This window comes from Acinetobacter sp. XS-4 (assembly GCF_023920705.1).
GTDB lineage: Bacteria > Pseudomonadota > Gammaproteobacteria > Pseudomonadales > Moraxellaceae > Acinetobacter.
In genome coordinates this window covers 2,075,597-2,133,267 of the sequence record NZ_CP094657.1, presented here as the reverse complement: position 1 = coordinate 2,133,267, position 57,671 = coordinate 2,075,597, and the positions used below count along the sequence as shown (strand labels likewise).

Sequence of the window (57,671 nt, the reverse complement as noted above, 5' to 3'; positions counted from 1 at the left end):
ATGACAATGTGCGGGCAATAAATACATGTCGGAAATGAGCATTACGTTTTAAAAGACTAAAATCGGTCAATATAGATTTGAAGCTCATGGCGTGTGCTCCTCTAAACCGCGCGCCTGACAAATCATGCGGTTTAAAATCGGGCCAAGTGTTTCAAGCTGCTGTGGAGACAATATATCGGTATGGTCCGCTTCGCTTAGTCGAACAATATTAAGTTTTTTGACTAAAGGTGACCATTGTTGTTCTGGTTGGATATACGGCAGCAAGTCTTTTTCAGCGACAACTACGTGTAGTTCACCATCAAAGTGCGGCATCTTATAAGGTTTTAATAAACGGACCGCATCGCGATAGTTTGCGAAAATATCCTCTTGTAAACGGCGGGTTTCTTCACTTAAAGCCGTATCTGCATCGGCTAAAATATCATTGAAGAATTGAAGCTGTTCTTGTTCAGCTTCAGCATTCATTTCCTCTACAGATAAATCTAACCACTGATGAATTTCAGCAGGGTAAGTGTCTAATAAGCCGAGATAATCAACTTTTTCACCCTGTTCAGTTAACTTCGCTGCAACTGCATAAGCCACAGTGCCGCCAAGTGAATAACCTAATAAAGTATAAGGTCCGGTTGGTTGTTGCTTTCGCATAATCTCAAGTTGTTTTTCAACCAATTCGTCCATATCAGTACTATTTGCCAATAGGCCATCTGGTCGAGGTGACTGCAATCCAATAATGGGTAAATCAGAATGCAGATAACGATTCAGAACCGTATATTGCCATGCCGAACCAGAACCAGGGAAGAAACAGAACAATGGATGCCCTGAGCCAGAACGGATTGGTAAAATAGGTTGCATGCCAGTTTGTTCAACTTCTGCTAAACGTTCTTGTGTAAGCAGTAAAGCTGCTAAACGTTGAATCGTGACATGACTCATTAACTGGCCAATTGGAATGGTCCGCTTAAATACTTTTCGGATTTCAATTGCAAGCTTCATCACCAAAATGGAGTGCCCACCAATGGCAAAGAAATCTTCGTTAACACCAATATTCTGATCTGTATTTAAAATTTGCTGGAAAATACGTGTCAGTTCATGTTCAAAAGCAGTGGTGGCGTACTGTTTTTCTGTATTTGAAGAATTAAGTTGTGGTTGCGGCAGTGCTTTACGGTCCAGCTTACCATTATGACTTAATGGGAATTGCTCGACCAACATATAGTGTGTCGGCACCATATATGCAGGAAGCTGTTTCGCCAATTGTTTCTTTAACTGGTCGATGTCCACAAGTGCAGTTGTTTGCAAGTAAGCGACCAATTGAACATCTGCTTTATTTTGCTCAGAAGAGATAGGATGTACAACCACATCAAGACCACTGAGTAAGCGTAATTGCTGTTCAATTTCACCCAATTCAATACGTTGCCCACGTATCTTTAACTGGTCATCAGCACGGCCCACATATTGAATACGACCGTCAGCATGCCAGCGAGCAATATCACCAGTGCGGTACATGCGTTGACCTGCTGCAAATGGGTTAGCCACAAAACGTGTTGCCGTTAAGTCTGCTCGATGTAAATAACCCATGGCCAGTTGATGACCTGCTAAATAAAGCTCACCGTCCACTCCAACAGGAACAGGACGTAAGTATTGATCTAAAATATAAAGCTGGGTATTCCAGACTGGATAGCCAATCGCAACGCTACTTTCTTCTGGATGTAATCCTAGTGTTGCGTCCATATAACTCACATCTACCGCAGCTTCCGTTGGGCCATATAAGTTATGTAGCTCACAGCTAAAGTGCTCGGTAAATGATTTTGCTAAAGCCATTGGTAATGCCTCACCACTACAGAACACTCGGCGGATTGGTAAACTTTGACGCTGAGCAGATGACAAAATTTCGGTAGCAGCATTTTCAAAAACAGCCAACATTGACGGTACAAAATGTAATGTTGTTACCTGATATTTTTGAATGAGGCTTAATAATGCCAATGGATCACGGTGTGCATCTACAGGTGCCATAACCAATCGTGCACCCACTAAATATGACCAGAAAAACTCCCATACCGAAACATCAAAAGTGCATGGCGTTTTTTGTAAAATTGTATCGGTTGCTGATAGTGGATACTCTGATTGCATCCATAAAATACGGTTCACAATGGCTTGGTGAGAAACCATAACACCTTTTGGCTGGCCTGTTGTACCCGATGTATAGATTAAATATGCCGGATGCTGTGGCGTAATGACTGTTGTTTTATAGCTGCTTAAATCAACCTTTGTTTCATTAAACAATTCATTAAAAGTAAAGGTGGCTATTGATGGAGAGGCAATAGCAGCTAGATCTTTTTGTTCACCAATCACAAGTTTAGATTTGGCATCCTGCAACATAAATTTGATGCGTTCAGACGGATGTTGTAAATCAATAGGTAAATAAGCTGCACCTACTTCAATTACCGCTAAAATAGCGATACTCAATTTGACTGATCTTGGTAGGGCAACCGCAACAATATCTCCAGCCTGTACACCCGCGCTTTGTAATTGCTGTGCTAAAGCACAAACTTGCAAACGCACTTCACTGAAACTGAGCTGATGATTTTCATCAGATAATGCCGTTTGTTCAGGAGTAATTCGAGCTTGTTCTCTGAGTAATTGCTGTAACGTGCTCTGACGAACATAGTATTGGGTTTGATTTGTTTTCTGGATTAATTCGTGCTCTTCAGCCAGTTGTAAGCGATAGTGACCAAGAGACGTCTCTGGTTCATTTAATGCAATTTCAATCAATTGAACCATTCGCTCAAGAAAATGCTCTGGTTGATCAATTACACCACGCTGCTCAAGTAATAGCTCAATTTGATGATCAGGAATAACCAATAAAGCAAGCGGGTAATGGCTATAACCACGATTTGTGAGTTTTGAAATCGCAGCATCACCAAGTTTTTGCTGTAAATACTGGTTATCAGGGTAGTTTTCTACGACTAACAAACTATCGAAAAGATTACCTTGAGCCATCAATTGCTGAATTGCACCCAGTCCTAAACCATCATGTTCTAAATGTTCAACATGCAATTGCTGTAACTGAGTCAATTGTTCCCAAAGTGTTTGCTGCATGTTGAGCTTTACACGCACTGGAATCGTATTTAAAAACAATCCGATCTGCTGATCTAAGCCATTGATAGGTGCTGAACGCCCAGAAACAGGAGTACCAAACACAATATCTTCACGATGAGCATAAATATTTAAAGTCATTGCCCAAATCATTTGCATGAAGACATTGAGCGTGATGCCTTGCTGGCGTAATTTGTGTTGAAGTTTCGCACCCAACTCAGCACTTAAACGATATGAAGTTTCCTGTACAGCTTGCTGTGCTTGATTAAATAAAATAAGTGGCTGTAAATCTGCTAAATCACGTTGCCAAATTACTTTTGATGTTTCATGGTCACGTCCAGATAAAGCTTTAATCACTGTTTCATAACTATATTCAAGCACAGGTAATTGTTGATTAGTTTGCTGATAAGCTTTAATAAAGTCTTGTAAAAACAGCGGAGTTGACCAACCATCTGTTAACAGATGATGCACCATAATCAATAATTCTGAATGTTCTGGAGCATGTTGAATTAAAGTTGCCCGAATTAAGCCATAGGGTTGGTCGAGGTGAATCGGTTGCTGCAATGCTTCTTGAATGGTTTGCTCAAGCAGATCGGGAGTGACTGAGCAAAACTGAACTGGCCAAGCTTGAGTAGGATGTAATGAATAGATAAAAACAGGTTCTTCAGTTAATTCACTATCAAAATGTCCGCCTAATTGAGGGTGACGTTTTAATACGGTAATCAAAGCTTGCTGCAAACGTACCGGATCAATATCTCCATTTAAACTAAGACGAGTAAAGGCATTATAGTTCGATTGATTTTCTACTTGAGATAAGAACAACATGCCTTTTTGCAAAGGAAGCAAAGGTAAAATAGTGCTGTTTTTTCCATATTTTTCTTGAACCTTTTGTTCTAGGTCTGCTGAAAATAACGGTTTTGAAACGGCCGCTTGTTGTTCATCTAAACGGGTGAGTTGCGGTGCCATAGCGGCGACTGTTTTAAATTGAAATACATCACTTGGTCTTAAGCCGTAACCGCGTTGGCGTAATTGAGTACAAAGCATAATGGCCGAAATACTATCGCCACCTGTCATAAAGAAGTCGTCATCAATTCCAATTGCGTCAAGCTTAAGAACAGATGCAGTAATTTGACATAAAAGTTGTTGTTCAGACGTTTCGGCCATTCGGCTATGGGTACGAATTTGAGGCTTTGGCAGTGCTTTTTTATCGACTTTACCACTTACATTTCGTGGAAATTCGGACATAACAGTCAGGGCAGAAGGCACCATATATTCAGGTAAGTTTTGACGTAACTGACTTAAATATTGCTGACTTAATTGCTCACTGGTTTTTTCATCGAGTTCAATGTCTTTGACCACACAATAACCGAGTAAACGATGACTGTTATTAATTGGTTCTGCAATCACGACTGCGCTTTCAACATTGGCTAAAATCGAAAGTGTATTTTCAACTTCACCAATCTCAACTCGATAACCACGAATTTTAATCTGGTCATCACAGCGCCCCATAAATTCAAGTTTACCCGCGCTATTCCAGCGGACTAAATCACCCGTACGGTACATGCGCTGTCCATGTTCAAATGGATTCGCTACAAAGCGGGCAGCACTTAAGTCAGCGCGACCTAAATAACCATTGGCAATCCCAAAACCAGAAATATAAAGCTCACCAATGACACCAGTTGAGCATCGTTGCAAGTGGCGATCTAGTACATAGGCCTGTGTATTACCAATAGGGTTACCAATGACAGGGCGAGCTGCCTGTTTTAATTCTGCTCGGAAAGTATCAACCGTATATTCTGTTGGGCCATATAAGTTATGTGCAAAAAGCGCTGGCTGAGCATTAAGCTGTTGCCATAAAGCTAAAGGTGCAGCTTCACCACCAATCAAAATAAGACTGGGTTGATGCTGATTTTCAGCAAATAAACCATTCGTCATCATTTGCGCACAAAAAGATGGCGGTAAATCAAGTGTATCGATTTGTCGTTGCTGAATTTCTTGCACTAAACCAAATGCATCACGACGCATGTTTTCATCAAAAATATGTAGCTCTTGGCCCCAGAGCATCCAGAAAACTTGTAGCCAAGATGAGTCAAATGAGAAAGAGTGTGTATGCGCTGCACGTAACGGACGCTCAGGGAAACGCTCATTTACAGCTTCTAATACAGGCCAGTAAATGGTTGTTTTATGTGACAAAATGAGGTTGAGTAAAGAACCATGTGTGTTCATTACTCCTTTAGGACGGCCAGTACTACCTGAGGTAAAAATCACATAAGCAACATCTTGGAAATCAAATTTACGATTTTCGGCAGGAATATCACTCGCATCTTGCTTTCGAATTTGCGTTTGAACATCTTCATGATCAAGGTATAACTGCTGAATATTTTGTGGTAGTTGCTGTGCAAGAGCTTGTGTCGTTAATACAAATAATGGATTTGCATCTTCACACATCATTTGCATACGATCGATTGGATAATCTAAATCGAGAGGTAAGAAACTCGCACCAGAATTGAGTACAGATAACATCACGACAACTGAGTCAATCGAACGAGGAATAGCTCCAGCAATGACAGTTTGCTTTTTGGCCCCATTTTCTTGTAAAAAACGAGTGAGTTGATTTACTTGTACCGCAAGCTCAGCAAAACTAAGATGCTGAAGGTTTGGACGTTCACCACTCACAATTGCGGTACGTTCGGGATACTTTTTAATTTGCTCATAAAAAATATCTAGAACATTATTATATTGTTCAGAATGGCTAACACGTGGACCAATACCACTTTGAGTCAAGGTAGCAAGCTCTTGTGGTGTCGTAATATTAAAATTGCTACATGCCTGTTCTGGACGAATTAGAGCTTGTTCAAGCAATAAAGTTAAGCGTTGACCATGGTTAAATAGTTCATCTTGTGTATAACGCTGCGAATCTGCACGTAGTTCGATAATGAGTTCATGATCTTGAACAATAAAAGAAAACTCAAAATCATCAATTGGTCCTGTAGAAATATGGTGTGTTTTGACCTTTTCACCATCTAACACCAAATCTTGATCAAAAGCTTTATAGTTTAAAATAGGGCCGTACATTCGTTCATGAATATCGATACTATTTAAATCTCTTAAAATTTGTTCAGCATCGTATTTCTGATGCGGACGAATTTGTCGTAATTGCTCTTGTATATGTTGAGCCAAGCTTACCCAACTGTCTTTTTCAGCAACTTTAAACTTCACAGGCAACACATTTACCGTAGGTAAGGTTGAGCGAATCGCTTTTGAACCTAAACGGCGCATGAATGGAATACCATTAACCAGATCAGCTTTATCGGTCATTTTGTAAATATAATGTAATGACAATGACATCATCATGTCATTCAAAGCTAATTTAGATTGCGCAGCTAAAGCTTGAATCTGCTCTAAAATCCCTGTCGAAAAACGCAGCTGATGCTTAATAAATGTCGCTGTGGTTTTTGCTGCTAAATGATGAGTACTTAAACTAACTGGACTAGGTAAATCTTCACAATATGCTTTCCAGAAAGCTTGGTCTATTTTAAATTGATGGCTATTTTCATAAGCCTGACGCTCAGAAATAACATCATTGACGCCAATGAACGGAGAAGCTGAAAGGTCTTTTTCTTCTTGTAATTGTTGATAGAGTTCAACAATACGTTTGGTCAGGTTAATCATGCTAAAGCCATCAAGCATGATGTGGTGATAGCGTTGATACCAATACACTTTATCATGCGTCGTAAATAACACCTGACGAAACAGTTGAGATTCACCCGTTTTAAGTGATTTAGCACATTGACGATCTGATGGCATCCAGTCCCATAAACGTTGCTGAGCTTTTTGGGGAGTTAAATGACAAAAATCAAATTCTTCAATTTTAAACTGAATTTGGTTGCTAAGCTCAATAAACGGTTGAGATGGGTCAGATGAATATGAAGCAATGACCGTATCAGCTTCACTCAAGCCGATTTGAATTGCTTTTTTAAATGTTGGGAGGTCGACAGTTTTTGGTAGTTCCAAACAATGCGCAATAGTATATAAATCTTCAATTGAACTTAAATGATCGGCAAGAAAAATACCGAGCTGAGTAGATGCCAATTCAAAGCGAGCTGGTTGAGAAATATCTGGAGTAAATTCATTGTTTAATGCTTGATTCATGACAATACTCCTTTACGCTTGTTGAAAGGGGTTAATAGCAACCCAATGCTTTTCTACATATGCAATACACGAAGCTCGTGTATCTGGTCCATGCTGAATATCCCACCCCGATGGCACCTGATGTTGAGCAGGCCATAAACTGAACTCACCTTGTTGATTTTTTAAAACCTGAAAAGACAAACTTTCATTATCGAAAGGATTAATATAGTTTTCCTGTAAGTTGCTCATGATATTGTTATCCTTGATGAAACAAATGGTTATAGTGAAAGAGTGTGTTGCAATGCCTTAAGCAAGTCGGTACGCCAGTTCACAGCATCATGTCCGCCTGAAAAACTGTGAAAACTCACTTGATTGAATGATTGCAATTGTTGATAAAGCTGAAGGGCATCGTCGCGCATATCGGTTTCATACGTGCCGGCACTGATATAGATTTGAGTTGTTTTTGATAATGGATGAGATAGGTTTTGAAGCAGTTCTAAAATATTACCTTTATGCTTTTGCCCTAAAATACTGTTTGAAAAATCTGACCACCAATAAGATCCAGACTGCAAAATCAGGGAATTAAAAATAGTCGGGAACAACAAAGTACTATGTAAAGCACATAAACCACCTAAACTTTGACCACATAACGTAATGTCTGTTTTAGAAATAAAAGAATATTCTTTTATAAGTATTTCAATGAGTTCATCAACCAACGCCTGACTAAACGAATCATGACAACCATAATCTTGTTGGCGTTGTTGACTATTTAAACTATGAACAAAAACATAAACTGCTGGGCGAATCTTGTTTGAAATAGTCAAATGTTGAATTTCGGGCAGAATTGAAAGCTCTCGACTCCAGATTTGGCCATCAAGCAATATGACAAGTGGCAAGACTTCTTGAGTCGATCGATGACTAATAAAAATGTCGACCAAATAGTCCTGTTGGCATAAGCGACTTGACCATTGAAATGTCTTTGTAATTGGGCAATCGTCTATGAAAGATTTTGTGTTTTCGAGTTGAATTTGATTGATGTATCGGGCCAGATGTCCCGTATAAAACTCATGCTGATTGAATGAGTCAATTTGAGCATTTTGTTTAAGCTGTGTTTGCCACCATAAGCGTCGTGTTGCTGCACAATCTGTTTCTGGCGCTTCTTCACTAGCAGTAACTACAACATAACTACCAGTCCAAGCTAGGGGCAGCTCTATTTCAAAGAAGTACACATTTGTTCCAGCTATATGGCTAAAACGATTCCACTTTTGATAGATAGAAGGGCTCTGTGAATAGATATCAATATAAACAAAGATACTTTCTTTAGGCTCAGGACTACGCCAAACAAAGGTATATAGCGCTTTATTTTTTTGTAGGTTAACTAGCGGACTACCTATTTTTTTAACGGTATTCCACCAGACCTCACTCCCAACATTGAGTTGTTGAAATAGGGGATGTAAGGGATGAGAAAATGGCTTCATTTTGAGTCCATCTCGGCAAGAAAGCGCGGTCAAATTAACAAAATGATTCTCATTAGTAAATGGAAACAATTATCATTATAATCAATAAAAAAAGATGGGTTTTCTTAAAATTATTAAAAATCAATTAAATAAGGAGAATTCTTGGTTAATAAATAACTTGATTTAGATTGTAATCTTATGTTTGATATTTATCGCACTTGATAATAATGATAATTATTTGCAATTATGTGGCGAAATTTACTATTCGTTTCAAACTGGAGTAAAACATGAGCTCTACCATCGTAGTCACAGGTGCTGCAAGAGGTATTGGAGCTGCTATTGCAAAAAAATTATTGCAGCAAGGGTATCAAGTCATCGGCATCGACCGACAGGAAAAACCCGAACAATGGGAAGTCACTCAAAAGCTACAAGACAGTGAAATCACACGTTGGGAAGGCTTTCAGCAAGATATTACTGATCAAGAAACAACAGCAAAGCTCATTAAAGACATTTTAAACAAACATAGCGTAACGGGTTTAGTGAATGCAGCGGGCGTATTGATTATGCGTTCTATGCTTGAAGCAAAAACAGAAGACTGGCAAACACTTTTCGCTGTAAATGTCATGGCACCTATTGCGATTAGTCAACAACTTGCCAAGCATTTTTGTGAAAAAAAGCAGGGAAGTATTGTCACGATTAGCTCGAATAGTTCACGGATGCCACGTATACAACTTGGTATGTATGCCACCAGCAAGGCTGCGTTGAGCCATTACTGCCGTAATCTTGCGCTTGAAATTGCACCTCATCAAGTAAGGCTTAATATTGTTTCACCAGGCTCTACGCTAACTCAAATGCAGCAGCAGCTTTGGACAGATAATTCACCCCCGCCTGCGGTAATCGATGGAGATTTAAGCCAATACCGTACAGGCATTCCCTTAAGAAAATTAGCCCAGCCTGAAGATATTGCCAATACGGTCAGCTTTTTACTTTCTGATCAAGCTGCACAAATTACCATGCAAGAAATTGTGGTTGATGGAGGAGCCACTTTAGGCGTTTAAACATTCATTCATTACAACAAAATAACTGTATAAGGAGTTGAGAGATGTCGGCACAGCATCCGTATTTTATCCAACGAGAAAATTTTACTGAAAGTCGCGTTGCACTAGCACAAGAAATTTTGAATTGTGGAAATGACGCAGGTTTTATTTTTACCACGCCAGAATACACCATCAATAGTCATCAAAAATTACGAGATATTCAAGTTGCTAAAAATAGCCTTTTAAAAGATTGGTTAGATGAAGCACGAGCTCAATTACAACTTGCAATGAATGACGGTTATAAAGACGTCAAAATTATGGGTGGTTTACCATTTTGCTCGGCAGCCGATGTCAATTTAATGCTGATGCAAAATGCAAAAATCTATCAGAAAGTACTCTATGCACAATCTGATATTGATTTTGGTTCTTTATCTTTAAAAAAGGCTGATTATTTCCCTTTAGGTGAACACTACCAACAGCAAGTTGAGTATTTAGTTCAGCAAATGCAAGCAAAAAAACTTGATAAAGCCGTACTTGCTCGTATTTTGCAACTTGAGTTTGAACAAAATATTCCCGTCTCGGACTTATTTTATAACTTAGCTAAGCATAATCCCGAAGGCTATAACTATGCAGTCGCGAGGCATCCTCAAAGTGAAGGGTGGTTTGTCGGTGCAAGCCCCGAACTTTTAATTGCAAAGCAAAATACAAAAATCTGGAGTAAACCCGTTGCTGGCACATTGGCCCGTGATGACGATCCAACCCTAGACCAAAATAATGCCAGAGCATTACTTGCTTCACAAAAAGATCAACATGAGCACGCACTCGTCATCGAAATGATTGCCGATGAGCTCACACCTTTTTGTAAGGAGTTAAAAGTACCTAAGCAACCATCCCTCATTCGTACCAAACGCCTTTGGCACTTGGCATCACACATTACTGGCGAACTTAAGCAGGCCGATACTCATGTTTTTGACTTAATTGAACGTTTACACCCAACGCCTGCAATTTGTGGGGAGCCTAGTCCGATTGCTAAAGAATTAATTCAGCAACTTGAACCATTTAACCGTGAATTATTTGCAGGAACTATGGGTTGGGCAGATGAACAAGGTAATGGTGAATGGTCGGTGACTGTTCGCTGTGCCCGAATCTATCAGAACATTGCCCGTTTATTTGCCGGTGCAGGCATTGTGGAAGCTTCTCGTCCACAAGCTGAACATGCTGAAACTGCCGCTAAATTTCGCACTGTGCTGGACGGATTCCAGATTTCACCCAATCAATTGCCAATACAAGGACCAAACACATGACAACACAGGTTTATTTGGATGGTGCAGTGCCATATCCAGCAGAATTTGCTGAGATTTACCGTAAAAAAGGTTATTGGCTTGGGCAAAACTTGAGTGATTTCTTGCGTGAAAGTGCTCAAAAATATCCGCAAAATATTGCAGTATATGATGGTGATAAAGCCATTAGTTACGCTGAGTTTGATCATTTAGTTGATTACTGTACAAGCCACTTATATCAACATGGACTAAGAGCAGGTGACAAAACAGTTGTACAAATGCCGAATCACTATCAGTTCTATGTTTTATTTTTTGCACTGATTCGGCTTGGTGCTTTACCTGTGATGTCTTTACCTGCACATCGCTATGCAGAACTCAGTAGTTTTTTCAAACAAACTCAAGCAAAAGCTTATTTCTGTGCTGATTTTGGTGCACAAAAATTTGACTACCGAGAGCTCGCCGAAAAGCTTCAGCAAACTGCTTCTTGCTTACAACATGTATTTATACTTGGAAATGCTGACAAATTTGTAGCAGTTCAAAATCTATTAAAAGAAACCAGTATTTTGGATGAAGCCATCTCACCGACTACGGCAGGTCAGGTTGCTTTTTTACAACTTTCAGGTGGAAGTACCGGTGTTCCTAAACTGATTCCACGTACCCATGACGACTATCTATATAGCGTACGTGAAAGCGCAAAAATCTGCCGTCTCAATCAGTCATCACGTTTACTCATGGTTTTACCCGCGGCGCATAACTTTTCAATGAGCTCGGCCGGTTCTTTAGGTGTTTTTTATTCGGGCGGGGCTGTGGTTTTAGGCACTGACCCAAGCCCTGAAACTGCTTTTTCATTGATCAAAAAACACGGTGTGACTGATGCTTGCTTGGTTCCTGCTTTGGTTCGCCCATGGATGGATAAAGCGGCAAAAGATCAAGATCTAATATTGTCGACTCTACGTTGTTTACAAGTCGGAGGAGCGCGTTTACCCGATGCAGTTGCCACACGCTTGATTGATGAGTTCCAAGTCAATCTGCAACAAGTTTTTGGCATGGCTGAAGGGCTGGTGAATTACACCCATTTTGACATGACGAAAGAGCAAATTATCCATACCCAAGGTTTAAAAATCTCACTAGATGATGAAATTTTAGTACTGGATGATAATGATCAACCAGTAGGCGCTGGAGAGGTAGGGCATTTGCTAACGCGCGGTCCCTATACCATTCGCGGCTATTACCAAGCACCAGAGCACAACGCTCGTTCTTTTACACCAGATGGTTTTTATCGTACAGGCGATTTAGTACGTATTCGCGAAGATGGCTGCATTGTTGTGGAAGGCCGTTCAAAGGAACAAATCAATCGCGCTGGTGAAAAAATTGCGACAGAAGAAGTTGAACAAGCTTTATTAACTCATCCACAAATTCGTTTAGCAGCACTGGTCGCTATGCCTGATGAGATCATGGGTGAAAAGAGCTGTGCATTTGTTGCATGGCAAGTACACGCTGATGATCCAAGCCCAATTCGTCTTGCAATGTCAGTTCGTCAACATCTGAAAGACTATGGACTTGCAACCTACAAAATTCCCGATCGAGTCGAATTTATCGAGCAATTTCCATATACAGCCTTTGGAAAAATCGACAAAAAAAGATTACGTCAACAATTTGAAACCAACACCAATGTTCTTGCTTAAAGATAAAAAAGGAAAAATTTGATGAGTATTCCTAAAATTGCCAGTTACAGCATGCCACAAGCGCACGAATTTACAGCGAATAAAACACATTGGCAGTTGCATACCGATCGCGCTGTTTTATTAGTACATGATATGCAGCAATATTTTTTAGATTTTTATGATCAAACTCAAGCGCCTATTCCAGAGCTCGTTAAAAACACCAAAGAACTGATTGAAACTGCGCGTAAGTTTAATATCCCTGTGGTCTATACTGCACAGCCCGGTAACCAAACACCTGAACATCGCCAGTTATTAACGGACTTTTGGGGAACTGGCCTAAAAGATGACCCGAAAATCACTCAAATTTTGCCAGAAATTACGCCTGATAAAAATGATACTGTCTTAACAAAATGGCGTTATAGCGCTTTTAAATTTTCTCCACTCGAACAACTTATGCGTGAGTCAAACCGCGATCAACTCATCATTTGTGGTGTCTATGCACATATTGGTTGCCTCATGAGTGCGGCAGAAGCCTTTATGCTAAATATTCAGCCGTTTTTATGTGGAGATGCACTTGCTGATTTTAGCCGTGAAGAACACGATATGGCTTTAAAATATACAAGTACACGTTGTGGGCAAGTCATGACAACTCAGCAAGTCACACGAGCTTGGGCCCTTGAACAAGCAGTCTCACCACTCACTGAAGAAGGTATTGTTTTGGCAGTGAGTGAACAGCTTCAGATTCCAGCTTCAGAAATTCAGTTAAATGATGATTTACTCATGCTTGGACTTGATTCAGTACGACTCATGACATTAGTGGGTAAATGGCAAGCTTACGGCGCACAGGTAAGTTTTGAAGATTTAGCTGAACAACCAACACTAGAAGTTTGGATTGATAAGCTAGTCGCTTAAATTGAAAGAATAAAAAATGGCAGATTTAATATCTGCCATTTTTTATTCTAACTTTTAAAAGGATGTATTATCCTTTTTAATACGGCTATTAAATCTTAAAGTTCGACTCAACCATGGTTTGCTCATTGACCACTGAAAACTCGGTAAACTATGAACCACAACAAAGAAGAACACAGTAAATAACGGTACCAGTAAAGTACCAAACACGACACTACCAAATACGCTCATTCCAATTTCATATCTGCTCGCAGCACCTGCACCAGTTGCAAAAATTAAAGGAACCACACCCGCACCAAAGGCAAGAGATGTCATCAAAATCGGACGTAAACGTAGCTTTAATGCTTCACTTGCTGCATCGATTTTACTTTTTCCTTGTTTGAGTGCTTGAGTCGCGAACTCAACAATTAGAATTGCATTTTTACAAGATAAGCCAATACCTGTTAATAGGGCAATTTGAAAGTAAACATCGTTAGGTAACTTAAAAATCCAAGCAAAAATAATAGTGCCTGTAATGCCTAGAGGAAGCCCTAATAAAATAATAAAAGGAACTTTCCAGCTTTCATATAAGGCAGCCAAACATAAGAAAATAAACAAAATAGAAATGAGATATAAATAGATCGCTTGGCGGCTAGATTGTTGCTCTTGTAAAGAAAGACCACTCCATGCGACATCTATACCAGACTGTTTACTGACCATATCACTTAACTGTTGCATTGCTTGACCTGAGCTAAAGCCTGAACTTACATTTGCTTCAAGTTGAATGGCAGCTAGACCCATAAATCGGGTAAGAGCTTCTGGGCCACCTGTCCATTGACTTTGCGCAAAATGAGCGAGGGAAAGCATTCCACCTGTATTATTTCGGACATGCCAATACGCTAAATCTTCGGGTTTAGAACGAAACTCTGAATCACCTTGCATAATGATTCTTTTAATTCGACCTCGTTCAACAAAATCGCCAACATAGTTTCCACCCCAAGCAGTCGATAGTGTTGAACGAATTGCTTGTTGGTCAATTCCTAACATTTTGGCTTTATTTTGATCGAGTTGAATAAATACTTCGGCTTTATCTTCACTCACAAGAGGACTTAGATTTTCAAAGGCCGCATAATTTCGAGATTCTTTTTCTAAGGCTTTATATTGTTTAATTAATTCATCGCGCCCTTGACCATTTACATCTCTAAGCCAAAGTTCTAAAGCATCCGACTGACCTAAACCAGATACACTTGGCGGCATTCCTACCATGACTTTAGCGGGCAAGTTTTTTTGTAAATATGCTTGGGCACGTTCACGAATAGCACTCGCCGTATTGGCTTCGCCTTTACGCTCATTCCAATGTTTGAGTGAAACAAAGGCCATACCTAAATTTGGACCGCTCCCTGAAAAGTTTTGTCCATTCACGACCAGTACGGTATTAATATTTTTACCTTCGTGTTCAAAGAAATAATTATTGACGAGTCTTCCAATTTCTTCAGTCTGGCTCATTGAGGCACTGTTATGCAAACTATAAGGAACAGCAAGTAGTCCTTGATCTTCATTTGGAATAAAGCTTGTAGGCAAACTGCGGTAAATCAAAAATAAAATTACTGCTATGCCCACAACCAATAGACTGGAAAATACTTTAAACTGGATTAAACGAACTGATAAAAAACTAAAAGATGATCTGACTTTTTGAAGAGCAAGCTCAAGTGTTTGTCCCCATTTTGGTTTTTTATTATGTTTTTTTAATAGAACTGCGCACATCGCAGGTGTAATAGTCATGGCAACAAATAGCGATAACAACATGGCTGCTGCTAATGTAATAGAAAATTGACGGTAAATCATACCCGTCGAACCACTAAAAAAAGCCATTGGGATAAATACCGCGGTTAAGACCAGCGTAATGCCTACCAATGCACCGCTAATCTCTTGCATCGACATTAAACAAGCTTCATGTACACTTAGCTGTTGTTCGTGCATAAGCCGCTCAACATTTTCCACGACTACAATCGTGTCATCAACCAATAACCCAATCGCTAAAACCAGGGCAAATAGCGTAAGCGTATTAATGCTCATTCCAAACAAATACAACACCACAAATGTGCCACTAATGACGATGGGAACCGTAATGGTTGGAATAAGAGTTGCACGCCAATTTTGTAAAAAGAGATACATCACAATAACAACAAGCACGATTGCTTCAAGCAAAGTGATTATGACCTGCTTAATTGACTCTTCAATAAATGGTGTATTGTCTCGAGGATAAACGACTTTATATCCAGCTGGTAAATGCTGGCTAAGCTGAGCCATTTTTTCTTTAATAAGGGCAGAAGTCTCGATTGCATTGGCATCTGGGCTTAGAGAAATGCCTAAACCTGACGATGGGTAGCCATTAAGCGTATTAATACTTTCGTAATTTTCTGCCCCTAATTCGACTCTCGCGACATCTTTTAAATAAACAAGGCTACCATCAACATTTGCTTTAACCACCACCGATTTAAAGTCATCTATTGTTTTTAAACGCGAACCTGCTTTTACTTTTGCATAAATATTTTGGTCAGCAGCTGAGGGCATTGCACCAATCGAACCCGCAGCAATCTGGGTATTATAATCTTCTAGGGCTTTTTCAATATCACTCGGTACAAGTTGATAATTTCTAAGCTGATTTGGATTTAACCAAATGCGCATGGCATAGCTTGAACCAAAAACATTAACTTCACCAATGCCTTGCAACTGACTTAAAGGTTGTTCAAAGTGATTCACCATATAATCAGACAAATCAATATTGCTGGTTTTACCAGTTTCATCATATAGCCCCACAATAAGTAGCATATCGCCGGTGGTTTTCCATATGTTTACGCCTTGTCTTTGAACTTCCTCAGGTAAACGGTTTAATGCGCCATTAATTCGGTTTTGTACTTGGAGCTGTGCTTTATCAATATCTGTGCCAATTTTAAAATGAATATCAATGCTACTCGTTCCTGATGATTCACTATAGGACGTAAAGTAAAGCAAATTATCCAGACCTTTTATTTGTTGTTCTAAAATTTGGGTCACACTTTCTTCGACTGTGTCAGCAGCTGCACCACGATAGTTCGCAACAACCGTAACACCCGGTGGAGCAAGGTTAGGGTAACGTTCGACAGGCATTGCTAAAGTGGCAAGAAAACCAAAAATAAGAATAGTGATTGCAATGACAGAAACAAAGATAGGGTGATAGATAAAAAATCGAGAGAGCATTGTTATGTCTACTTTAAGATTGTTTTAAATAGGTTTTTAGGCACACGAAAGTGTAATGGTAACGCTTTTTCACAGTACAAACAATAATGATTATCATTATATAACTAATAATTATTTTTATCTTGATCAAGAAAAGTCATGCGTATATGATGCTCGGCACATCATAAATGATAATAATTATCATGTGGTAATCATTATCCAGAATAAGGGCCGAGAAATGACGTTAACGAAAAAGGCGCTGGTGGTCGCCATCTCAACACTGCTTCCTTTCGCCGTTCAAGCAAATACAGATATTGAACAGCAGGGTAATAGTGAACCAGTTCAAAAACTTAAAACTATTGTGGTTTCTGCTGCATTAAAAGAACAAGACGTAGATAAAGCACCTGCATCCATTAGTGTGATCACGAGTGAAGAGATTGAACGCAGTGCAGCACTGAGCCTTGCTGATGTTTTACAAAAACAGGCTGGGGTTTATAACTATAATAGCGGTCAAGATAAAATCGTTATACGGGGAATGCTAAATACATCAGGCAATTACACACTCATTCTACTTAATGGCAAACGCATGTCATCTAATGGTGCCATGTGGCGTGGTAATGACTTTGACTGGAGTGCAATTCCTTTAAATAGTATTGAACGTGTTGAGGTTATTCGAGGACCAATGTCATCTCTCTATGGAGCAGATGCTATGGGTGGCGTAATCAATATTATTACCAAGAAAGCCGAAGATGGGCAGCTTCATGGTTCGGTCTTTGGACAATATAACCGAGCTGACCGTGGGAATGGTAAAGATCAATTCCGTTATGGATTTAACTTATATGGCGGTCTAACCGACAATGTAAGTTTTACTTTGGCCGGAGATGCTTATAATCGCGATGCATGGTATCGAAATGGCAAACCAGATCCAGATGGCGCTTACTTTGTAGAAAAAGACACCAAAAATGTAAATGGTACTTTAAGTTGGAATATTAGTGACCAACAAACTTTAGACCTAGATTTGGGCTATAACAACGATAAACGCCCACTTACTCAAGATGCTGCGACCTCAATTCAAGAGTCGGAAATGAAGCGTACCAATGTAGGAATTGCTCACCGCGGAAAATGGGGTTGGGGGAAAACAGAAGCTTATATTGGAAAAGAAACAGCCAAAATTTATGACTACGACAGCGAATATGATGCACCACAAAGTCGTAATTATAAGCAAGAAAACTTAATTGGTCGTGCTTTCGCGAACTTTGACTGGGTAATGAATAACACCACAGCTGGTTTTGATTATAAAGATCAAAAAATTACAGACGTTGTGAGTTATATCGGTACAGGGAAAAACCAGCAAAAAAGTTACGGTGTATTTGTTCAAAACGATACCCATATTAATGATGCACTGACCTTAACTCTAGGTGGCCGTTACGACGACTTTGATGACTTTGATGGTAAATCGACCGGTAAGGCCTATTTATCTTATGAACTTGCTGAAGGTGTTGTCTTAAAAGGTGGTGTTGGTCAAGCTTATAAAGTTCCGTCTCCAGCACAGTTAGATATCAATTACTCAATGATTTCATGTGGCGGTAGTTGTCACATTCGAGGTAATCCAGACCTCGAACCAGAAGAAAGTACCAACTACGAAGCATCTTTAATTGTAACCCGTCCAAACTGGAATGCTGGAGTTACAGTTTTCCAAAACGATGTGAAAAATCTCATTGAAGCCATTACCTTAAGTGATGGAGACCCGCGTTTAGTGGGTGATTTTAGAAAAATCTGGACTAATGTAAGCCGTGCAGAACTTAAAGGAGTTGAGCTTACAGGTGGTTACGACTTCACGGATAATCTAGGTGTTAAGGCAAATGCCACTTACCTCGATGCAAAAAATAAAACCACAGGTAAAGACTTAACTGAACGACCAGAATGGCTGGCTAATGGTTCAGTTTCTTGGGCACCAGTTGAAGACTTCCGTGTAAATGCGGGCGTAAGCTACGTTGGTAAACAAATGTACTCTGCAACTAAAGAGTTACCAGCCTATACCACTTATGATGTGACATTTACTTCACCACTTTCGCCACGCTTAACATTGGACTATGGCGTAAAAAACCTGACCGATGTTGATCTGGAAGATAAAAACAAAACCTTTAACACTAAACTTTATGGCCGCAATTACTTTGTAAAAGCGACTTATAGTTTCTAAGTTAAAACTAAGCACAAAGCCTATTCGTAGGGGAATAGGCTTTGTTTTTTATTAAACAAATATCCATAATTTTCAAACCAGTATAGACAAAATAATTTTAAGAACTTCTATACTTTTCAACATTAAGGCTAATTAATCATGACGGCAACTTCAAAATCATTATTAAATGGACTACCCATAAAAAAATCAAGAATACAGGTTTTTGAAATTTTAAATCAAAATCCACAAGGCTTAAGCGCTGTGAGTATTTATGCGCAAATTAAAAATGAACATAAAATTACGCTTGGAACAATTTATCGAATCTTATCTGAATTTGAAAATCGTAAGCTCATCAAAAGGGTTTTCTTAGGAAAAAGTAAAAGTATTTATAAGATCAGAAAAGATAAAATGAGCTGCAATCTAATTTGTCTTAAAACTTCGGAAGCCTCTAGCTTTGAACATGAGAAAGTTAAGGAATTACTTCATGAAGTCATGGACATTATTTTTGCCAATACTGGATCAGACATTAGCAGTATTGAACTTAATCTCTATACAGAATAAAAAGTTTAGATAGAAAAAAGGACAGCCTAAACTGTCCTTTTTTATTTTTTATTAAATTTACTATTTGATGACTTTAATTCGAGTAGTCGCTGGAATAATTAAAGGTGAATTCTTAGCGACATAGCTTTCAAGGGCATCAATATCTTGACCACCACCTACACGGTTTTGGCCTTCTTTTAATACCGTAAAGTTGTCACCACCATCTGCCAAAAAGCTATTTACCGTTACGCGGTATACTTTACTGTCAACCAATGGTGAACCAGCAACCATAATGTTACTTGCTCTTGGTGAAACAGCCGCATTTGCCAAATATTGATAACTTAATTCTTTAGATGGCTGTAAAATTCTAGCTGAATTTGCATTTGCACCAGACCATTGCTGTTCAATTACATCTCTAATTTGTTTGCCAGTTAAGCTCAAAGTCACAATAGAGTTACCAAAAGGTTGCACCGCAAAAACATCGCCAAAGGTGATTTGATTACTGCTATTGATGAGTAGATCGGCACGGACACCACCTGGGTTCATTAAGGTAAAGTCAGAGCCTTGGTTACTTGCCTTTAAGGCAAAGGCTTGTTGAGCATCGGCAATCATAATACCCAACGGGCTTTCACCACTTTCAACTTGATTACGACTGACTACTGCTGTTGTAGTTCCAACCACACGGCTTGAAATGGTGGTCACCGCTTGACGGTACTTATCTAAAATGGCTTCAATGCTTGGGGTTTTACTAAATTTTTGATAGAGATCGGTAAGGCTTACAGTGGTTGTACCAGACGTATAGGCTTCGCTTTGTATAGGAACTTGTTTAGCATCTTTTTTAATCACATCACCAGTTTTACCATCAAGTTCAACCTTGATGTCAGTAATGAGCGTGCCATATTGTCCAGCCGAAGTAAGTAAGAATGGTTTTGCCGGATTTTTGGTTGCATAGTCACAAATATAAGATTGATGCGTGTGACCTGAAACAACAATATCAACTGCTGGATCAAGCTTATCCAAAATTCCTAAAATCGGGCCGCTTAAACCATCACATGTTTTCTCATTAAACTTAGTACTTGGCGCTGCACCTTCATGTACCACCACTACAATTGCTTCAATTCCTTGTTTTTGTAACTCAGGAATCAATGCATTTACCGTATCCGCTTCATCACGAAACTCAACGTCTTTAATGCCAGCAGCAGAAACAATACTTGGCGTTGCTTTAAGAGTTAAACCAATAAATGCAACTGGAATTCCACCATAAGTTTTGACTTTATATGCAGGAAAGATCGTTTTGCTCGCATCATTCTTCATTGCTACGTTAGCAGCAAGGAAGTCAAATTTTGCACCACTAAAGTTTTTACTAATTTGGCAAGGCGCCGTACTTGTGTATTGCTGACATCCACCGTTCTTTAAACGGCGTAATTCATCTGTACCACGGTCAAATTCATGGTTACCCACAGCATTAAAGTCAATTTGAATATCATTCATGACTTCAATGGTCGGTTCATCTAAAAATAAAGAAGAGGTTAGAGGAGATGCGCTAATTAAATCACCTGCCGAAACGACAGCATTATTTGGATTTTCTGCTTTAAGTTTTTTAATTGCGTCTGCAAAGTAGCTTACGCCACCCACAGGAATACGAACAGATTGAGCTGCATCATTTGGATTTGGTGCTTCAACATAACGCTTAGGTGGCTCAAGATTTCCGTGAAAGTCATTAAAAGCTAAAATATTTACAGTCTGATTGCTTCTTTGGACAGGTGATGTTGTATCGTTATCATCGTCATTACATCCAGCTAATAACGTTACTGCCAGAGAAAGTGTAGTTACTTTAAAAAGTGTTGTTAAATTTGTCATTTTTTTATCATTTGATCAATTAAGACGGATAAAAAAATACGCTTTTAGTATGAATATTTGATGAAAAATGAATATAGCTATAGATAGAGTGATCTTCAAAAATTAGTGCTAAAATTATGTATAAACTTCTATAAAGGAAGTCAATAAATAGAATGCTTAGAATAAATACGTTTTTTTATTTTTTTCATAAATAATTCATTAATTTGCAATAAAACATCTACAAAATATCGGGTGAGTAAAATTGGTATTAAATTCCTCTTTTTTATTCACTTTAACTTTTTACCAAGTATAAGAGTCAAGAATGACATCATTGCCAACTTTACCTAGCTCAATCCAGCATAATTTAGAAACTTATATTAATAGAGAACTGTCCTTGTTAGAGTTCCATAAGCGGGTGCTTGCTCAAGCAAAAGATATTGAACATCCCTTACTTGAACGCTTAAATTTTTTAATTATTTTTTCACGTAATTTGGATGAGTTTTTTGAAATTCGTGTGGCAAGTCTAATTCAACAAATTAGCCTAATGAGTCAAGCAACTGGACCAGAAGGACTGCCATTAGTAGAAGTATTAAAACAAATTTCAAAAAATGTGCATGAGGCAGTTGAAGAACAATATAAAATTTTAAATTATACATTGTTGCCACAACTACAAGGCTATGGTGTTAATTTTATTCAACATGCTGACATATTAGAAAAACATAAAGAATGGATTAAAGAATACTTTTTTAAAGAAGTACAACCAGTTGTTACTCCAATTAGTCTTGATCCAGCACATCCATTCCCAAGATTGGTCAATAAAAGTCTCAATTTTATTGTTACCTTGGAAGGTAAAGATGCTTTTGGCCGTCAGATTGATTTAGCTATTGTGCCAGCCCCACGTTCTTTACCAAGACTTGTTAAAATTCCGGAATATATTTCCGGTGGTGCCGAGCATTACATTCTTTTATCGGCCATTATTCATCAACATATTTCAGATTTATTCCCAGGGATGAAAGCAACGGGGTGCTATCAATTTCGCGTAACACGAAATGCTGATTTAACCGTATCTGAAGATGTAGAAGATTTAGCGGAAGCTTTAAAAGGTGAGTTATCTTCACGTCGTTTTGGGCAAGCTGTTCGTCTCGAAGTAGGCAAAAAATGTCCTGCTGACATTGCAAATTATTTATTGGAACAGTTTGATTTAGATTCTGAACATCTTTATTACGTAGATGGTCCCGTAAATTTAGCCCGTTTTATTTCGAATTTTGATTTGCCAGATCTACGCTATAAACCCTATCAACAGGTCTTACCTCGGCTTCTGTATGATAAGAAACCGATTTTTAGTGTATTAAAAGCAGGGGATGTTTTACTCCATCATCCATTTGACTCTTTTGCACCTGTGATTAAGTTTCTTAGAGAAGCTGCACAAGATCCAAATGTATTGGCAATTAAACAAACGCTGTATCGTAGTGGCGCAAATTCTGAAATAGTGCAACTTCTTGCAGAAGCTGCTCGCAACGGAAAAGAAGTTACTGCTGTTATTGAGCTACGCGCACGCTTTGACGAAGAGTCCAATATTGAAGTTGCTAACGTACTACAAGAAGCTGGTGCAGTCGTAGTTTATGGAATTGTAGGTTATAAAACTCACGCCAAAATGATTTTAGTTGTTCGTCGTGAACAAGATAAAATCAAAAGATATGTACACTTAGGTACAGGCAATTACCATGCCGTGAATGCCAAGATTTATACAGATTTTGGTTTACTTACGAGTGATGTTGAAATCTGTGAAGATGTGCATAAAATTTTCCAAGAACTCACAGGTATGGGCAAAATGGCAAAGCTTAAAAAACTTTTCCATGCACCTTTTACCTTACATTCACAATTGCTTGAGTTAATTGACCAAGAAACTAAAAACAGTCTCGCAGGCAAAAAGGCCCACATTATAATTAAAGTGAATGCACTCACTGAGCCTCAGCTAATCAGTGCACTTTATAAGGCATCACAAGCAGGCGTACAAATTGATTTAATTATTCGTTCAATTTGTTGCTTAAGACCACAAGTTGCGGGTTTATCCGAAAATATTCGTGTACGCTCAATTGTTGGTCGTTATTTAGAACATACTCGCGTTTACTATTTTTACAATGATGGTGATACAAAGGTTTACTGTGCTAGTGCTGACTGGATGGGTCGTAACTTGTTCTCTCGTATAGAAACTTGTTTCCCTATTGAAGATAAAAAATTAAAGAAACAAATCATAGAAGATGGTTTAAATAATTATCTAAAAGACAATCGTCAAGCTTGGGAATTACAAGCAGATGGAACATGGGTACAAGACCAACCTAAACGTGGGCAGCACCTTCATATTGCACAACAACATTTAATGAACTTACTTGGGTAAAAAAGAAGACACAATGGTATTTTAAACTGTTGTGTCTTCTTAGAAGTTTATTTGAATATGTGTGAAATAATAAAATTTGGACAAAAAACACAATTATCGAACAATATCTTAGCCAACGCTTGTCTACAAACCCATTTTTTTTATTTAGAATAAATTTTTAATGACCTTATAAGATTTAATCAAGTGATTCATTTCACAAGATTAATATGAACCGGAGATAATTTATGCAATGGACTAAACCAGCTTTTACTGATTTACGTATTGGTTTTGAAGTTACTATGTACTTCGAAGCACGTTAATTCAGTTTCATCCAAATATGTCATAAGCCCTAGTCTTGTTCTAGGGCTTATCTCTTTCTAATAAGATATTAATTTTATGTATATTTATGTTTTAGGTTCAGCTGCCGGAGGCGGGTTCCCGCAGTGGAATTGTAATTGCCCGAATTGTCATGGTGTGCGCACAGGTTCAATCCAAGCCAAAGCCCGTACTCAATCATCAATTGCTATTTCTGAAAATGGAATAGACTGGGTTTTATTAAACGCATCACCTGATATCCGTCAGCAACTTTTCGAATTTAAAGCAGCTCAACCAGCGCGTAAATTGCGTGATACGGGAATAACAAGCGTTATTTTAATGGATAGTCAGTTAGACCATACCACTGGGCTTTTAACCTTACGTGAAGGTTGCCCAATGAATGTGTGGTGTACAGAAATGGTCTACCAAGATTTAACGAGCGGCTTTCCAGTATTTAATATGCTTAAACACTGGAATGGTGGTCTTCAATACAATGAAATTAATCCTAAACAAGCCTTTAAAATTGATGGTTTTGAAAATTTAGAATTTTTGCCTTTAATTATTAAAAGTGCAGCGCCACCATATTCACCGCATCGACATGATCCACATGACGGCGACAATATTGCTTTAATTATCAAAGATCATAAAACACAAAAGCAGTTGTTCTATGCACCGGGTCTTGGAAAAATTGATGACCAAATCATGCAGATTATGCAGAGTTCAGACTGCGTCATGATTGATGGTACGCTTTGGACAGACGATGAAATGCAGCAAACAGGGGTTGGAACTAAAACTGGCCGTGAAATGGGGCATTTATATATTAGTGGAGAAGGTGGTTCTCTGTCTTATTTAAATCAGCTGAGTACACCTAAAAAAGTGCTGATTCATATTAACAATACTAATCCAATTTTAAATGAAAACTCTAGCCAGTTTGCTGAGCTTAAAGCAAATGGCGTAGAGGTTGCCTATGATGGCATGCAGATTGAACTCTAAGGTGAAACATGACTCAAACACCTGAAGCTTTAACAACAGAACAATTCCAACAAGCCATTATTGATAAAGGCCAGTACTATCATATCTATCATCCATTTCACGTGATGATGTATGAAGGGCGAGCAACTCAACAGCAAATTCAGGCTTGGGTGGCAAACCGATATTACTATCAAATTAATATTCCGCTTAAAGATGCAGCCATTATGGCAAATTGCCCCGACCAGCGAGTCCGTCAAGAATGGATTCAACGCATGATCGACCAAGATGGTGAATATCCTGATGGTGGTGGTCGAGAAGCATGGTTGCAGTTAGCTGAATCTGTGGGCTTGAGTCGTGAACAAGTTATTTCTGAAGAACTGGTATTACCAGGTGTGCGCTTTGCCGTAGATGCATATGTGAACTTTGCACGCCGTGCTTCATGGCGTGAAGCAGCAAGTAGCTCTTTAACTGAACTTTTTGCCCCACAAATTCATCAGTCGCGACTTGATTCATGGCCGCAGCACTATTCATGGATTGATGATAAAGGCTATGAGTATTTCCGTTCTCGTTTAAGTCAGGCACGTCGTGACGTTGAACATGGTTTAACGATTACGCTTGATTCATTTACAACTTTTGAGCAACAAGAGCGAATGCTTGAAATATTGCAGTTTAAACTGGATATTTTATGGACCATTTTAGATGCTTTAACACTTGCACATGTTCACAATGAAGCACCATATCACACTGTGACAAGCAAACGGGTTTGGCACAAAGGACTATTTAAATGAATAAAGAGCAGTTTGATTTAAACCTTGTGCCAACATGGCGACAAGGTTACCGTTTTCAGTTCGAGCCGGCTCAAAATGGTTTTGTGATTTTATATCCTGAAGGCATGATCAAGTTAAATGAAAGTGCAGGGGCAATCGGACAATATATTGATGGGCAGCAAAATGTGTCCGTAATTATTGCTCAGTTAAAGCAAAAATTTGGTGATATTGCTGAGATAGATCAAGATGTAGTGGATTACATGCTGGTCGCAAAGCAACAACACTGGATTGATTTAATATGACAGAAGGTGTTGGCCTACCTTTATGGTTATTAGCGGAGCTCACTTATCGTTGTCCGCTACAATGCCCATATTGCTCAAACCCATTGGACTACGCTCAGCATAAAAATGAATTGACGACCCAAGAATGGTTTGACGTTTTTGATCAGGCACGTCAGATGGGTGCTGTTCAACTGGGTTTCTCTGGCGGAGAGCCGTTAGTACGTCAAGATTTAGAACAACTCGTTGCACATGCTCATCAGCAAGGGTTTTATACCAATTTGATTACCTCAGGCATGGGTCTTACCGAACAACGTATTGCTGATTTAAAACAAGCGGGTTTAGACCACATTCAGGTGAGCTTCCAAGCTAGCGACCCTGTGGTAAATGATGCCTTGGCAGGTTCAAAACATGCTTTCGAACAAAAGTATGACATGTGCCGACTGGTTAAGAAATACGATTATCCAATGGTACTTAACTTTGTAATTCATCGACATAACATTGACCAGATTGAGCAAATCATTGAACTTTGCCTTGAGCTAAATGCAGATACAGTCGAGCTAGCAATTTGTCAGTTTTACGGTTGGGCTTTTTTAAACCGCCAAGGTTTATTACCCACACAAGAGCAACTGACACGCGCAGAAAGGATTACCAATGAATATCGAGAAAAATTAAAAGCGCAAAATCATCCTTGCAAATTTATTTTTGTAGTCCCTGATTATTATGAAGAGCGACCGAAAGCCTGTATGAATGGTTGGGGTAAAATCTTCTTTACAGTTGCTCCGGATGGTATGGCGCTGCCTTGCCATGCAGCACGACAATTGCCAATTTCATTTCCAAACGTCTGTGAACATAAATTGTCAGATATCTGGTACAAATCAACTGGATTTAATCATTTCCGTGGTGATGCATGGATGCCAGAAGGGTGCCGTAGTTGCCCAGATAAAGACCGAGACTTTGGTGGATGTCGTTGTCAGGCCTATATGCTGACTGGAGATGCGGCTAATGCCGATCCTGTATGTGGGAAATCGCCGTATCATCAAATGATTGAACAAGCGCGTACAGAAAGTCAGTTGGCTGCACCACTGCAAAATTTAGTATTCCGTAATAGTAGAAACTCTAAATCTTTAAGCGCCACACAAAATATTCCAGTCCACACGATTACAGACATATAGCAAGTAATAGGAATGCCCATGAAGCCTAGCCATATTCCAGTTTTTGATGGGCATAATGATGCTTTAACACGGTTATGGCTAAGTGATCATCCAGATCCAGTAAATGCTTTTATTCATGAACGTTTAGCAGGTCATCTCGATCTAAAACGCTGTCAAGAAGCTGGTTTTATTGGAGGAATGTTTGCGATTTTTTTGCCTCCATATGGCTATGTTCAACAGAACCATCCCAATAAGCTATTTGATCAAAATGCTTCTGATTTTACACAACAGCAAATTGAACAAATTTGCTTGGAACAACTCGATTTAGCTCATCAACTCGCTCAGCATTCTAAAAATATTAAAATTTGCACATCGGTTCAAAATATTCAGGATTGCCGAGCAGAGCAAAAACTAGCAATTATGTTGCATATGGAAGGTGCTGAAGCTTTACAGCACAACCCTGATTTACTCGATGTATTTTATGAAAGAGGTCTGCGTAGTATTGGTCCACTCTGGAATAGACCGAGCCGCTTTGGACATGGTTTAAATGCTAAGTTTCCTCATTCACCCGACACTGGAGCAGGTCTTACGAGCGATGGCAAAGACTTTATAAAACGCTGTGCCGATAAAAAGATGGTGATTGATGTTTCTCATATGAATGAACAAGCTTTTTGGAATACGGTAGATATATTGCAGCAGCCAATCGTAGCAACGCACTCTAATGCGCATGTTTTATGTCCTCAAGCACGTAACTTAACTGACCTACAGCTCAAAGCAATCCGAGAAAGTAAAGGCGTGGTGGGGGTAAATTTCGATGTTGCTTTTTTACGATCGGATGGACAACGCAATGCTGATACATCCATCGATGTAATTTTAGAACATTTAGAATATTTAATGGATCATTTGGGCGAAGAACATGTAGGTTTTGGTTCAGACTTTGATGGTGCACTCATTGCTACTGAGCTTGAAGATGTAACGGGGCTACATCACTTAATTGAGCTTATGCAACAGCGTGGTTATTCTAAAACACTGATTGAAAATATATGTCTTAATAATTGGGTGAGGGTACTTGATAGAATTTTGGCTGAATAATGAATGACTAAAAAGAGTTAATCTACAGAATCATAACAGTTTTTTTACTGGCCGAAATGACTAAAAAAAACACAAATAGTTTAATTGTCAACCATTCGGTATATTCACTACACTCAACCTTACTGAATGTAAGAACATTTGGTATTTCAGGTCTTTTGTGGTTTTCACATTACCCATTTCTTCATGAGAAGTAGAAATGGGTTTTTTCTTATCTCAAACAAATAAACGTGACAGTCATCACAATAATCACTAATTATTGGTATACCCCCTCAACTGTATCTTGACTAAAAGTTCAGCATTAAATACATTTGTAGTGTATTCAAAGATAATAAGATTGCTTAAAGCAATTCATAATACTGCTTAATCCTGAAATACAGTAAAAAGCCTATTCAAAATATAGAATAGGCTTTTTGCTTTGTATCAAAATTTATTTTTTAACTATTACACTATTCAATTAACATAAAAATTAAATACCTTACAAAAGCGGAGCAAATGAAAGCCGTTAAATAACAAATTATGTGCTATTAATTAAAGCTGATTTTTCAAAAGTTACTCCGTCAATCGAAGAGGTGCAAAATGTTAAAGTCAATTTTAGTGATCGGAACAGGTATTGCGATTGGGATGTGTGTCTACAAGAAGAAGCAAAAGAACAGTAAGAGTTTTAACACAGATCACGATAGCGACCCAGTGACTAGTAAAGACAGGGTCCAAAATCAAGATGACGGCTCAATTGATAACGCTGTACAAGTTTAAAATTAAATAAAAAGGGGTTCAAATAATGAACCCTTTAATTTTATTAAAACTCATAATTATTTTAAATAGATTAATTTAAAGATAATAATTAAATTAATAATTACTCAACTATTCATTTAATTATTACAAAAGTATGATTAAAACAAAAAAAACACTTTCATTATTAAAATTTACATATTGTATCAATGGAGTCTTTATTATTAGCGATGCGGATAATAAAAAAGGAGACTAGAATGTCAAAGCGCCATATTTTAAAAGAAGTAAATGCCAAAAGTATGTGTGGTATGGAAATTGTAGTTGAACAAATTTATGAAAATATTTATGAAAAAAACTTTGTCCAAGCTGAACAAGAACAAAGCTGGTTACCACTTTCTAAAATTGTGATTTCGGATAAAGTCATTAATTTAGATCAAGATAATACCTTTGCTCACCCAAGAACAGGCAAGGTCTTTAAAGTCCTTAACTTTTAATAAGTTTGAGGTGATTCCTACAAAGGTGTCACTGCAATGTCTTTTTCTGATCGTTGATTTTCTTCCATTTACGCTTGAATTAAGAGAAATTTCATTTCATGACTCGTGATTAACTAAAAAATAGGTTAATTTATTTATAAAGTTTTTAAGTAAACACTGATTTTTTATGATAATTGAGATAGAAACACATCCACTAGAACCCTTTTTACCTGAAAATGCGCGTTTACTCATGTTAGGTAGCTTTCCACCACCGCGTAATAAATGGAAGATGGATTTTTACTATCCAAATTTCCAAAATGACATGTGGCGAATTTTTGGTTTAATCTTTTTCCAAGACAAAACTTACTTTTTAAGTGAAAACCAAAAAAACTTTAATGAAAAACGTATTCGAAATTTCTTGATTGAAACAGGCATTGCGATCTTTGATACGGCTTACCAAGTTAAGCGGTTGAAGGGAAATGCCGCAGATAAATTTCTTGAAATCGTAACGCCAACAGATCTTACTGTTTTACTTCAGCAGATTCCTCTATGTCAGACCATTATGACCACAGGCGATAAGGCGACTGACACTTTAATTTCAGTTTTACCAGAGAACACTGAAAAACCACTTATAGGAACATCTACTTCGACTTACTTTGCAGATCGAGATATTAATTTATATCGCTTACCATCTTCTTCTCGAGCTTATCCATTGGCACTAGAGAAAAAAGCTGAGGCTTATCAAAAATTCTTTAAACAGATTGGGATTTTATAAGTAAAACTGAATGATCTTTACATCATCCATTCAACTGGCAAATATGAAACGGCTTTAATCATTGTACGTTGGAAAAGGCTCGTATCTGGGTCTTTTTCATATTCAACAACTTGTCCATTCGACTGATAATCTAACCAAATAATTTTACCTTCACTGTTTAACTTAAGCTGATAGGCAACTTGGGGTAAATGCTGATCGAGCATCACTGAAATTTGAGCCTGTAATTGACTCGATTCAATAACAAGACCAACCTCAGTATTTAAGTAAGTCGAACGTGGATCAAAGTTAAATGAACCAATAAATACTTTCCCATCTACATCAAAAAATTTGGCATGTAAGCTTGATTTATTTTTACCTTTGGCAGGGATTACGCTTCCTGTTACCACTTCATACCATGTTCTACGTCTGCGCTCTAAAAATGGCTTAAACTCAAATAGTTCTACACCACTTTTCAGCATTTCGACTCGATATTGACTATAAAAAGCATGCACAATTGCCACATCATTTGCAGCAAAAGAATTAGTTAAAACCCTAACTTTAACGCCTTGAACTTTTAACTGTTTTAAATAGTAAGTGCCTTGCTGGGTAGGAACAAAATAAGCTGAAGCCAATTCGATGTGCTGCTTTGGTTCACCCATAATGGCCATGACTTGCCCATAAAGCATCTCTTCTTTAGATGCTATTCCTAAGATTTTTTTGGGTGAATCTGCAACAAAATACGCTTTTGACCATTGAATTGGATAGTGCTCTAGAAGTTCTTTTAAATAAGTTTGAGCATCGTAAAGTTTATCTTCAGTTTGACTATGATTTTCACTTTCATGAAGCAAATCATGATAATGCTGTCGTAATGATTGCAAGTGGTGAACAGCGCAAGTTCCGACTAGCTTGGTCGCGTCTTGGCTTAGCTCACTTTGCCAGAAATCATTAAAAACTGCTTGAGCATGTTGTACTGTATGCCCATAAAATAAGATATCGAGATCTGTAAACTGAAACTTACTACTTGCATCAAAGTACTCACTACTGATATTACGACCGCCCGTTACTGCAATCATCCCATCTGCAATGATTAATTTATTATGCATGCGATGGTTTACTTTCTTGAACCGGAAAATATAGTCTAAGATTCTTATATATCTGAATTTGTATGGATTAAATAAACGAATTTCAAAATTAGGGTGGTGTAGAAGGCTTCTTAGAACACCATCAAGTTTTACTCCATTTTGATCGTCAATGAGTAACCGAACTTTTACCCCACGATCTGCCGCCGTTAACAACTCGTGCAGCATTAGGTTTCCAACAAAATCATTTGTCCAAATATAATATTGTAAATCAATTTTTTCTTTTGCATTTCTAATCAGATACATACGAGAAGCAATACTGATAAAGGCATCATCCAATGCCACAAAAGCAGTTAATCCTTGTTTTGTTTTTTCAGTAGCTTGCTCATCATTCAACCAATTAAAGCTATTTGTCACTATATCATTCTCATCAGGGTCGTATGTATCGTTATACGAAGGTGTATTTGTAAAGCCCCAAGCATTTAATGCCATATTACTGTATTGCTGATAGAGTTGATTAATCATGTAAGCTTTTAAAGTCGCATCCAAGATAAGCACATCACAGCATTTTTATATTCAATTTATATGTCAAAATTCATATTAAACGGTATAAATGCATTCTGCCAAGCCTCAGCTCTAGCAATTCCTTATTTTTATAGACTTTAGTCAACAAAAGACTATCTATTTAAAAATTTAACCAACAGATGGTTGTGCTTGCAGCTTTCACAAAAACACACTAATTACAATTGGCAGAACAACAATTATATTAGGCAACATGATATCTATCATACTTCCTTAAAGGGCTGAATGAGTAGTCTGACCATAAAAGGGAGAAAATAAAATGCCTATATCGCTGTAAATTCAGCAACCGCCTTCTGGGGCGGCTTTTTAAGGGCGATTTTAAAGTTTTTAATATTTTTAAAATATCAAAATTCTTAAATATAAATTTCAGCTATCATTATAATACCTACCAATTTAATCATAATATAATTCGAACCAGATAATATTAAAAAAGTAACTGATTAACCAAACACACAACTTATCAATTAAAATTTAAAAACAGCAATAATTTAATAAAAATGATAAATTTATTTTTACAACTTCAATCTTATACTTATATTATTACTTACAACTAATAAGGAGATAAAAATGCCAAAATACTTATTATTAGCTGAGAAAATTATTTGCTCCTAGTAAGACAAGAGCACTTAAATGCTAAGCCGAGAGGGATAACATATTTAAGGTTCTTGTCTAGGTGCTGAATTCATATCATGTCGAACTCTACTTATGTTTTCATAAATGACTTTACGCATTCTGTTTACTGCACCTAATGGCTTATGTTCAGGTAAAGCATGCCACGGCGTAAAAGACAGATTTTCACAGAACTTGTTTTGTTCTGGTGTGTCAAAGTCCTGCTTTGGAATATGAATAGTTGCTACTTGATAGAAAGGAGCTGCTTTCTCATCCCATTCTGTCATTGCGTCTTCAACTAGCATTGTACTTGAAGTTCTCGGCTGAATAAGAAACTCCATACAGGCGTCATTATTTTGCAAAGTATTCTTTAAAGCTTCTCTTAAAAAATCATGACTAGGATTTTTAGGTAGATTATTTGGTGTTACCTTACAAGCACGTACTGAATATTTAACTGCTTGCCGATCTTTGCCAAGGCCTAACTGATAGGGAACCATAGACCAGTAACGTGCATAGAGTGGGTTTGCAATTTGTGAGTTACGTGCTCCCAGTGCATTCATGGTTCCTTTAAAACCTAAGGCAAAAGGAATATGAAGTTTTCTGATCATATTGTGGCTATTCACATCGTTCATAAAAGAAAGATATCTTTTTGCATCATTGGCAAAAAAGACAGGGTGATTAATCATAATAAAATCTTGTGTGGTTGCTTGCTTTTCACTTTCTAAAATTTTGTCTCCAGATACACCTAAAAGTTTTATGGCTATACCACGTGCATCTTTGTCAATGTCGGCACTCGTGGCGTCATTAGAAGCATTCGAAAAACGAATCCATGCTTGATAACTTTGGTCTGGTATAAAAACGCCTTTAGCAAACTGAGCAGGTATATTTTGTGAGACATGAAACTCGGCTCGAACACAACCATGCGCTTTAGGATGTGCATCACGCAAAGCATTTCCCGCCGTATATTGTTCACGAATTGACTTTTTAATGACTTGAGCTATGTTCTGAGCTAGCACTTCCTCATTAGGCTGTAACTTTTCCCCTAAAACTGGATCAGCTTCTGGATAGGCAATACTTTCTGAAGATATTTTTATTGGTATAGTTCTTTGGGAATATAAAGTTTCACTACAACCTGTTACTGCAAAAACAAGAGGAGTAAATACAAAAAATATCCTAAAATGTGTAGGCTTCATAAAATTTGACATTTATTATCTCCTCAGTACAAAAATATTTTAGGATAATATTAAGTTTAATTGTTTAACTTTATTTTGAGCTTTATAAAAAACATTAACTGTAAATAATTTAAACGTCATTGTTACTTATCTGAACAATAAAATAAAAATTATTATTTAATATAAAACCTCTTAATACATTAAGAGAATGACGACATGATAACTAACTCACAAAATGTACAAAATAATTCTAATTCATCACCACATCCAATCACTCAAAATACCATTATTGATCGGTTTAGTCCTATCTATTGGAGCATAGACGGCCCACAAACGATGTCTTTTGCTATTACGAATTATGGAAATGGTTTTGAAGCATCTTTTAGAGCACGAATGGCAAATGATCTGGTAGGAATTAGTTGGGATTCTTCCGACACTAAAGATCATAAATTTTTAGCGTATCAAACCCAATATAGCTATGCAGGGGTGGTTTGGGACTTCGATATTGAGTTATCTGCCACGATGCCAGTGCTGAACAATCCAAGTTTAACGCCCACTTTAACAGTGTACTATAATGAAAATGGTGCAGATAAAGTTGCCTATGTTGTCTTATTTAATTACGCAAATAATCCTTCATCACGAACGGCACATATTCATATTAACTGGGATACAGTAAAAGCTGGCTTTTCTGCTACAGATAGCTTTCCGGTAACTAACATCCAGCGGATTTCATTTTCCGGTTTCACTAGCCATTATAATAGCCAATCAGCCACACCTTTAAGCCAACCTGAAGATGGCTACATTCGTCTGACCAGTTCAGTTGTAACTGGCGCAAATGCAAAGTTAAATTTGAGCCGTGTTATTGTTCCTCAGCACAATTATGGCATCTGCACAAGCTATGACGATCACTATGATTTAAACCCGCAGCGCTTAGTCAACAATATGGTGACTTTGGGATATCAAGGTTTGGTTAACCATTATTGTGGGATGTCGCATTATCCAGAAATGACATGGAAAAGTGATATTAATAAATGGCAAATACCAGATACGTTGGTAACAGGTGAAGCGGTCGTGAACTCATGTACGCGTAAATGGCATGAGAAATATGCCCAAGCCTTACATAGCGCCAGTATGCAACCCATCTTTGGGGTAAGCTTTGAAATGTATTCCTTGGGAGCCAATGAGTTTTGGGCACAACGTGACTGGAATAGTAACTTAGGCCGTACAGGGTATGAGCCACCAAGTTATTTCTTTAGTTTAAGCGACCAAAATGCTTTGGCATATCTACATAAAGTCTTTATTGAGTTTGCAGATGCAATGGTAGTAGGGGGATGTGATGTAAACATGCAGATTGGTGAACCGTGGTGGTGGTATAATACTGGCACAAATTTACCTTGTGTGTATGACTATCCAACAAAACTAGCCTTTAATGCAGATACAGGATTATATGCGCCAGATCTAGGCACAATTTATGAGGCAATGAATAAAACAGGAACGCCTTACGATGAGTTTAAAACATGGCTGAGAAATAAATTAGGTCAAACCTGCCAAGACATTCGTACTGTTATCAAAGCAAAATATTCTAGTGCCAAAGTTAGTCCACTCATTTTCTTTCCTTCTATTCAATCTCCAATTCAGACGTTAGCTACTTATATTAACTATCCAAGCCAACACTACTCATATCCTAATTTTGACTACATGATGACAGAAGCTTATGACTGGCTATTAGAAGCTCGCTTAGACTTGGCACATCAGGCAGTTTCGCAAATACCTATACAAGGACTAGGCTATCCTGCAAATAAAGTCATCTATCTATCCGGATTTGTTCCTGATGCATCCATTGCCTATATTTATGGATTTGATAAAACCAAACCTTATCGAACACCTATTTGGCAACGAATTTTTGGTGACATGAAAAATAATGTTTCTTTAGGTTTAATGAAGCAATTTATCTGGGCCTACCCACAAGTTATGTTTGATTCAATTACCATCGATACAACTCAAGCTCCAAATGGCTTCTTTGTTGAAAATACGCTGTATTCGCCAATTAGCGATAACACACCATACCCACCAGATATTTACCTATAAGTAAATATAAGCTGTTTATAAGATAAGTGATTTGATAAGAAACCTCTTTAAGTAAGAGGTTTTCTTCTTTTTGAAACTGAAGCTTGCTTAGACGTACCTGACTGGCTATGCTGTGATGGATTGTCATGAAAGCCAATTTTAATTTAAGCAAAATTAAGCTCTTGTATTAGTGTTACATAATCTATTTTGCTCGACTATAAATACCGAATGATTTAAAGGAAACCCAAAGATGAAATCTCGTGCAGCTGTCGCCTTTGCCCCAGGAAAACCTTTAGAGATTGTTGAAGTTGATGTTGCACCACCTCAAGCAGGTGAAGTTTTAATTAAAATTACCCATACAGGGGTATGTCATACCGATGCTTTTACATTATCTGGTGATGATCCAGAAGGTGTTTTTCCTGCAATTTTAGGTCATGAAGGAGCAGGTGTTGTAGTTGAAGTGGGTGAGGGCGTAACAAGCGTTCAACCAGGTGATCACGTGATTCCACTTTATACAGCTGAATGTAAAGAATGCTTATTCTGTAAATCTGGAAAAACCAACTTGTGTGTTGCAGTACGTGCGACTCAAGGTAAAGGTGTAATGCCAGATGGAACCACGCGTTTTTCTTATAATGGCGAACCGATTTATCATTACATGGGATGTTCAACATTTAGTGAATATACGGTAGTTGCAGAAGTATCTTTAGCTAAAATCAATCCTGAAGCGAATCACGAACAAGTTTGTTTACTTGGATGTGGTGTAACTACAGGTATTGGCGCCGTGCATAACACAGCAAAAGTACAAGAAGGTGACTCTGTTGCTATATTTGGCTTAGGCGGCATTGGTTTAGCTGTTGTACAAGGCGCACGTCAAGCGAAAGCTGGGCAAATTATTGTGGTAGATACAAACGCAGATAAATTTGAACTTGCTAAGCAATTTGGTGCTACAGATTTCTTAAACCCTAAAGATTACGATAAACCTATTCAACAAGTCATTGTAGAAATGACAGGCTGGGGTGTAGACCACTCATTTGAATGTATTGGTAACGTCAATGTAATGCGCTCAGCTCTAGAGTGTGCACATCGTGGTTGGGGACAATCCGTTATTATTGGTGTTGCTGGTGCGGGTCAAGAAATTTCGACTCGTCCATTTCAGTTGGTTACAGGCCGTAAATGGTTAGGTACTGCTTTTGGTGGCGTAAAAGGCCGCTCACAACTTCCAAAAATGGTCGAAGATGCCATGAAAGGTGAAATTCAACTTGAACCTTTTGTAACACATACCATGCCTTTACAAGACATTAACACTGCTTTTGATTTAATGCATGAAGGTAAATCAATTCGTACAGTTATTCATTTCTAAATAAAAGAAAAAAGGGCTGTGATTCAGCCCTTTTTTACAACTTATCATTTTATATCTTAAATGGCATTACCGCACATGTCAGTTGTACCCTGAGGATAGCTAAATTGTAATGCATTACGGTCAGTAATGAGTTCATTAGACAACTCTTGTCCAAATAAATTCGTAGAAAGAATATTTATATTTCCATTCATTGAGAAAGCTACTTTCTGTAGCGCACCAGGTAATTTAAATTGGTATCCTTCATCAACACCATTAGAAATAAATCCGACTTGCTTAGTATCCTGATTAATGTAAATACCTAAGCGTTGATATTCATTTGTATTATCTGTCATTTTTTTGTTTTTAAAGTAACTATCAATAAGTTCATAATCTCCCACCTCCGATGATAAGCTATGATATAAACGAGGTGGATTCTCACCAAACTCAAAATCCTGAGCACCAATATCAAAATGATAATTTGATCTAATTGTATAGTTATTATCTGTTACACCAGTAAAACTAATGTCAGTTGAATAAGAGGAGCTGCTCGAAGAAAGTAGGGGTACTTTAAGCTCCATCTCAAAAGCAACAATACCTTTATTAGGCAATAAAAAATCACCTTCATAATCTGTTGAATTCATTTTTGTTTTGCTTTTTGCATTATAATCAAGATAACCATAATTATCTTCTGTGACAGGCTCCACTTTAAAACCAAATTTTTGACCATTTATCAACGGAAATATTTTCATAGGCAAATAGTCAGAGTGTTGATTATTCCAAAGATCAAAATCTTCTTGAGTCGCATCAAAATTATATTGGCAAACTGGGGTAGAAGAATTAAGGGAATTTATTTGGGCCAAGAGCATTTGAGGCGCTAATTTTTCATTCTTTGCAGTTGATGAAATGCTTTTAGATGCGGCTTTTTGGCTAGACTCACTATGCGTTACTGTATTGGTATTGTCAGAAGATACCTCATACATTGCCCAACATAATGTAATTGCACTAACAGCAACTATACCTATTTTTTTCATAAAATATTCCTATCGAGTTAAGTATTAAATTTTTAGAAAGTAGTGATAAAGTAAAACTTATTATTAATTTTTAAATATTTGAAATTATTAGCTTTATAAACTATTGAATATGATTAATCATATTCAATAGTTACTGTAGCCATCGCACGTACTTTACCAGCAGTCACATTTGCTGCGGTTTGATAATAGCGAGCGGTCATTGGTATGTTATATTGAAGTGTCTGGTTAGAAGACACTGTACCTAAGGCTAATTTGTCACCTTTTTTGATGACTTGATTTTTATTTTGGTAATTCCACAATAATTGTACGCCCACACCATTGGCTTTTTCAGATGTGGCAGCCGTATTTGCCAGTACCTGACTATTTGTGCCATCTTGTGTAAAGTCGTAAGTTAAACTAATAACATTTTTCTCTTCATAACCCGTTGGACTTGTACCGCCATTACATAAGATGTTCATATCAAAGGTTTGTTCGCCTTGAGTTGAGCCAACACCTTTGAACCCAGCCTTTGTAACAGTAGGAAGCTGTACAACTTTATTAATATTACCTTGGATTTCACATGAAGATGACGCAATGGTAATTGCATTACCGTTAACTGTACTGGTTAAAAAAGGGCGGTTTACATAACCACTTACATAGTATCGACTATATAAACCAGGCACTAATGTACCCGAACCAGTCTGCGCCTCAGTTTTCACAATTTCGACAACAAAATATCCTGTAGCAAGATTATAAGTCGTTCCTGGTGTTAAATTACGGGTATATGGATAATACCCTGAAAAGTTAGTTGCATTTTCTGCTTCACGGTACAAACGAATACCAATTCCAGGAATATTCGTTGAATAGATATTATTCCCTAGTGGACTTAATGCATAGCCTTGGGTAAGTGCAGCAGTAATAGTATCGCTATAAGACGTACATTTTGCTGTTGAACCATTGTCGGTAATTGGAAAGGTTGCTTTTCTTAAAATCATTCCAACAGGATCACTTGGTCGGACCACAACGCGACCTACGGCCATGGAAATGTCAACCGTGCTAAATGACCCTCCTTTATTATTGGCTAAAGTACAGTAAGCATTAGCCTCACCATACACACCAAGGCCGGCGGTAAATAAGAAACCTGTTAATAATATTCTTTTCATTTGCAGACAGCCTCAGTCATTACCATGCTTTGTTGCTTATTTTGCAACTGATTACTGATGTTGTACTCAACCGAACAACGCTCATTGCTTTCGTCACCCCATTTCACATAGAGACGATCTTGAGCAAGTGGAGTACGTAAGTAAATCATACTACCTTGTGCAACAATACCTACAGCTTCATCTTTCTGATTAAAGACTTGTGCTGCAAACGGTAAACTATTGCCATCTACAGTTTTACTATTAATATAAACCGCATAACCCGTTTTAGTCGCAAAATCTACTTTAGCAATTGCACCAGCAAAAGGTGCAATTCGTTGACTTGTTTCTTCAAGTTCTACTTGGCTCGACATTTCTTGTGGGTCAAGCGTAATGTCATTAAGACGGTAAGGAGTTACATAAGGAACTACTGCATAACCAGCCTTATTCACGCTTAAACCAACGGCATTATTAACTTTTGCTCCGGCAGCTTCTGGCGCATGCACAAGTACCATCGTTTGGCCTTGTTCAGGTCCAAATAAAATACCTTCTGAGTGTGCAACCACACTACCAGTTAAGCTAACCATTGCTTGTTGGTAAGAATCAGCCACACTATAAGAACCACCAACAGTTGTATAGTTAGTACGATAGCGACCATTTACGTTAAATGATGGATTCGCATAATCCTGATGCGACATTGAAGCGCCGTAACTAAAGCGATCTCCAACCATTCCACTTGCACCAACAGTACGGCTGTCTTCAGAAGCAGTAACGTTGACGTTAACTGAATTCTTTTTGAAATCAATCGGGAACGATAATGTCATTAAATATTCAGTATCGTGTGTTTGATTCGTTGAGCCATACTCAACTTTACGGTTAATTGCAGATAAACCATAAGTTAAGCCATGGAAATTATTACTATAACCAAGCTGATATTGTTTAGTACTTTCGCTACGGTTCCAATAGTCAACCCACGAACCCACTACATAGAAGTTACCCCAACCTTCAGGTAACCCTTGGTTCAAGGTAATTTGGAATTCACTACGTTGACGACCAGCAGAGTAGGTATTAATACCCTTTTCTTCAAAATCACGGATTAGTAGAGCATCTCGTAATTTGTAGAAGTTTTCTGTTGAATAACGATAAGCTGCTAGTGTTAAGTTTGTGTTGGTTGGAGTAATTAACTTACTATAACTTAAACGGAAACTTTGTCCTGACTGCGATGACTGTTTTTCAAACTCAGCTTCAGAATGTGTAACGTCAAATGCGATCGCACCAATTGGTGTAGCAAAAGCAGCACCCAACAATACAGCAGCATAATTTTCAGTTGCTTGTATGCCTGTATAGCCTGTTAGGTAGTTATTAATACCTTGTTGGTATTTACCTTGAACAACCCAAGGATCGAGATCAATGTCTGGATCGCGGAATTGGCCTACAGTTAAAGAGTAACGGTTCATACCAGGGCGTAGCATTTGCACAACAGATGCGTAAGGCACAGCAAATTTCTGTATTTCACCGTTAGCTTCAATAACAGTAACTTCAATTTCACCACCAAAACCAGTAGGGTAAAGGTCATTAATTTCAAAGTTACCTGGCGCTACCGTAGTTTGATAGATAAGTTGGCCTTGTTGACGAACTTCAATTTTTGCATTGGTTTTAGCATTACCGCGAATACGTGGAGCATAACCAAGCATACTATTTGGTAGCATTCGATCATCACTTGAGAAATCGATACCACGATAACCATATGAGTCAAATACTTCGCCGTTTGTAAAGCTATCCCCAAGTGTTAAAACACCACGATATTTCGGAAAAGCTCTTTGTAAATATGTACTTGTTTCTTCGTAACTTGATTTAGATTGATTTTCAGCAGGGGTATCTTGCCATTGCCATTGACCATTATGACGTAATTGCCAGCCACCTAAATTTAGTCCAGCAGTCACGCCCATAAATGCGTTTGTTGTTTCGCTTTGATCATTAGACTGGGTAAAAGTTTTGTAGGCACTACCGTTATACGATAGAAAAGCAGCATTAATCCCACGATCCCATAAACTTGGGTCGACATAGCCTTGCGCATTTTTTTGCAAAGCAACTTGTGGAATCGAGATATCTACACGCAAACGAGAGTTATCAAACTCATAAAATGCATTTTCGACCCACTCTTCAATTTTATAACAACTGCTATTGTCTTTTTGAAGGGGAGCATGCTGAGCTAAAATCTCTTGTTTTACACCATATTCAGCAAGAGTATTTCCAGTAAAGCAGGTTACAGCATTTTTATTTGATTCTAATGCTTTAAAAAACATACGACGTTTGCCAAACCATTGGCCATTTACATAAACGTCAACATTATATTCACCTGGTAAAACAGGATTACCGTATTTAAAACGAGAAATATCAACTTTTTGAGCATCACCAATTAAAAAAGCAGAATCAAATTCAGCTTCTACAGGAGCACTCGCGACGGTTTCTTCAGCGTGCACGAATACAGGCATTGTCATTGTGACAACACCAGAAGCCAAGTAATAACAAATATGGCGTTTTAATAATTTATAAGATTCTTGCCTTTTTTTTGGCATAGCTAAGTCCGCCTACTCACATAATAGGTGCTTAAATTTATTAAAAAGATAAATCTGATTACTGAAGTTTTATTTGGTGTTCGACTCGACCACCATAGTCATTGACATTCATAAAACTCATATCTTGAAGGTTGCCATTCTTAAGCTGAACAGACTCTTCAGAAAAAGGTTTAATCATTAACCCTTGAGGTAATAAATCAACTTTTTTATCACCTGCCTTTTGGTAAACAGAGGTCATCGTGATATGAAAAGGAGTTGGATTTTTCACCGTTAAATTTTGACCAGATTTAACCCATTGAAGCTTATCAGCTGCTAAATTCACGTCGTCTTTAATCGAAGCTGGACGATAAAAGAATTTAATACGTGAGCGAATTGCTAATTGCAGAAAATTATCAGGCGTCGTATTTTCAGTTTTTGAAGTTGGTCTTGGAGGAATATCCAAAACGTTTAACCATAAAACTGTTTCTTGCTTCTGATTTAACTGAGAAGCTGTTGGCAAAGCAGTAATACGAAGAGTCTGACTTTTTGTAGCTTCAACACGAGAAATAGGAGGAGCAATCATAAAAGGTACTTTAGACTGATCTGGAGTGCTTTTTGTGTCGCCTTCATCAAGCCATGCTTGAACAAGTGCTGGTTTTGAACCGTTATTACTAACCTGTAGTGTAACTTCTCGAGCATCCGAAGGATAAATCACACGAGTGCCATGAATTACAATTTCTGCGTGAGTAGCAGGTGCAACAACTGCTGAAGCAAATGCCAAACCTAACAAAAAATTATAACTGTTCAATTTCATTTCAGAATTCTCAACCAAGAAAGATTCGGGAAAGCGCCACAAAAAGAGGGTCCCTATGTAAACATAGAAACCCTCTCATCCATCAATTATTGATAGATAATTGTGTATTGAACAGAAGTATTTACTTTACCAGCAGTAGAAGCGCCAGTTGCATAGTATTCAGCATAGTAGTTAAGGTCCGCGCTACCAGCTGCAGCTACGTCAACCCATTGAGAGTTAGCTTGAGCACCATTTGCACCAGCAGCAAGAACTGGGATGAAATTGTTGTTGCTACCTAAAAGTTGAACGTTAACGTTTTTAGCACCAGTAGCGTCTTTGTTAAGTAAACGACCAGTATTAAAGTCAACGTTAGCACCTGGTTCGAAGTAAGTAGCTACTTTACCTTCAGAACAGTTAGCTAATTTAATTTGGAAAGGAGTACGACCAGCAACATCCCCAGCAACAGCTAAAGTTTGTTTAGAAACAGTTGGAAGAGTAACTGTGAAGTCTTTACCAGCAGGGGTAACGATGTCACAAGTTTTGTCTGTAACTAAACCATTAATTGTAATTGTACCATCAGCAGCTTGAGCATTAGCAATTCCTACAACTGAAAGAGCAGCAATCAAAGCAAGTTTTTTCATAGTGTTTTCTCAAAAGTCTGGATAAAAGTTTATTTCCTTACTTTTCCAGTGTTTGACATCTTGAAAAGTAATGCGGCGATATTAACACTTCTTAAACAAAATGCAAACTAGATCACATTATTTTTTAATAAAAATAATTGCATCACAATATAAATAGTTGATTGAAAGCGATCTTTGGCAACCTATATGCCTGTTTATAAATAATTTTTGTTTTTTCAAAAAAGAAGAAATATAGAGATAAGCAAGTTACATAAGAACACTATGTAAATAAGAAAGAATTGAACAAATTATGTGAAAAAGAAGCTTAAATTCTTACAATACAATTATATAGAATAAATTGTGTATATGTATATAGAAAAAACATACAAATAGTCATTTTTTATAAAAAAGAGTGACTCATCCTTTAACTCACCCAAATGTGTGATGAGTTCGACAAATCACTCTTTAATCATACTTATTGTAAGAATAGCCTCAAATGCTATGCCTAATAAGTTAATGATAGTTGATAACCAAGACTTTGCGATTAGAGCTTATGCTTTCAATGCTAGTGTCCATTTTTTCAGTATGTTGAGCTAAGTTAAAAAAACTATTGTTGTTTAAATATTCACTATCAAGTTTGATATTTAAATTGTTTACCTCAACACATTCTATTTCGCTATGTTCTGTTGAACATGTATCTTCAACAATATTTCCTCTTAGCATTATTGTGTTATTTGCATAACAAAATAGTGGGGAAGAGGAAACTACCATCAAAATAAGAAGTTTAAAAATATTATTTTTCATTTTATATGCCTATTTATAAAATAGTTTATATATTTGATACAATATTTTTAATTCAAAAACAATCATTAAGTTTAAACTAATGAAAATTATTAATTTCAATGTGACATAAATCACATTAATCATTTTAAATAATGTAATAGTTAAAATTTTTTATAATATTATTAATTAATATAATAATTACAGTAATTTAAAAACCATTTAAATTACTTAACATACTGATATTTATATATTAAAATTAAATTAAATGTAGCATTAAAAGTTAAAACCCTAAACAATATATAATTAAACATTTAATAAATATGTAATATATTTTCATAATTTAAGTATTTATATTTCCAAATAATTACAGAGAATAATGATGCAAATTTTATTTAAAATGTGATTAATCTTACGTTTTATTTATGAATTTTAAATTAAAGCTACTTTATTTATTAAACATTATTACCACAACACAAATAAATTGAAACTCATCACACTTTTTTAATATATTGTGGTGTAAAAGATAATTTTAATTCTTCAGACAAGTTTAAATATGTACGATATTTTGAAAACCGAATAATATCAATTAGTAATATTAGCTAGAGAAAAAGCATAGTAAGTAGTATTCAAATACAATATTTTAAAGGCAAATTACTCAAAGTAGATGCATGGGCTGGAGACAAAGGCACAATGAATATTCATCTAGCTTTAGAGTTAAAGAAGTTTGGTCGTAGACTTATTTGCAGGCAGACAACATTTAGTTAAGTTCTATAACTATCTGAATAAAGAAATATTCACTTTAACGACGTGGTCACTAAGCTTATTTCGGCCATGTAGTAAAGCTTCAAGCTGGATTCCAGCGAGTACTAAGATAGCTGATCGTATATTTTTGCATTTTGGAAGTTATGCTTGCCTGAAGTAAATGTTGATAAAACAACAGTGGGATTGAAAAATGATGAAATATAAACATTTCCAATCCTGCTATATTTGCATAAACAACTGAAAATAAACAATAAATTAAATTGGCATAAAAGCTGCTCAATGTAAGTGATGAAAGTGGAATTATCCTAAGGAATCCGTATGTCACTTGTAGTAGATAAAAAAGAAAATTCTAAAGAATTTGTAAAAAATATCCTGTCTGAAATTTGGGTCACTCGATGTCCAGTACCTACAGCAACCGGTATTTCATTAAAACGCGGTACTTTAGTTAAAAAGTTTGAAAAGCACGGCATTGATGTTGCCGTCTTGCAAGATGCGCGTAAAGGTTTATCGGTTCATCATTTTGATCACCAATTACCAGCTCTGTTCCGAGAAGGTGGAAATGTACCTGCATTAGCTGCACGCTCTGAAGGAGCACCCAGCCGACTAATTGGATTGACTTGGATTGATGAGTGGCAAGTCATTATTGTGCGACCTGATTCAGATATTAGCCAGCCAGAGCATTTAAAAAATGCGAAAGTTGCTTTACCAGAATATGCTGACAAACGTGCTGGCAGTATTTTTAGAGCCATGTCATTGCAAGGTATTCGTGGTGCTTTACAACTTGCCAATCTCACTTTCAGAGATGTGAATTTTATTGAAGTACCTGAGCGTGCAGGATCTAAAGAGAATCGTGATGCGAGCACATATTGGTCAGGTCTAGACGCATTAATTACAGGTGAAGTTGATGCTGTGTATGTAAAAGGAGCATCTGCTGTTGAAGCTGCAACTAAACGCGGCCTTAAAGTTGGAATTGATTTAGATAAATTTGAAGATGTGACTTCTCGTGTTAATAACGGTACACCTCGTCCCATTACGGTCCATGAAGACCTATTAGAAGATCATTTTGATGTGGTCGTCGATTTTCTTGAAGAATTGTTTGATACCGCAGATTGGGCACAAGATCACTTAGATGAGGTCTTGGTCATTCTAGAGGATGAAACAATTGCCGGGGCAGAGAGTGTTGCGACAGCCTATCGAAATAATTTTCATAAGTCTTTACATCCGTCATTAAGTGAAGAGCGTTTAGAGCTTTTAAAACAACAAAAAGATTTTCTTTGGTTGCATGGCTTCTTAGAGCGCGACGTCGATATTGAAACATGGGTTGATCATCGTCCTTTACTCGAAGTTTTAAAACGCCGTCAAAATAAAAAATTTTAAAGAGGATTTGATCATGACAACACTTATTCAAACGCCATTGTCTCGGGAACTCAATGACTTTATCGAACTGAACCGTGAAAAAGCTGAATTTGCTTTTGAAGTATTTCGTGAAACAAGAACAATTACTGCAAATGGAACTGTTAATTTTGTTGAACGTGGACCTGAAAATACCTTAGTCACTCTTAACTATGCAGGGCCGTGGTCTAAAGATAAAAAAAGCAAAGTATTGGTGGAGACCATTGATGGTGAAGTTTTACTGGGAAGAAAAAGTGCAGGTGGGCGCTATAACAAGCTTTTTAAAGAACATGCAGATGTCACCACAATATCTCATGTACACGCGCCGAATTTAGGCGCTTGGGCTCAAACCCATCGTACTTTACCGATCCGTTATGTGCCTGTTCAGCGCTTTCATTTGTTTAAAGAGTTGCCGATTTACATTGATCGCCGTCAAGCTGAAGTGGATTTTATTTTAGATCAACTCAAAGTTGATATTGAACATCGGGCCATCTTGGAGGCCAATGGTGGAGCAACTGTATGGGGACGCCAAGGACTACAGGAAACTGCTGAATTTATTTTATTGCTTGAAGAAGGTGCTCAAATTCAGCTGCTCGCTGAATTAGTCGGTGGCAGCCGAGAATACGGGCAAGGGGTTTTACATCAGCAATGGAAAATGAGCGGATTGACTGAAAAAGCAAAATCGCTGGGCTTACTTCCCCTGAATTAGATAAAGATTTAAAAAATAAAGATCGAGAATACTATGGCTGTAAAACTTTTATGGTATCTCACTTCTCCAGATGGACCATACCCTTGGTTGGAATCTGGGCGATGGGATACCGATTATGAACACTTGCAACAGATTGCGATTACCGCAGATCGACTTGGTTTTTACGGTTCACTCATGGGTACAAGTGAATATGAAACACTTGCTGTTGCTGCAAGTTTAATTCCATTTACTGAACGTTTAAAGTTTCTGGTTGCCCAACATCCTGGAGAAGTCCAGCCAGCAGTTTTGGCAAAATATGCGCAAACTTTTGATGCATTTTCTAAAGGGCGTTTGTTATTTAATGTCGTTAATGGAAATGATAAGGGTTTGGCAGCTTTAGGCATTCACTATACTCATGATGAACGTTATGACTTTAGTAAAGAATACTGGAATGCATTTCAACAAAACTACTTAGGTGATACCTCGGGATTTGATGGCGAGTTTATTAAAATTGCTCCACGATTAGAGGGCGGATCTCCAATGTCCAAATGGCGTGGTCCAACTCAAAAACAAGGTGTTCCTTTGTGGGGAGCAGGAACTTCTGCCAAAGGCGTTCAGCATTCTGTTGAATTGTTAGATGTGTATTTAAGTTTTGCGAATACACCGCCATTACTTGGAGAAAAGTTTAGCAAGGTTGCGGCTGAGGCAGCAAAAATTGGCCGAACTTTAGAATTCGGGACTCGATTACAAATTATTGTTCGGGAAACAGAAGAAGAGGCTTGGCAATATGCTCAGTCGTTACTTGACAAGATTGATGTAAATTATGCAATCGAAGCTGTTAAACGACAGCTTCCTCCAAATGAAAGTTTTGAGAGTTATCAAAGTAACAACCCAACTATTCAAAAAAACTTAGAACAATTACGACGAGGTGTTTTGCCTCAAGCTAAAGATTTTGAAATTTATCCTAATGTTTGGACCGGCCCATCTTTATTTGGTTTCGATATTTTAAACCCAGCTGCGGGGACTGCATTAGTTGGTAGTGCTGAAAATATTGCCAAACGGATTAAAGAATACGAAAGCTATGGTGTATCAGCCTTTATCTTGTCTGGTTTCCCTTTAATTGGAGAAGCCTATCGGGTAGCAGATTTATTGTTCCCATTATTAGAGCTTGATCATGGTTTTGAGTTACCTAAGCTAAATAGAAATTCATCCATTGATTCCCTCTTGAATCAAGAAGTCGTGGTTTAAGGGAGAAGGCATGAATAAAATTACACGTAGAGAACTCATTAAACAGACGGGATTAGGTGTTGGCGCTTTTGCTGCAATGAGCCTTATAGGATGTTCTAAACCCGACTCTTCATCGTCTGAAAGCGCTACTGCCGCTACCCCCCAAAATGATACGCCGAAAAAAGGTGGTGTTATCAAAATTGGAGTGATCAATGGTAACCAAGCAGGCAATTTAGATGCACATAAACCTATTGGTATGTCCAGTGCGTTTAGAGGCTGGCCTTTATATGCAAAGTTATGGGAATGGGGCAGAGATATTCAGCCAAAACTTGCCCTTGCTGAATTTGCTGAACCCAATAATGATGGAACGAAATGGACTATTCGCTTAAAAAAAGGACTCGAATTTCACCACGGTAAAACCATTACAGCCGATGATGTCATTTTTTCTTTACGGCGATTAACCGACCCCAAACTTGCCTCACCATTTGCAGCTTATCTTTATTCTTTACAAAGAGATGTAATTAAAAAGCGCGATGAATACACCGTTGAAATTCCTTTTTCTCAAGGAAAGGGATTGGTTGCTTTACCAGAAGCATGGATGAGCTGGGGTGGCATTGTTCCTACAGATTATGACCCAGTAAAAAATGTAGTAGGCGCTGGCCCCTTTAAGCTTGAAAGTTTTACACCTGGTCAGCGTTCACGTTTTGTACGTTTTGAAAATTACTGGAAAGAAAATAAACCTTATGCAGATGCAATAGAAATTATTGATTTTAAAGATCAGACAGGGCGCCTTGCTGCTTTGCAATCAGGTCAAATTGACATTGCTTCAGGGGTAAGTGCTGAGCATATTTCTTTAATTCAATCTAATAAACGGCTAAATCTAATTTCATCGGAAACCGATGCTTGGCAATCATTTGATATGAATACGTCTAAAGCGCCATTCAATGATCCTCGGGTACGACAAGCTTTTAGATTGATTACCAATAGAGACGACTTGGTAAAACGCGCTTTAGCTGGGCAAGGACGAGTTGCAAATGACCTTTATTCGTTTAGTGATCCTGTATATGACCACAGTATTGCTCAACGCAATCAAGATTTGAATAAAGCAAAAGCACTACTCAAAGAAGCTGGTTTTAATAATAGTTTAACGGTCGATTTATATACAGGGCCAGATAGCAATGCTGCATTAGTTTTTGCTCAACATGCTGCTCAGGCAGGTGTCATTGTTAATGTTAAACAGGTTGAAGCTGCTACTTTTGCGGATGCTGTAAAACAAGATTGGGCATTTAGTACAGGCTCGAACGTTTCACGTCCTTTCTTATTAACAGTTCTGCAAATTGATGGGCCAGGTGCGGCAAATAATAAAACTCGTTTTAAGAATGAGCGCTTTACGGAACTAGTACATGCAGCATTGCAACAACCCGATTTGGAAAAACGAAAAGTTCTTGTTCATGAAGCACAGCATATTCAACATGAGCAAGGTGGTTTACTCATTTGGGGCTTTAATAATGTCCTTGATGCACATTCGAACCAAATTGGTGGTGTAACGCCTGATCGAACAGGCTTTGCTGCGTGGCGTACAGATGAATTCTGGCGTAGAGGGTAACCGATATGACAATTCAATCCAGCAAAATAGAAGCATCTATTCAACAACCAACAATTGCCAAGTCATTTGAATTTCCTGCATGGTTACCTTGGTTCTTGACACGTTTAGTGTCAGGGGTATTGGTTGTATTTGTTATTAGTCTCATTGTCTTTATTGCTACACAAGCACTTCCATCGGATCCTGCTCGTGTCATTTTAGGACCAGAAGCACCTGAAGCGACGGTACAAATACTTCGTGAACAATTGGGATTAAATGATCCGATATTGCTTCAATACTGGCATTGGTTGAGTCAATTATTACAAGGTAATTTTGGACGCTCGATTGACTCCAATGTGCCTGTTTTAGAAATTATTCAGAATTATTTTGGTAATACAGTTGCACTCACGAGCCTTGTGATTGTTGTTACTATACCGATTTCAGTCGTGTTAGGTGTGTGGCTCTCGCTTCATCGCGATAGCAAACTCGATCGTATTATTGTCTCTAGCTCTATTGTGTTTAAAGCAGTGCCGGGGTTTGTTATTGCGATTTGGTTAATGATGTTTTTTTCCACATCGGTTTTACACATATTGCCAGCCGCATCGTTGCTGATTCCTAATGAGTCGCCTTATAGCCAACTAGAATTTTTAATTTTACCAATTTTAACTTTAGCTTTATCACTCATTCCATATCTGATGCGTTTAGTACGTGGTTCCATGATTGATGCGCTAGAGTCGGAATATGTGACCTCTGCGCGACTGCGAGGTATTCCTGAGCGCCGGATTATTTGGAAACATGTTTTACCAAATGCATTGGTTCCTGTGGTGCAGGGTACAGCATTGACCATACGAGTTTTGCTGAGTGGTGCTCTCATTATTGAGGTGGTTTTCAGTTATCCCGGTATTGGTAATGCACTTAATGCAGCAATTGAAATGAGGGATATTCCGACCATTCAAGCAATCGTTTTATTGCTCACCATTTGTGTGGTGGTTGTTAATTTAATTGCAGATTTAATCACGACTTTACTCACACCAAAAATACGAACTGCAAAAAGACATAAAGCACGTTCGCCAGGCCGACGTCAGGCATTACGTTTATGGAAGTCTGGCCGACCAATTACGGTAAAACCTGTCGATCGTCGCAATGCTTTAAAGAATATTCAGCAAGGAGGTGGGAAATGAGCTCACTTCATTGGTACCAAAGAAACTTTTTTCAAACATTAATTCGTGAAAGACAAGTACGTTTTGGATTTCTAGTCACAGCTCTAGTTTTGATTTTCGCACTGGTTGGACCATTATTTGTTGCATTTGAGCCCACGGCATTGGTCGGCATGACTTATGGACCACCTGAGGGAAAATCATTTTTAGGTTATGACTATATTGGTCATGATGTTTGGTCACGTGTACTTGCTGGCGGTGCTTCAATTATCTGGATGACGCTGGCTGCCAGTTTGGTCGCATTAGTGATTGGTTCTAGTTTAGGCATATTAGCTGCTTTTGCACGAAATAAGATTGATCAGTTCGTGACTTGGCTGACTGATGTTTTTATGGCCTTTCCTGATCTTATTTTAGTCTTACTTATTGTTTCTATGTTAGGTCGACAGCCTTGGCTCATTGTTTTAACGGTTTCAATTGCTTTTATTCCTGGAGTCGTACGCCTTGCACGAAGTGTCGCTCTTAATTTAGTGGAACAGGAATATATCGAAGCTGCCCGAATTCTTGGTTATTCAAAAACCTATATTTTATTCCGTGAAATTTTACCCAATATGTTGACGCCTTTACTCATTCATCTTGGTGTGATGCTGACATGGGCAGTGGGTATGTTATCTGGTTTGGCTTTTCTTGGTTATGGCGTGGCACCTCCAGCAGCAGATTGGGGACTCATGATTAATGAAAATCGTGCAGGTTTATTAGTTCAACCATGGGCCGTGTTTGCTCCTGTCATTTTAATTGCTTTGTTTGCCCTCGGAACGAATGTATTGGCAGAGGGCGTTGGGCGTGCAGCAGCTCGGATTGAGGAAAAATAAACATGGCAAATACATTTAAAAATACAGTATTGACCGTAACAGACTTAACCATGGCATTGGTAAACACCGGCAATCACATCGTTTCTAATATTTCATTTAGCTTAAGAGAAGGTGAAGTTCTAGGGCTAGTCGGAGAGAGTGGTTCTGGTAAAACGACATTATCGAGTGCCTTATTGGGCTATGCACGACATGGTGCCAAGATTATTCAAGGCACAATTGAACTGGATGATGAAGATATTCTTAGTTTAGATGATCATGCTTTACGTCAGGTTCGTGGCTATAAAATTAGTCATGTCGCTCAAGATCCTGGAACGGCACTTAACCCAGCATTAAGTATTGGTCAACATTTATTTGAACTATTAGAAGTCCATCAGGCACAGTTATCGAACGCTGAAAAACACCAGAAAGTAGCCAAAATTTTAGATGAAGTGGGATTACCTCATGATGAGCTATTTCTCAAGCGTTATCCCCATCAACTTTCGGGTGGGCAGCAACAACGAATTTTATTGGCCTTGGCATTCTTGCTACAGCCACGTTTGATTGTTTTAGATGAGCCAACCACCGCCTTAGATGTGACGACGCAGACCTTGGTATTGAACATCATTCGTAAATTATGCCGTGAATATAATGTTGCTGCTATTTATGTATCGCATGATTTAACGGTTGTAAAAGATATTGCAGATCGGGTGATTGTTTTATATTCAGGGCGAATTGCTGAAGATGCGATATTAACCCAACTATTTGAAACCCCTAAACATCCTTATACGCAAGGTTTACTTAACGCCATTCCCGATGTGGCCATTCGTAAATATTTATCTCCAATTGAAGGACACGCACCGTCACCAAATGAACGTCCAGCGGGATGTGCTTTTGCAGTACGTTGTACTTTCGCCACAGACATATGCCGTCAAAAACAACCTGAATTAACTCAATTAAAAGATGAGTTTGACCCGCATTATGTTGCTTGTCACCATTCGGATCATGTTGGTGTGATTAATTTTAAAGAAATTGATCATCAGGTTATTGAACGAGAAACTGATCGAGAAGCACTGCTAAAAGTTGAGCATATTAATGCATGGTATGGGCAGCAACAGGCTCTTTTTGATATCTCATTTCAACTCAAAAAAGGCGAATGTTTAGCATTGGTTGGTGAGTCGGGTTCGGGTAAGACGACTTTATCGCGTGTGATTGCTGGCCTGAATGAAAATGCAGATGGACAAATTACCTTAGCAGATGAAGTCTTGTCATTGCGTGGGCAGCAGCGTCATTTACGGCAGCGACATAAACTGCAATATATCTTTCAAAACCCTTATAAAGCCTTGAATCCAGCACATACGATTGGTCAGACATTAATTAAGGTCGTGCAGCATTTCTTTGGAGCATCTCGACAAGAAGCCATAGAAAAAGTCACACAGGTACTTAAACAAGTCTCTCTGCCTCTACAAGTTCAAGAACTCTATCCTAGAGATTTATCGGGTGGAGAGCGACAACGTGTGGCGATCGCGCGAGCTTTGCTGTGCCAACCCGATGTTTTGATTTGTGATGAGATTACCTCTGCCTTGGATGTTTCAGTTCAGGCATCTATTTTAAAACTGCTACAAGACCTTCAGCAGCAAGGGGTGACCTTACTATTTGTGACCCATAACCTAGGGGTTGTTCGTGCAATTGCAGATCGAGTCGCCGTATTAAAAAATGGACATATTGTTGAATACGGTGAAACAGATCAAGTGCTTAGCAATCCTCAACATATATATACCAAAACTTTGCTTACACATGCGCCAAGCTTGTTTAAAAACAACGTGTTTAAAGTTAGCGCATAAAAAAGAACAGATTTTCCGGAGTTAAAAATGAACGATATTAACCAACGCAGTTTTTTAGAATTAGGTAGCGTAAGACATATTCAAAATGAGCAAGAAGCACTTGATATTGCAAAAGAGGTGGCAAATCAACTGAATCAATTTGCTCGAGATCCAAGTTATAACAAGACAGTACCTTATGATCAGGCGCGTTTAATTTCAGAAGCTGGTTTAACCGCGATTATTGTGCCTAAGCAGTTTGGAGGCTTAGGTGCCAGTATTTCAACCTTGGTCAATGTAGTGAAAATTATTTCATCTGCCGATGGTGGTGTAGGGCAGTTATTACAAATTCACTTCACTATGTTCCGAGGAATTTTAACTGGCTATGACGATGAAATTCGCGATCAATTACTTGCCGATGTATTAAGTGGAAAGCGTTTAGGCAATGCACTTGCAGAAGTGGGAGGCAAAGATAAGTTTCAGCATAAAACACGCGTAGAACGAAATGCGGAAGGACAATTAATTCTAAACGGCAGTAAGTTTTATTCTACGGGTTCGTTACTCGCAGAATGGATTTCTTTATTTGCTGGTAGTGATGATGGACCAGTCTCAATTTTAATTCATCGAGATACACAGGGAGTAGAGTTGCTCGATGACTGGGATGCGATGGGACAAAATAATAGCGTCAGTGGCACTGTTAATTTTAAAGATGTGGTTGTTGATGAACGTTATGTTGCCAAGCGAAATACTGGTGGTTTAGGCACGGTTTTACGTACGGGACTGACTTGGCCCCAAATTTTACATGCTGCAATGGATACAGGAATTGCCAAAGGAGCACTACAAGGCGGGATTGATTATTTACAACATCATGCTCGTCCTTGGGTGGAAAGTGGGGTCGATTCACCTACACATGAATCTCATATTATTAAACAAATTGGTGAGTTTGCTGTTTTAGTTCGTTCTGCTGAGGCATTGTTAGATCGTTCAGCACAGATTTTTGAACAGCATTTGGCAAATGTAGAAGATGAAGACTTACAAACGGAACTGATTTTATCTGTTGCTGCTACCCGTAGTCAGTCTGATCATGCATCTTTAAAAATTTCGAGTGAAATTTTTGGATTACTCGGGGCAAGTTCAACCTTGTCGAAATGGAATCTAGATCGCTTCTGGTGTAATGCACGAACCCACACCACGCATGATCCAATTCGCTGGAGGCTCTATCATGTTGGAAATTATTATTTAAATAATATTCCACCAGGAGAATATAACTCAGTGCTTCTGAAGAAGCAGGCGGAAAATGTGACTAAATTTAATTAAACTGAGTCCGACTTAAATATTTCTATAACTTAATTGAAGAAAATATCTTGGTGGAATCTTGCCAAGTTCTCATCCAATTTCAGGATAAGCCATCGGCTCGACCTACTTTTGTTTCGACAAAAGTAGGCAAAACCTGTTCATTTTTTGGATTTATTTCAAATGTATCGTAGAAACATTATCTTGCGTAAATTACGCAGGTTGCTGATGACGTTTCCGAGTATCATATTTCTTGTCGGACTCAGCTTAATTAATAAAATCGAGTTGTAAAAAAGGTTGTCATCATGACAACCTTTTTAATTTTAAAGTATTAAGCCACTTGAGTTTGAATAGAAATATCTTGTGCAAGCCATTCACGAACATTAATTTGTGCAGGAATAAAGTTCCAGCGATAGAGAAAGTCACTCAAGTCTTGTAAAGCAACAATAGAAGTCTCATCAAAGTTAGTGTTCAGTTTCAGATGCGCATCTGCACCATAAGCTGCATGAACCCATTGCTCACTACTATTACATTCTTTTGCTAGATAACGATGGGTTTCATCGGCGTGTGCATGTGCCCATTGTTCTGCTTGTAAAACAGCATCGACAATCGATTGAGCTTGCTCTGGATATTGCGTTAGAAAATCTTCATCAACAGTGAGTGTTCTTGGTGTTCCATTATTAGAGCGTAGAATAGGGTCTGGATGTGAGCCAATATCAATAATGGTATGCAGGGCGAAATCATGAGCAATTTGCGCAGCGTGTGCACCTTTTAGGAAAATAGCATCAACATCACCTTTAATTAATGCCACGATCTCTGCACTTGCATTAATTTTGTTTCGATTACCATAAAAACTAGAATCATTTTCTTCAGGCTGTTGTTGTTGGGCGGCTAAAATGTCTGCTCGTAAACAATCAACTAACTCAAGATCGCTTACCTTCAAATTTACTGTTTTTAAGGCATTTTCTAAACCACGAATCGCCTGTGCACGTGAGAAATCAATAATTGCATCTTGATTCAGTGGAATACCAAAACGTTTGCGTTTTAAGTCTGCAACAGTTTTGATGTTTGAATCGTAGCGTGTTAACAACAATTGAACTTCATCAGCCCAAGATAAGCCTATCACTTTAGTTTTTTGACCAGATGCATATGCCCAGATTGCTGGGATACTACCACCGTGTCGAACGGAGTTGGCAAGGGTATGGTTAAAATGGGAGTTACGAATATCTTTGGAGTTTGACTCTCGAATTGATTTTATTTCAATTTGCTGCTTATTAAACTTTTCTTTGAGCCAACCTTTTTGAATTGAAATGCCTAGACCAGTTGGTACAGGGCAGCGTGTATACCAAAGTGTGTTTAATGGTTGAGTTTGAAGTGTTGTCATCGTGACATCCTCTTGTGGTTTTCATGCTTTAAAGCAAAATTGATGCCATTCATTAATTTATTGATATTTATTAATTATTTTTAATATATTTTTTTGTGATGTTGATATATCAAATTTTGTTGCGATTACAACACAAGAATTGCGCTGGTGTTTTAAAAACAACACTCCCATAAATAGCTCTGTATAAAAACAATATAAAACAACAATTTAAAATGTTTATTAAGGTCATTAATTTGGCATGAATCTCGCAATAAAACGGAATCTTAAATTTTTACTATCTTTTATGTTTAAAAATTATCCATTACTACGAAGTTTGGCTTTATACCGCTTTATACCATTTCGTTTCGTATTGACGGCGACCTTATTTGTTATTGCAAATATCGGGTTAGCACTTCAACAGTATTCAATCGGACATGCGATTGATACCTTAAAACATGGTGAACGAGAAACCTTATTTCAGCATGCTATCACTGATCCTTTAAATCCTTGGTTTTGGTTCATTCTACTCGCGAGTATTGCCAGTATTAGAGCTGTTATTCAGTATTTGGCAGGGTTAAGTGCATTAACCATTGGCCAGCAACTATTGAGTATTTTAAGAGAAAGAATCTTTAGCCAAGTACAGCATTTAGATGTTTCATGGCACTGGAAACATGGGCTGGGAGAAGTATTATCTCGTACAACACGTGATTCAGATAAATTAAAAGAAGCGCTCATCAATTTTTGGCGACAAGTGTTTGAGTCAAGCTTGGTTGTTACCGTAACCGTTGGGCTCTTGTATTGGTATCATCCTTGGCTCGGTCTAGTTCCTTTATTATTTATTTTTTTAGGGCTTTGGGTTCTATTTAAACTGACCAATCAATTGGTGGTTCTGGACCATCAAGTTGCATCTGCTTATGAAAAAGTCAGCGATACCTTGGCAGAGAGCGTGAATGGAATTCGGGTAGTCAAAGCGTTTCAACTCGAAGAGAAACTTTTACAACGTTTTAACCATGCTGTAGATCTATTTATTCATCATTCTATTCAGACCATCAAGACAAGTGCGAAACGACTTCCTATTCCGCAAGTGATTATTGCGGGTTCTTACTTATGGGTCATTGCTTTTGGTGCTTATTTAATTGGTCAAAATCAGTTGCAAGTAGGGCAATTTGTTGCTGCCATTCTCATGGCAAACTTATTGGTGTTTCGTATTGAAAGCATTGGTCAGGTCTTACATATTTTTGCTGATGCGCGTTCGTCTGCAACAAGAATCTGGCAAATGCTAGATGAGAAGTCCACAATTCAAGATCAACAATATCCTCTAACGTTGCAATGGCGTGATGAGTTAAGCATTAAATTAGAAAATGTCAGCTTTCAGGATAAAACAACAAAAAATTATATTTTAAAGCAATGCAGTGTTGAATTTCGAGCAGGTGAAATCGTTACTGTTGTCGGTAAGACTGGCTCAGGTAAAACGACTTTGATGAATTTACTCAATCGGTTTATTGACCCGACAGAAGGGCAAGTTTTGATTGGCTCTGAGCAAATGGGATGGATGAATATTA

At 37.9% G+C, this 57,671-nt stretch carries 42 protein-coding genes and 1 pseudogene (2 of these 43 running past the window's edge); 28 read left to right on the top strand and 15 right to left on the bottom strand.

Features of this window, described 5'->3' with window-relative positions; translation table 11 throughout:
• The 4 genes in view from entS to fes are tightly spaced (at most 29 nt apart) and all read right to left on the bottom strand, a layout consistent with a single transcriptional unit that may run on beyond the window.
• Window positions 1-88, bottom strand: the start of a protein-coding gene (gene entS / locus MMY79_RS09900; RefSeq protein ID WP_252608087.1) for an enterobactin transporter EntS. The gene continues 1,163 nt to the left of window position 1, outside the view; the window shows 88 of its 1,251 coding nt (coding positions 1-88); its start codon is at window positions 86-88; its stop codon lies off the left edge, out of view.
• Window positions 85-7,236, bottom strand: a complete 7,152-nt coding sequence (locus MMY79_RS09895; RefSeq protein WP_252608085.1) for a non-ribosomal peptide synthetase — start codon at window positions 7,234-7,236, stop codon at window positions 85-87. Before MMY79_RS09895 ends, entS begins: the two co-directional genes overlap by 4 nt.
• Window positions 7,237-7,248: 12 nt before the next feature.
• A complete protein-coding gene (locus MMY79_RS09890) occupies window positions 7,249-7,464 on the bottom strand; it encodes an MbtH family protein (RefSeq protein WP_016138145.1) in 216 nt (71 codons plus the stop codon).
• A gap of 29 nt (window positions 7,465-7,493) precedes the next feature.
• Window positions 7,494-8,693 carry an enterochelin esterase gene (gene fes / locus MMY79_RS09885; protein ID WP_252608083.1) on the bottom strand — a complete coding sequence of 400 codons (1,200 nt, stop codon included), beginning with the start codon at window positions 8,691-8,693 and terminating at the stop codon, window positions 7,494-7,496.
• A gap of 266 nt (window positions 8,694-8,959) precedes the next feature.
• Between fes and MMY79_RS09880 the strand changes: the two genes are divergently transcribed.
• The 5 genes and pseudogenes from MMY79_RS09880 to MMY79_RS09860 all read left to right on the top strand — a co-directional run bounded on the left by MMY79_RS09880 (window position 8,960) and on the right by MMY79_RS09860 (window position 13,565).
• Window positions 8,960-9,730 (top strand): SDR family oxidoreductase, encoded by a 771-nt coding sequence (locus MMY79_RS09880; RefSeq protein ID WP_252608081.1) that lies wholly within the window; start codon window positions 8,960-8,962, stop codon window positions 9,728-9,730.
• Between the two features lie 44 nt (window positions 9,731-9,774).
• Window positions 9,775-11,013 carry an isochorismate synthase gene (locus MMY79_RS09875; protein ID WP_252608079.1) on the top strand — a complete coding sequence of 413 codons (1,239 nt, stop codon included), beginning with the start codon at window positions 9,775-9,777 and terminating at the stop codon, window positions 11,011-11,013.
• Window positions 11,010-12,674, top strand: coding sequence for an AMP-binding protein (locus tag MMY79_RS09870; protein WP_252608077.1), 1,665 nt, complete (start codon window positions 11,010-11,012; stop codon window positions 12,672-12,674). Before MMY79_RS09875 ends, MMY79_RS09870 begins: the two co-directional genes overlap by 4 nt.
• 21 nt (window positions 12,675-12,695) lie before the next feature.
• Window positions 12,696-13,313, top strand: a pseudogene (locus MMY79_RS09865) (isochorismatase family protein); the annotation flags it as partial.
• Complete coding sequence (locus tag MMY79_RS09860; protein ID WP_252613501.1) at window positions 13,296-13,565, top strand: phosphopantetheine-binding protein; 270 nt, start codon at window positions 13,296-13,298, stop codon at window positions 13,563-13,565. The pseudogene MMY79_RS09865 and the gene MMY79_RS09860, both read left to right, overlap by 18 nt.
• A 54-nt stretch (window positions 13,566-13,619) precedes the next feature.
• Here the strand turns inward: MMY79_RS09860 and MMY79_RS09855 are convergent, their stop codons facing one another.
• Window positions 13,620-16,781, bottom strand: coding sequence for a multidrug efflux RND transporter permease subunit (locus MMY79_RS09855; RefSeq protein ID WP_252608075.1), 3,162 nt, complete (start codon window positions 16,779-16,781; stop codon window positions 13,620-13,622).
• A gap of 217 nt (window positions 16,782-16,998) precedes the next feature.
• Here MMY79_RS09855 and MMY79_RS09850 point away from each other — a divergent pair, with 217 nt between their 5' ends.
• The gene (locus MMY79_RS09850; RefSeq protein ID WP_252608073.1) at window positions 16,999-18,960 is read left to right on the top strand and encodes a TonB-dependent receptor; all 1,962 of its coding nucleotides are present in this window, start codon (window positions 16,999-17,001) and stop codon (window positions 18,958-18,960) included.
• A gap of 138 nt (window positions 18,961-19,098) precedes the next feature.
• Window positions 19,099-19,500, top strand: a complete 402-nt coding sequence (locus MMY79_RS09845) for a transcriptional repressor (protein WP_016138138.1) — start codon at window positions 19,099-19,101, stop codon at window positions 19,498-19,500.
• Window positions 19,501-19,560: 60 nt separating this feature from the next.
• Here MMY79_RS09845 and MMY79_RS09840 read toward each other — a convergent pair whose 3' ends face one another.
• Window positions 19,561-21,339 carry a bifunctional metallophosphatase/5'-nucleotidase gene (locus MMY79_RS09840; RefSeq protein ID WP_252608071.1) on the bottom strand — a complete coding sequence of 593 codons (1,779 nt, stop codon included), beginning with the start codon at window positions 21,337-21,339 and terminating at the stop codon, window positions 19,561-19,563.
• Window positions 21,340-21,640: 301 nt separating this feature from the next.
• Here MMY79_RS09840 and ppk1 point away from each other — a divergent pair, with 301 nt between their 5' ends.
• The 10 genes from ppk1 (at window position 21,641) to MMY79_RS09790 (ending at window position 30,250) form a co-directional block, all read left to right on the top strand.
• The gene (ppk1, locus tag MMY79_RS09835; RefSeq protein WP_252608069.1) at window positions 21,641-23,716 is read left to right on the top strand and encodes a polyphosphate kinase 1; all 2,076 of its coding nucleotides are present in this window, start codon (window positions 21,641-21,643) and stop codon (window positions 23,714-23,716) included.
• 224 nt (window positions 23,717-23,940) lie between these two features.
• Window positions 23,941-24,015, top strand: a complete 75-nt coding sequence (gene pqqA / locus MMY79_RS09830; RefSeq protein WP_001982218.1) for a pyrroloquinoline quinone precursor peptide PqqA — start codon at window positions 23,941-23,943, stop codon at window positions 24,013-24,015.
• A gap of 76 nt (window positions 24,016-24,091) precedes the next feature.
• Entirely contained in the window at window positions 24,092-25,003 is a 912-nt protein-coding gene (gene pqqB / locus MMY79_RS09825; protein WP_252608067.1) for a pyrroloquinoline quinone biosynthesis protein PqqB, read from the top strand.
• Window positions 25,004-25,011: 8 nt separating this feature from the next.
• Complete coding sequence (pqqC, locus tag MMY79_RS09820; protein ID WP_252608065.1) at window positions 25,012-25,770, top strand: pyrroloquinoline-quinone synthase PqqC; 759 nt, start codon at window positions 25,012-25,014, stop codon at window positions 25,768-25,770.
• Window positions 25,767-26,051: a pyrroloquinoline quinone biosynthesis peptide chaperone PqqD gene (gene pqqD, locus MMY79_RS09815; protein WP_252608063.1), complete on the top strand. Its 285-nt coding sequence runs from the start codon at window positions 25,767-25,769 to the stop codon at window positions 26,049-26,051. The genes pqqC and pqqD overlap by 4 nt, the downstream gene beginning before the upstream one ends.
• Window positions 26,048-27,202, top strand: coding sequence for a pyrroloquinoline quinone biosynthesis protein PqqE (gene pqqE, locus MMY79_RS09810; protein WP_252608061.1), 1,155 nt, complete (start codon window positions 26,048-26,050; stop codon window positions 27,200-27,202). Before pqqD ends, pqqE begins: the two co-directional genes overlap by 4 nt.
• A gap of 18 nt (window positions 27,203-27,220) precedes the next feature.
• On the top strand, window positions 27,221-28,273 hold the full coding sequence (locus MMY79_RS09805) for a dipeptidase (protein WP_252608059.1): 1,053 nt from the start codon (window positions 27,221-27,223) through the stop codon (window positions 28,271-28,273).
• 576 nt (window positions 28,274-28,849) lie between these two features.
• The gene (locus MMY79_RS09800; RefSeq protein WP_013197928.1) at window positions 28,850-29,026 is read left to right on the top strand and encodes a hypothetical protein; all 177 of its coding nucleotides are present in this window, start codon (window positions 28,850-28,852) and stop codon (window positions 29,024-29,026) included.
• 233 nt (window positions 29,027-29,259) lie between these two features.
• Window positions 29,260-29,496: a hypothetical protein gene (locus MMY79_RS09795; RefSeq protein ID WP_252608057.1), complete on the top strand. Its 237-nt coding sequence runs from the start codon at window positions 29,260-29,262 to the stop codon at window positions 29,494-29,496.
• A 166-nt stretch (window positions 29,497-29,662) separates the two neighbouring features.
• Complete coding sequence (locus MMY79_RS09790; protein WP_252608055.1) at window positions 29,663-30,250, top strand: uracil-DNA glycosylase family protein; 588 nt, start codon at window positions 29,663-29,665, stop codon at window positions 30,248-30,250.
• Between the two features lie 17 nt (window positions 30,251-30,267).
• Here the strand turns inward: MMY79_RS09790 and MMY79_RS09785 are convergent, their stop codons facing one another.
• Both MMY79_RS09785 and MMY79_RS09780 read right to left on the bottom strand, forming a co-directional pair.
• The gene (locus tag MMY79_RS09785) at window positions 30,268-31,857 is read right to left on the bottom strand and encodes a phospholipase D family protein (protein ID WP_252608053.1); all 1,590 of its coding nucleotides are present in this window, start codon (window positions 31,855-31,857) and stop codon (window positions 30,268-30,270) included.
• A gap of 689 nt (window positions 31,858-32,546) precedes the next feature.
• Entirely contained in the window at window positions 32,547-33,704 is a 1,158-nt protein-coding gene (locus MMY79_RS09780) for a catalase family protein (RefSeq protein ID WP_252608051.1), read from the bottom strand.
• 183 nt (window positions 33,705-33,887) lie between these two features.
• Here MMY79_RS09780 and MMY79_RS09775 point away from each other — a divergent pair, with 183 nt between their 5' ends.
• Both MMY79_RS09775 and MMY79_RS09770 read left to right on the top strand, forming a co-directional pair.
• Entirely contained in the window at window positions 33,888-35,759 is a 1,872-nt protein-coding gene (locus MMY79_RS09775) for a phage capsid protein (protein WP_252608049.1), read from the top strand.
• Window positions 35,760-35,988: 229 nt separating this feature from the next.
• The gene (locus tag MMY79_RS09770) at window positions 35,989-37,098 is read left to right on the top strand and encodes an S-(hydroxymethyl)glutathione dehydrogenase/class III alcohol dehydrogenase (RefSeq protein ID WP_252608046.1); all 1,110 of its coding nucleotides are present in this window, start codon (window positions 35,989-35,991) and stop codon (window positions 37,096-37,098) included.
• 56 nt (window positions 37,099-37,154) lie between these two features.
• On the opposite strand, the gene MMY79_RS09765 is transcribed toward MMY79_RS09770, so the two are convergent.
• From MMY79_RS09765 to MMY79_RS09740, 6 genes are all read right to left on the bottom strand, one after another.
• Window positions 37,155-38,108: a DUF4882 family protein gene (locus tag MMY79_RS09765; protein WP_252608044.1), complete on the bottom strand. Its 954-nt coding sequence runs from the start codon at window positions 38,106-38,108 to the stop codon at window positions 37,155-37,157.
• Between the two features lie 113 nt (window positions 38,109-38,221).
• Window positions 38,222-39,250, bottom strand: coding sequence for a fimbrial protein (locus MMY79_RS09760; protein WP_252608042.1), 1,029 nt, complete (start codon window positions 39,248-39,250; stop codon window positions 38,222-38,224).
• Entirely contained in the window at window positions 39,247-41,805 is a 2,559-nt protein-coding gene (locus MMY79_RS09755; RefSeq protein ID WP_252608041.1) for a fimbria/pilus outer membrane usher protein, read from the bottom strand. The genes MMY79_RS09760 and MMY79_RS09755 overlap by 4 nt, the downstream gene beginning before the upstream one ends.
• Before the next feature lie 58 nt (window positions 41,806-41,863).
• A complete protein-coding gene (locus MMY79_RS09750) occupies window positions 41,864-42,598 on the bottom strand; it encodes a fimbria/pilus periplasmic chaperone (protein WP_252608039.1) in 735 nt (244 codons plus the stop codon).
• Window positions 42,599-42,684: 86 nt separating this feature from the next.
• Entirely contained in the window at window positions 42,685-43,218 is a 534-nt protein-coding gene (locus MMY79_RS09745) for a fimbrial protein (RefSeq protein ID WP_000731817.1), read from the bottom strand.
• Window positions 43,219-43,710: 492 nt separating this feature from the next.
• The gene (locus MMY79_RS09740; protein WP_252608037.1) at window positions 43,711-44,001 is read right to left on the bottom strand and encodes a hypothetical protein; all 291 of its coding nucleotides are present in this window, start codon (window positions 43,999-44,001) and stop codon (window positions 43,711-43,713) included.
• 1,059 nt (window positions 44,002-45,060) lie between these two features.
• Here MMY79_RS09740 and MMY79_RS09735 point away from each other — a divergent pair.
• From MMY79_RS09735 to MMY79_RS09700, 8 genes are read left to right on the top strand one after another with little or no spacing between them, the layout of a single operon-like run.
• Window positions 45,061-46,119, top strand: coding sequence for an ABC transporter substrate-binding protein (locus tag MMY79_RS09735; protein ID WP_013197915.1), 1,059 nt, complete (start codon window positions 45,061-45,063; stop codon window positions 46,117-46,119).
• A gap of 13 nt (window positions 46,120-46,132) precedes the next feature.
• Window positions 46,133-46,843, top strand: a complete 711-nt coding sequence (locus tag MMY79_RS09730; protein ID WP_252608036.1) for a class II aldolase/adducin family protein — start codon at window positions 46,133-46,135, stop codon at window positions 46,841-46,843.
• Between the two features lie 33 nt (window positions 46,844-46,876).
• A complete protein-coding gene (locus tag MMY79_RS09725) occupies window positions 46,877-48,070 on the top strand; it encodes an LLM class flavin-dependent oxidoreductase (RefSeq protein ID WP_252613389.1) in 1,194 nt (397 codons plus the stop codon).
• A 10-nt stretch (window positions 48,071-48,080) separates the two neighbouring features.
• On the top strand, window positions 48,081-49,655 hold the full coding sequence (locus MMY79_RS09720; protein ID WP_252613387.1) for an ABC transporter substrate-binding protein: 1,575 nt from the start codon (window positions 48,081-48,083) through the stop codon (window positions 49,653-49,655).
• A 5-nt stretch (window positions 49,656-49,660) separates the two neighbouring features.
• Entirely contained in the window at window positions 49,661-50,812 is a 1,152-nt protein-coding gene (locus tag MMY79_RS09715; protein ID WP_252613385.1) for an ABC transporter permease, read from the top strand.
• Window positions 50,809-51,657, top strand: a complete 849-nt coding sequence (locus tag MMY79_RS09710; protein ID WP_252613384.1) for an ABC transporter permease — start codon at window positions 50,809-50,811, stop codon at window positions 51,655-51,657. The genes MMY79_RS09715 and MMY79_RS09710 overlap by 4 nt, the downstream gene beginning before the upstream one ends.
• 2 nt (window positions 51,658-51,659) lie before the next feature.
• Window positions 51,660-53,477: an ABC transporter ATP-binding protein gene (locus MMY79_RS09705; protein ID WP_252613381.1), complete on the top strand. Its 1,818-nt coding sequence runs from the start codon at window positions 51,660-51,662 to the stop codon at window positions 53,475-53,477.
• Window positions 53,478-53,504: 27 nt separating this feature from the next.
• Window positions 53,505-54,770, top strand: a complete 1,266-nt coding sequence (locus tag MMY79_RS09700; protein WP_252613379.1) for an acyl-CoA dehydrogenase family protein — start codon at window positions 53,505-53,507, stop codon at window positions 54,768-54,770.
• Between the two features lie 307 nt (window positions 54,771-55,077).
• On the opposite strand, the gene MMY79_RS09695 is transcribed toward MMY79_RS09700, so the two are convergent.
• Window positions 55,078-56,130 (bottom strand): ABC transporter substrate-binding protein, encoded by a 1,053-nt coding sequence (locus MMY79_RS09695; RefSeq protein ID WP_252613377.1) that lies wholly within the window; start codon window positions 56,128-56,130, stop codon window positions 55,078-55,080.
• 283 nt (window positions 56,131-56,413) lie between these two features.
• Here MMY79_RS09695 and MMY79_RS09690 point away from each other — a divergent pair, with 283 nt between their 5' ends.
• On the top strand, window positions 56,414-57,671 hold the 5' portion of the coding sequence (locus MMY79_RS09690; protein WP_252613499.1) for an ABC transporter ATP-binding protein. It continues 554 nt past the right edge of the window; only the first 1,258 of its 1,812 coding nucleotides appear in the window; it begins with the start codon at window positions 56,414-56,416; its stop codon lies off the right edge, out of view.

Bases quoted from the DNA above. Each gene is read 5' to 3' on its own strand.
- MMY79_RS09895 (WP_252608085.1), bottom strand. From the start codon at position 7,236: ATGAATCAAGCATTAAACAATGAATTTACTCCAGATATTTCTCAACCA.
- MMY79_RS09890 (WP_016138145.1), bottom strand. From the start codon at position 7,464: ATGAGCAACTTACAGGAAAACTATATTAATCCTTTCGATAATGAAAGT.
- fes (WP_252608083.1), bottom strand. From the start codon at position 8,693: ATGAAGCCATTTTCTCATCCCTTACATCCCCTATTTCAACAACTCAAT.
- MMY79_RS09880 (WP_252608081.1), top strand. From the start codon at position 8,960: ATGAGCTCTACCATCGTAGTCACAGGTGCTGCAAGAGGTATTGGAGCT.
- MMY79_RS09875 (WP_252608079.1), top strand. From the start codon at position 9,775: ATGTCGGCACAGCATCCGTATTTTATCCAACGAGAAAATTTTACTGAA.
- MMY79_RS09870 (WP_252608077.1), top strand. From the start codon at position 11,010: ATGACAACACAGGTTTATTTGGATGGTGCAGTGCCATATCCAGCAGAA.
- MMY79_RS09860 (WP_252613501.1), top strand. From the start codon at position 13,296: ATGACAACTCAGCAAGTCACACGAGCTTGGGCCCTTGAACAAGCAGTC.
- MMY79_RS09855 (WP_252608075.1), bottom strand. From the start codon at position 16,781: ATGCTCTCTCGATTTTTTATCTATCACCCTATCTTTGTTTCTGTCATT.
- MMY79_RS09850 (WP_252608073.1), top strand. From the start codon at position 16,999: ATGACGTTAACGAAAAAGGCGCTGGTGGTCGCCATCTCAACACTGCTT.
- MMY79_RS09845 (WP_016138138.1), top strand. From the start codon at position 19,099: ATGACGGCAACTTCAAAATCATTATTAAATGGACTACCCATAAAAAAA.
- MMY79_RS09840 (WP_252608071.1), bottom strand. From the start codon at position 21,339: ATGACAAATTTAACAACACTTTTTAAAGTAACTACACTTTCTCTGGCA.
- ppk1 (WP_252608069.1), top strand. From the start codon at position 21,641: ATGACATCATTGCCAACTTTACCTAGCTCAATCCAGCATAATTTAGAA.
- pqqB (WP_252608067.1), top strand. From the start codon at position 24,092: ATGTATATTTATGTTTTAGGTTCAGCTGCCGGAGGCGGGTTCCCGCAG.
- pqqC (WP_252608065.1), top strand. From the start codon at position 25,012: ATGACTCAAACACCTGAAGCTTTAACAACAGAACAATTCCAACAAGCC.
- pqqD (WP_252608063.1), top strand. From the start codon at position 25,767: ATGAATAAAGAGCAGTTTGATTTAAACCTTGTGCCAACATGGCGACAA.
- pqqE (WP_252608061.1), top strand. From the start codon at position 26,048: ATGACAGAAGGTGTTGGCCTACCTTTATGGTTATTAGCGGAGCTCACT.
- MMY79_RS09805 (WP_252608059.1), top strand. From the start codon at position 27,221: ATGAAGCCTAGCCATATTCCAGTTTTTGATGGGCATAATGATGCTTTA.
- MMY79_RS09800 (WP_013197928.1), top strand. From the start codon at position 28,850: ATGTTAAAGTCAATTTTAGTGATCGGAACAGGTATTGCGATTGGGATG.
- MMY79_RS09795 (WP_252608057.1), top strand. From the start codon at position 29,260: ATGTCAAAGCGCCATATTTTAAAAGAAGTAAATGCCAAAAGTATGTGT.
- MMY79_RS09790 (WP_252608055.1), top strand. From the start codon at position 29,663: ATGATAATTGAGATAGAAACACATCCACTAGAACCCTTTTTACCTGAA.
- MMY79_RS09780 (WP_252608051.1), bottom strand. From the start codon at position 33,704: ATGTCAAATTTTATGAAGCCTACACATTTTAGGATATTTTTTGTATTT.
- MMY79_RS09775 (WP_252608049.1), top strand. From the start codon at position 33,888: ATGATAACTAACTCACAAAATGTACAAAATAATTCTAATTCATCACCA.
- MMY79_RS09770 (WP_252608046.1), top strand. From the start codon at position 35,989: ATGAAATCTCGTGCAGCTGTCGCCTTTGCCCCAGGAAAACCTTTAGAG.
- MMY79_RS09765 (WP_252608044.1), bottom strand. From the start codon at position 38,108: ATGAAAAAAATAGGTATAGTTGCTGTTAGTGCAATTACATTATGTTGG.
- MMY79_RS09760 (WP_252608042.1), bottom strand. From the start codon at position 39,250: ATGAAAAGAATATTATTAACAGGTTTCTTATTTACCGCCGGCCTTGGT.
- MMY79_RS09755 (WP_252608041.1), bottom strand. From the start codon at position 41,805: ATGCCAAAAAAAAGGCAAGAATCTTATAAATTATTAAAACGCCATATT.
- MMY79_RS09750 (WP_252608039.1), bottom strand. From the start codon at position 42,598: ATGAAATTGAACAGTTATAATTTTTTGTTAGGTTTGGCATTTGCTTCA.
- MMY79_RS09745 (WP_000731817.1), bottom strand. From the start codon at position 43,218: ATGAAAAAACTTGCTTTGATTGCTGCTCTTTCAGTTGTAGGAATTGCT.
- MMY79_RS09740 (WP_252608037.1), bottom strand. From the start codon at position 44,001: ATGAAAAATAATATTTTTAAACTTCTTATTTTGATGGTAGTTTCCTCT.
- MMY79_RS09735 (WP_013197915.1), top strand. From the start codon at position 45,061: ATGTCACTTGTAGTAGATAAAAAAGAAAATTCTAAAGAATTTGTAAAA.
- MMY79_RS09730 (WP_252608036.1), top strand. From the start codon at position 46,133: ATGACAACACTTATTCAAACGCCATTGTCTCGGGAACTCAATGACTTT.
- MMY79_RS09725 (WP_252613389.1), top strand. From the start codon at position 46,877: ATGGCTGTAAAACTTTTATGGTATCTCACTTCTCCAGATGGACCATAC.
- MMY79_RS09720 (WP_252613387.1), top strand. From the start codon at position 48,081: ATGAATAAAATTACACGTAGAGAACTCATTAAACAGACGGGATTAGGT.
- MMY79_RS09715 (WP_252613385.1), top strand. From the start codon at position 49,661: ATGACAATTCAATCCAGCAAAATAGAAGCATCTATTCAACAACCAACA.
- MMY79_RS09710 (WP_252613384.1), top strand. From the start codon at position 50,809: ATGAGCTCACTTCATTGGTACCAAAGAAACTTTTTTCAAACATTAATT.
- MMY79_RS09705 (WP_252613381.1), top strand. From the start codon at position 51,660: ATGGCAAATACATTTAAAAATACAGTATTGACCGTAACAGACTTAACC.
- MMY79_RS09700 (WP_252613379.1), top strand. From the start codon at position 53,505: ATGAACGATATTAACCAACGCAGTTTTTTAGAATTAGGTAGCGTAAGA.
- MMY79_RS09695 (WP_252613377.1), bottom strand. From the start codon at position 56,130: ATGACAACACTTCAAACTCAACCATTAAACACACTTTGGTATACACGC.